Below are 57,671 nucleotides of genomic sequence, written 5' to 3'. Positions count from 1 at the left end.
TCAAGGTCATCAACCGGCCGCCCGCAAACCCATGGCGCGCGGATTGGCACCAGCATCTCGGATCACGGCGACCACGTAGGGGCTGCCCGCGTATTCGTACTCGAGAGCGAGAATGCGAGGGGTTACGTCGTCGCGAGTGCAGTTGGATGGTGCGAGGGAGTGCTGTCACCGGTCCAGCCATCATTGTTTCACTCTTTGACACGTACGATCCGATCTGGCCGGTTAATCCGCTCCCAGGGGCGGGCGGCGAGCTCGACATCGCTTCCCCGCAGGACGTGGCGGAGGCGTTCCTCAGCGGCCTACCTGAGGGGGAACACCGACAGCGGTACAGCGCCGTCTATCTGCTCACGGTGCTAACCGAGGAAAACGGCCGTCGAACTCGACACAACGCGGGCGTCTTCCTGACCGAGGCGGACGCCGAGGAGGCCAAGCGACTGGTCGAGCCGCGCGTCGAGCGGTGCTGGGTCGAATCCCTCACCGTGGTGCTGTAATCGGCACATAACTACCGAGGGTCGGCCGCACGAACAGCACCCATGCGCGTCATGTTTGCGGCACCGGCAGATACCCGGGATTCAGGCAGATGACAGCATGTTATTTCAGGTGGCAGCGCCCTGCATGCGTCTGATTCGAGTGACGCTGTCGGCCCAGCTTCCCACGCGCGAACGCCGCCGGAACATATGCGGTTCACCTCCTGTAATGCCCAATGACATCTCGCGCCCGTCAACCACGGCTAACATCCGCGCGGCCCACGACCGCCCTTAAGGGAGAACCGTCATTACTGCCAGTTGGCCGCTGCATCGCACCGGCACCGTCGCTGCCCCTCCAGAACCATCAGGATCAGCAGATAAAGGGGGGAGGTCGGCGGCAAGCGTTGAGCCCCGAATGGCACGGGTGGACGACGTAGCCTGGGTGGCGAGCTGGGCACTTCCGGGGCTGGTTGCGGCGTTGCTGAGTCTGTGGCGGCTGACCGGTCCGGCGCTCTGGGCCGACGAGTTGGCCACCTGGGGTGCCGTGCGGCTGTCATGGTCGCAGCTTTGGCAGCTGTCCGGCTCGGTGGACGCGGTACTCACTCCGTACTACGCGCTGATGAAGCTTTACACGACCCTTGCCGGCACATCAACGACCGCGTTGCGGCTGCCCTCGGTGGTCGCCACCATCGCAGCAACGCTGGTCGTGACCGCGCTCGGGCGGCGGGTGGGTGGTACGGCGATGGGTCTGTTAGCTGGGTTGATCTTCGCGATTCTCCCGGTTACAAGCTGGTACGCCCAGGAGACACGGTCGTACGCCGCTGTGATCCTTGGTTCCGCCGTCGCCCTGCTGTGCCTGATTTCGTCGCTCGAGAATCCCTCGCGGGGTCGGCTCGCTGGATACGCTGCGGCAGCCGGCTTCGCCGGAATGCTGCACCCGCTCAACGGTCTGCTCATGCTTGTCGGACATGGCGCGGCAGTCGCTTGGTGGCAGTTCGAACGCCGCAACGACGGATGGCGAACCGCGTGGCGGTGGGTGGCAGCCGCCGGCACTGGCGCGTTGCCCGCACTGGTGTTGTCACTATTGGGTTCGAAGCAAACCGCGCAGGTCTCCTGGATCACTCTCGTTGACATCAACGCCGTGAGGGCTTTCCCTGAACGGCTGTTCTACTCTGCGTCCGTTGGCGGCCTTATTCTCGTTCTGGCGCTTCTCGGAGTGCGTCGCCGACCGCCGTACCTGTGCCTCGCGGGCGCGGCATTCGTCCCGCTGGTACTTCTGCTGCTCGCCGGCACTCACCTCCACGTCTGGGTAGCCCGGTACGTCCTGGTGGCACTGCCACCAATGGCGGTGCTCGCCGCATCCGTCCTGATCCGCATCGGCCGAGCACATGCCATCGCCGCGATGTGCCTGGCCACCGTTTTGGCCTACCCGGCGCATCTCATCATCCGCAGCGAAGCCGGTCACACCCAGGACTCGTTCCGTATCGCCACGGTCATCGGCCCCCGATACCAACCGGGCGACGTCGTGGTGTTCCCCGACACCCACCCCAGCATCCCCTGGTCACCACGCGACATCTACGAACGCTACCTACCCACCCCGCGCCCACCAGACGTGCTACGCACCGCACCCCAACGCAGCAACGGGCGGTTCCTCGCAACGGAATGCCCTGACGCTGACTGCCTCGGCACCCCGCCGCGTATTTGGGTGGTCCGTGTTGACAACGCGACCGACCCGCTCAAGGACATGACATCCGGCAAGCAACAACGGATCAAAAAGGATTACCGGCCGTTGCAACGCTGGCAATATCCGTTGCTGTGCATCATTCTTCTGGAACGCGTTCCGAGCTGAATCGGTCCAACTGGCCGGCGGCCTCGTCGCGATGAGGAACGGGAAATCGCATCGCCGAGCGGGCGTAGACCCATCGCTGCTCGGCATCTCCGTCCGGTTAATCCCTGCACCCGTCCTCGGCCACGTCCAGACGCACCCGGGTTAGGTCGGTGGAGTGCTGCCTAGCACGCGCAGTGCGGCGCGAGCGGATGCGGCTGCCCGAGGAAGAGAGGCGACGACTACGGTGACGCCGTGGTGCAGTGGGAGCTCTGGCGGCAGGACGACAACGGCAACCGGGTCCGGATGGGCGCCTTCGCCGATCGGGTTGAGGCGCTGGCTGAAGTCCTGGCGCTGGAGTCTGGTGTGGTGCACAAGCAGACGTACTGGGTCGACGGGCCACCCGGGCCGGTCTGCCGCACAAACCGCGACCTCTACCAGCGCATTGTCCGAGAGGGCGAGCGCATGAAGCCGCCGGTCGCAGTTTGGACGTGTTCCTGCGCGCGTGGTGGCGAGCTGCCCGGCCACTGTCGGATCGGGTCTCGCTGGACCTGGACACGCTGGCCGCGATGGTCGTGGCGGCGGGCAGAGTCGAACCGGCGCCGCCGCAGGCCTCATGGCGCTCCGCTTCGTTCCGCTGCCCGGACGAGCCGAGCACGTATGCCCACTGGGAAGCCATCGTGCTGTCTCAGATCGCCGACCTGGCCGACTTCGCCGATCAGGGACCGCTCAACGAGTACGCGTATTTGGGAATTGATGCACCCCGTACGACCGGATGTGTGCGAGCCACGGGCATCCGCTGGTACAACTTCGATCCGAAGGCGTACCTGGAATGCGGGATGGCCGGGGCGCTGGGCGGCTGGAGCGAAGACGACGGCCTACGACAGTCGGTTCCCGGCCCCGCCGTGCCGTTGGTGAACGAACCGGGACCAGGCGATCACGCCATCGACTCCCTCGGCTGGGGCGATCTAGCCGAGCTGGCCCGGTGTGGGCAGGAGTACGAGTAGGTCGGGCACCACGCCGCCGTACGACTGTTCGTGCCGGATGCCCGCCTACTTGGGGCGTTTTCATCGGTTGATCAACGCGTGTGCCGTACTGCCAGGTAGCTATCGGCGTCGCCATACCGGATTCACGTCCGATTCATCACGTCGACCGCTTCGGCTGGCTAGCGTCTTCCGTGCATGATCTTGATCGAACCGGTCGGCGCGTCGCGTGGCGGCAGGTCCGCTGGCGGCGGGTCGGCGCGGTTCGCGTGAAATGGGGACCAGATGGAACTAGACCGCAGACAGTTCATCACCGTCAGTGGCGCGGTCGCCGCCGTCGGACTACTGCCCGGGGCTGCGGCGTGGGCGGACACCGGCGAGGAGCGTAAGCCCGGTGGGCACGACGAGCCGAAGGGCACGTGGCTGCCGGGTGACACCCACGTGCACGACGACCACTCGTCGGACGGGAGCGCCCCACGCCAGCTGTCGAACCAGCGCGATCCGGGGAACCTGCCGGTCAGTGACCAGATCAGTTACGCGGAGTCGGTGGGCTTGGCCTTCCTGCCGCTGACCGACCACCGCACCTTCGACCAGCACTGGGATCCGCTCTGGAAGTCCGACCGGCTGCTTCTGCTCAACGGCGAGGAGGCGAACGGATCACCACACGCCATCGTGCTGGGCGCGGTGGATACGGTGGTGGACGGCGCCAACCCACCCGGCTCCGCGGCGTTCCGTCATGTGCAGCAGTCGATCTGGGACGCGCATGCCCAGGACGCGGTCTGGTCGGTTGCCCACCCGGATGACGGCGAGTACACGCCGGCCGGTGGTCCGAACGAGAACGCCAGCGCGCAGGGGATCGACACCGTCGAGGTCTGGAACGTCAGCAGCAATCCCGAAGTCGAGATCGAGTACGCCGAGAACCGCTGGAACCACGGGTTCCGCTTCGGGGCGGTAGCGGCGAGCGACAGCCACTTCAAGGAGCTGCGGCCGACCAACGCCCCCGGTCGGCCGACCACCTGGGTCTTCGCCGCAGAGCGCTCCGTCCGAGCGATCCTGGACGCGTTGAAGGCGGGCCGGACAACGGTGTCGCTGAGCCCGAACGGACCCTTCGTCACCATCGAGGCCGACGTCAACGGCGATGGCCGGTTCGAGGCCATCTGCGGCGACGAGGTGATCGTCGCCGACCGCAAGCTGTCGAAGCACGCCGCGCTTCGGGTCCGGGCCAGGTCCGCCGTCGGCATGCGGGTCCTGGTCTACGCCGCACCGGGCCGCTCGGCCGGCCCGGTCGCAACCTTCGTACCCACGAAGGACGACGAGACGTACCTGCTCCCGCTCACGCTGACCGGGGATCACAGCTGGTACCGGGTGGAGGTGCGCGGGCCCGGTGAGCTGTCCGGGCGCGACGCCGACCCGAACCTGCCGGATCAGTTGCGCGGTGCCACGTCGCCGGTGTTCGTGTCGGTGAAGCGGGGCGCCGAGCCGGCACCCGAGATCGCACTGCCGCAGCCCGCCAACGGCGATGACCGGGCCGAGCTGGTGCTGGGTGAACAGGGCGAGTTCGCTGGCTTCGCCGACGTCGCGGTGGCCGGCCAGGTCACCCATGTGGTCGCCCAGGCCCACCGGGACCACCGGACGTCGGTGGTGTACCGCCGGTTGGCCGGGCACGGGAACAAGCACACCGACAAGGAGATCGTCCTTTCCTGTGATTCGGGTACGGCGAAGGCACCCCGGGTCGCGGCCTCGGGCGAGGACGTCTGGGTGGTGTGGCAGGACTCCCGTGGCCAGGAGCAACCCCACCGGCCGGAGATCTACCTGCGGCACAGCCGCAACGGCGGTAAGAGTTTCGAGTCCGCGGTGAAGCTCAGCAACGGCCCGGGTCGCGCCGAGCAACCCGCGCTTGCCCTGCTCGACGACCGGCACCCCGTGGTGGCCTGGGCGCAGAACAGTGGTGGCGCTTTCGACGTCCACGTTCAGGTGGTCGGGGTCGACCAGACCCCGGTCAACATCTCCGCCGCTGGCAAGGTCATCGTCCCCGGTACGCCGGACGACGCCCGCTCACCGATCCACCCGGCCTCGCTCTTCCCGTCGGTGGCGGTGACCCGGCACGGGGGCATCGTCGTTACCTGGCAGGACAACCGGTTCGACCCGGACGCGGGCTGGACCGGGCACACCCCGCCGCCCGGCGAGGCCGCCAGCGGTGGTACCAACCCCGACAACTGGGAGATCGTCGCGGCGGTCCGGACCAGCCGGGCGGCAGGCTGGGGTGCGCCGGTGCGGGTCAGCGCCAACGACAACGCGGCCGACCGTCACCCGAGCGTCGCGGTGGGCCGGGACGGTGTCCTGGTTGTCATCTGGGAAACCAAGGCACTCTCGGCCTCCGGGGCCAATCTCTCGCTGCGGGCGAGCCGGTCGGCCGACGGCACGACGTGGTCGGCGGCGGAAGCGGTCTGCCTCGACGCCAACGCCATGAGCCAGCGTCCCCGGCTGGGCGTCGACCCCGACGGCTCCGTTCGCGCGGTCTGGTACGACTCCCGCTCCGCCGACTGGCGCTGGAAGGTCTTCACGTCTCGCCTGGCGCCAACGGGCTGGACGCCGGCGGTCCAGCTGAGCATGCGCGGCAACGGCACCTGGCCGGCCATTGCCAACAAAACCGTCGTGTTCACGAGTGACCGAGAGGCGCAGCGCAGCCAGCGCGACGTCACTCAGGGGATCTACCTGATCGCGTAACGCCGGTCAACAGGGGTGAGTGATCGAATCGCCCCATCCACGCTGCGAACCACAGCGTGGATGGGGCGCATTCGCTGTGGTGGTGGACACGAATCGGCTGCGTTGCCGCCACTTTCCGGTGTTGCGACGTAGCGTCGAGGGTTGCCCAGGGCGGCGGGTCCGCATGCCGCACACCTGGATGACGCTGACCCGCGAGGTGAAGATGGTGCACGCCCGGTGACCATGACGACTGATCTACGACCGAGCACGCCGCCTCCGACGACCACCGCACCGGTAGGCCCTGCGGTCTTCCGCTCCTCCGCGGCCCCACTGCGCCGCACGCTGGTCGACATTCTCGACGAAACCGTGCGCACACACCCCGGGGCCCGCGCTCTCGACAACGGTGCCACGGCGCTGACGTACCGCGAACTGGCTGACGAGGTCGAGGCCGTACGCACGTCGCTGGCCGGTCACGGGATCGGCGTCGGCGACCGGGTGGGCGTGCGAATCTCGTCCGGTACGGCCGAGCTGTACCTGGCGATCCTCGGTGTGCTCGCGGCGGGCGCGGCCTATGTGCCGGTCGACGCCGACGACCCCGAGGAACGCGCCGAGCTCGTCTTCGAAGAGGCGGGCGTCGCCGCGGTGCTCGGTGACGGGCTGACGGTGTCGCTGCGCCGTACCCCCGAAGGCCGGACCTGCCGGCCCGGCCCGGACGACGACGCCTGGATCATCTTCACCTCCGGCTCGACGGGCACCCCGAAGGGTGTCGCCGTCAGCCATGGCGCGGCGGCGGCCTTCGTGGACGCCGAGGCGCAGTTGTTTCTGGTCGGCGAGGCCGATGAGGCAATCGGCCCGCAGGACCGGGTCCTGGCCGGGCTGTCGGTGGCATTCGACGCGTCCTGCGAGGAGATGTGGTTGGCGTGGCGGCACGGCGCCTGTCTCGTGCCGGCCGCGCGGTCGCTCGTGCGCAGCGGCGTCGACCTCGGGCCATGGCTGGCCGAGCAGCGCATCTCCGTGGTGTCGACCGTGCCGACGCTCGCTGCACTGTGGCCGGTCGAGGCGTTGGATGAGGTCCGGCTGCTGATCTTCGGTGGGGAGGCTTGCCCACCGGAGCTGGCGCAGCGCCTGGCCGTCGAGGGCCGCGAGGTCTGGAACACCTACGGGCCGACCGAGGCCACCGTGGTCGCCTGCGCCGCGCGGATGACCGGGGAGGGGCCGGTCCGTATCGGGCTGCCGCTGGCCGGGTGGGAGCTCGCGGTGGTCGACGAGTCCGGCGCCCCGGTCGGGATGGGGCAGGCCGGCGAGCTGGTGATCGGCGGGGTGGGCCTCGCCCGCTACCTGGACCCGGGCAAGGACGCCGAGAAGTTCGCGACGCTGCCGGCGCTCGGCTGGCAGCGGGCCTACCGCAGCGGGGACATCGTCCGCGCGGAGCCCGAGGGGCTGGTGTTCATCGGCCGCGGCGACGAACAGGTCAAGCTCGGCGGACGCCGGATCGAGCTGGGTGAGATCGACGCGGCACTGCAGGCACTTCCGGGAGTCGCCGGTGCCGCCGCCGCGGTGCGGCGGACCGCCGCGGGCAACCAACTGCTGGTGGGGTACGTGGTCCCGCACGATGGCGTCGCGTTCGACGCCGCGACGGCAGCGCAACGGATCCGTGCGCAACTGCCCGCCGCGCTCGTTCCGATGCTGGCCGTGGTCGATGCGCTGCCTACCCGGACGTCCGGCAAGGTGGACCGGGCGGCGCTGCCCTGGCCGCTGGCCGCCGCTGGGGACGCGGCCGGTGAGCTGACCGCGACCGAGGACTGGCTCGCCGGCGGCTGGGCGGAGGTTCTGGGCGTGCGTCCCACCGAGGCGGACGCGGACTTCTTCCACCATGGCGGCGGCAGTCTGAACGCGGCGCAACTGGTGGCGTGGATCCGGCGCCGTCACCCGCGGGTCTCGGTGGCCGACATCTACCTTCATCCGAGACTGTCGCAGCTCGCCGCCGTGCTCGACGCCCTCGACACCACGGTGGCGGAGCGCCGGGAGGTCCGGCCGACGCCGCGGCGCGCGGGGCTGATCCAGGCCGTGCTGATGGTGCCGATGCTCGCGCTGGTCGGGCTCCGCTGGTTGACCGTCCTAGCCGCCCTCGGCAACGTCCTCGCGATGCTCGCTCCGACCCCCTGGGCGCCTGCCGTGTCCTGGTGGTGGGTGGCGCTGGGCTGGCTGCTGCTGTTCAGCCCACTGGGGCGGATCGCCCTGGCCGCCGGAGGGGCGCGACTGCTGCTGCGCGGGCTACGCCCGGGCAGCTACCCGCGCGGGGGCAGCGTGCACCTGCGGCTGTGGGCGGCCGAACGGCTCGCCGAGCTCAGCGGTGCCACCAGCGTCGCCGGAGCATCGTGGATGATCACCTATGCGAGGGCGCTCGGCGCGCAGATCGGCGACGACGTCGACCTGCACTCCGCGCCGCCGGTCACCGGCCTGTTGAAGCTCGGCCGGGGCGCGGCCATCGAGCCGGAGGTCGACCTGTCCGGCCACTGGGTCGATGGTGATGTCGTCCGCGTCGGCAAGGTACGCGTCGGCGCCGGAGCGCGGGTCGGGTCCCGCAGCACCCTGATGCCGGGCACTCGGATCGGTAAGGGTTCACGCATCGCCGCCGGCTCGACGGTGGCCGGCGCCGTACCGGCGAACCAGCGCTGGGCGGGCTCACCGGCCGCACCCGCTGCCAAAGATTCAGCGGGATGGCCCGAGCAGCGCCCCCCGAAGTCTCGAACAGGGGCACGGCTCTGGCCCGTCGCGTACGGTCTGACCGCCCAGTTGCTGGGGCTCGTGCCGGTTGTCGCCGCCCTACCGGCGCTCGCCCTGCTCGGCTGGACGTTCGCCGTCCGACCGACGGTCGGCGCTGTGCTGGCCGCCGTCGCGGTGGCGACCGCCAGCTATGTCGTGGGCTACGCGCTGCTGGTGCTCGGGGCCGTTCGAGCGCTCAGCATCGGCATACGCGCCGGGTACCACCGGGTGCAGGGGCGGCTGGCGTGGCAGGTCTGGACGACCGAGCGGCTGATGGGGATGGCCCGGGTCGGGTTGTTCCCGCTCTACGCCAGCCTCTTCACACCGGTGTGGTTGCGGCTGCTCGGCGCCCGGGTGGGACGCGGGGCGGAGGTCTCCACGGTGCTCGCCCTGCCCGCGATGACCACGGTTGCCGACGGCGCGTTCCTGGCTGACGACACCATGGTCGCCACGTACGAGCTGAGCCACGGGTGGCTCCGTGTCGCCCCGGCCCGCATCGGTAAGCAGGCGTTCCTCGGCAACTCCGGCATGGCGGCACCGGGCAGATCGGTGCCCAAGCGTGGGCTTGTCGGTGTGCTGTCATCAGCGCCGCGTAAGGCGAAAAAGGACTCGTCGTGGCTCGGCGCCCCGCCGATGCCCCTGCGCCGTACCGTGGAAGTGGCGGACACCAGCCGCACCTTCGACCCGCCGCTGTGGCTGAAGCTGGCCCGGGCCGCGATCGAGCTGTGCCGGATCGTCCCGGTGATGGTCTCCGCCGCCCTGGCGGTCGGCGTCCTGGCCGTGCTCGCGTTCCTGTGGCGGGCCGCCGGCTGGGCGGTGGCCGCGCTCGCCTCCGGGCCGGTGCTGCTGGGTGCGGCGGTCGTCGCCGTCGCCATCGCGACGGCTGCCAAGTGGCTGCTCGTCGGGCGGTTCCGGGTCACCGAGCGCGCGCTGTGGACCTCCTTCGTGTGGCGCAACGAGCTCGCCGACACGTTCGTCGAGGTCCTCGCCGCGCCGTGGCTGGTCCGCTTCGCGACCGGCACGCCGCTGCTCACGGCGTGGCTGCGCACGCTCGGTGCGAAAATCGGCCGGGGTGTCTGGCTGGAGACCTACTGGCTGCCCGAGTACGACCTGGTGCGGCTCGGCGACGGCGCCACGGTGAACCGCGGTTGTGTGGTGCAGACCCACCTGTTCCATGATCGTGTAATGAGCATGGACGAGGTGACACTGGGCGCGGGAGCCACGCTGGGCCCGCACGGCATCGTGCTACCCGGTGCGAGCATCGGCGCGCGGACCACCGTCGGGCCCGGTTCGCTGGTGACCCGCGGCGACGCCGTGCCCGACGACAGCCGATGGCTGGGCAACCCGATCGCGACCTGGCCCGCGCCGGCCACGCGGCCCGCGTGAATCCGGACGCCTCCGCGTCGCGCGGCGCCACACCCGGTGCCGACCGTTCGAGCGACTCGTACCTACCCGAGCACGGCAACGGCGGCTACCGGGTACTGCACTACGACCTCGACCTCGATTACCGGGTCGTGACGAACCGGCTTGCCGGCCGGGCCGGCATCACCGCGGTAGCCGCGCAGCCGTTGTCGCGGTTCACTCTCGACCTCGGCCGGCTCCGCGTCCAGGACGTCCGGGTGGACGGGCGCCCGGCGAAATACGCCCACCGGCCGGACAAGCTGCAGATCAAGCCCGAGCGGCCGATCGGCGCCGGGGACACCTTCCGGGTGGAGATCCGGTACGCGGGGAAACCGGTGCCGATCTCCGGCCGCTGGGGCGATCTCGGGTGGGACGAGCTCACCGACGGGGTGCTCGTGGCCAGCCAGCCGAACGGATCGCCGTCGTGGTTCCCGTGCGATGACCAGCCCGGCGCCAAGGCGACCTTCCGGGTGGCGGTCACGACCTCCTCCCCGTACACCGTCCTGGTGACCGGCGATCCCGTTCTGCGGCGGCGTGGCGCGGGGAGCACGACCTGGGTGTACGAGCGGCACGAGCCGACCTCGCCGTACTTGATGAGCGTTCAGATCGGACGCTACGAGATGGTGGACCTGACTGTCGGCGCTGTGGTGCAACGCGCCGCGATCCCGCCCGCGCTGCGCGGGCTCGTCACCCACGACTTCGGCCGGCAGGGCCAGATCATGACGACGTTGCAGCGCCTCTTCGGGCCGTACCCGTTCCGGGAGTACGTCGTCGTGGTCGCCGACGACGACCTCGATGATCCGGTCGAAGCGCAGGGCATGGCCGTCTTCGGGAGGAACCACGTCGACGGGCGGCGCACGCACGAACGGCTCGTCGTGCACGAACTGGCCCATCAGTGGTTCGGCAACAGTCTCACGGTGGCGGACTGGCGGCACATCTGGCTCAACGAGGGTTTCGCCACGTACGCGGAGTGGCTGTGGTCCGGCGTCTGCGGCGATCTGCCGGCGGATGCGCTGGCCGCGCAGTGGTACGCGCGCGTCGCGGCTCGCCCGCGGGACGTCATCGTCGCGGACCCCGGCGTCGACCGGATGTTCGACCCGCTGGTCTACAAGCGTGGTGCGCTCACGGTGCATGCCGTCCGGAAGAAGGTCGGCGAGGAGTCGTTCTTCGCGCTCCTACGGGCCTGGGTTGCCGAACACCGGCACGCGACCGTGACGACCGAGCAGTTTCGGTCACACGCCCAGCGCTTCGCCCACGAGCCCCTGGACGACCTGTTCGCTGCCTGGCTCGACAGCCCGGCGCTGCCCCCGTTACCGCGCTGAGCGGTCAGCGAGGCAGGTTCGGCTGGTGGCGGGTGGCGGTGCGGCCGAGCGACGTCGCCGACGCCGCCACCCGCCGGGCAACCTCCGCCTGGTCGACACCGCCGGACAGCCCCTCGATCGCGATCTGCCAGAGCTGGTCGATCCCCGGATCGGACGGTTGGCTCGGCAACGCCCGGTACGGCCGGACCAGCGCCTCGGCCACCAGGAACATGTTGGCCTGAGGGGCGGCGTGCTGCCGCGGGTCCGGCGGGGTGGGTACGGGTACGGCCGGAGCCGGCTCGGCATGCTTGAGCAGCACCGGTGTGACCTCCACCCCGAGTCGGGCGCTCATCCGCCCGGCCACATTGCTCACCCAGCGCATCAGGTTGCCCGGGTTCAGATCGCTACGGACCTTCTCGCTCATGTATCGCCCGGACTTGTCGTTCGCCTCCCAGCGACCGGTCACGGCATTCCAGCCGAACTCCCCGCTGACCCGGGCCGGTCGTTCCTCGGTGACGCCCGGGCCGACGAAGCCGGCCGCGATGGTCGGGTGGCCCTGACCGTCCAACGACGCCTTCAGACCCTCCAGGGTCAGTTGCCCGTCGAGTCGCCGCATGCCGGTCAACAACTGCTGCCACTCCTCGTCGTCGAGGACGGTACGGATCTCCTCGGTGCCGATGCGAATCTCACCGTCGGGGTCGACGGTGTAGTGCCACCGTGCGTCCTTGCGCTCCAGGAAGGCGGGTGGAAAATCGGCAAGCCGGTACCACACCGGATTCAGCCGCAGCTGGCCGTTCACCGCCTCCCCCGGCTTCACCCGCTTGGCCTTCACGACCACGCCGTACTCGTGGTCCAGATCGATGCCGGGCGTCACCTCCCACCCGTCGACCCGGCTCCGCTCCTTCGTCGACTCCTCGACGTGGCGCGGCACGACCGGCTGCTCCGCCGGAATGATCACCTCTCGCGGGACCGCCGGCCGGCCCCCGCCGGGGGTCGTCGCCAGGGTGTACGGATCTGCGCCGCCGAGCAGTGCCGCCGTCGTCCGGGTGCGGGCGTCGCGCACCTCGTGGGTGGAGACCGGCAGCCGACCCGGCGGGCGTTGGAGCGCGTCGGCGAACCGTTGAATCCGTTGCCGCTCAACCGGCGTACGGCCGGCCAGTTCCTCCTCCACCGCATCGTGGTCCAGCGCAGGCAGATCGCGCTCGCGTTGTCGCAGCAGCGGCGGCGGTGCCGTCGTCGTGGTCCCGGCTCTCCTCCTACCCTGCGGCTCCGGGTGCTCGGCCTCCTCGGTAATCCGTCGCAGATGCGACCCGGCCGGCGGCAACTCCCTGATCGGCGCGAGCTTCCGGGACGGTGGCGGCTCCTCGAGCGGTGGCGGCTCCGGTAGCGGTGGCGGCTTCGGTAGCGGTGGCGGATCGTTTTCCGGGACGACCTTGACCTCGGGCCCCGTGCCGGACTTCGTGTCGTTCTTCGCGTCGGGCCTGGCCTCGTACTTGGCGCTGAACTCGTCGAGCTGCCGGTAGTGGTCCTGCATCGACCTCCACCACGCGGCCTCGGCCGCCTCGCGCTTCTCGATCGTCTGCCGCCAACGCTCGCGCAGCACCGGATCCATTGGCCTTCCACCTGGTGGCGCCGCTGGCCCGGACTGGGACGGGGTGGTTATCTGGCTGCCCAGGGCCGCGTACTTCGCCGCCGCCTCCGCCTCCCCCGCCGCGACGAATTCGTCCCCGAGGCGGGCCAGTTTCTGTTCGTGCGTCACGATCGCCTCAAACTCGCGGCGTACGTTGTCCGGGGCGCCGCTGGTGATGCCGAGCACCCGACGGGCGTCGTCCAGCCCCATCCGCACCGCCACGATCACCGGCGGGATCTGGTCATCGCGGTGATGTCGGTCGGCCTGCGCCACGCGGGGCAGCGTCACCGAGACGGTCGGCTCGCAGACGTACTCGACCAGGACCGAGCGGCCCTCCGGCTTGACGTTGCCGAAGCTGGTCGACGAGTCCTCGGTGCCGGCCGCCAACGCGACCGTCTCGCCGCTGATCGGACCACTGTTGCTGCTCTCCATCGCCTGGTACGGGTCGCCCAGGTAACCCCGGCCGAGCAGCAGCCGGGGAGCGTGCAGCGACTGGGTGAGCCGATTCGACCCGCTGCTGATGTTGGCCGTCTGCTGCGCGACGTGCTCCCGGTAGACGGCGGAGTCGACGCCACCCAGCCTGGCCGCCACCGGTTTCAGGCCAAGCTTGATCAGTGCCTCCTGCATCGACGCGGTGGCGCTCGGTACCGGCGGCAGTTCCAGCCCGTCCGGGTCGAAGGCCTGCCCGACGTTCGGCAGCAACAACTCCGGAGTGAACCCCTGATGCACCTGGTGCGCCCCGACGTAACCAGAGACATGCAGGCGTTTCGCGGCGCCGGTCAGCAACGCCTGGGCCGCCACCTGGAGGTGGGCCGCACCACTGAGGTCCTCCGGTGCGTACCGGGGCGGCAACAGCAGACCGTTGGTCACCTGCCAGCCCGGTTCCGGGCCGGGTGTCGGCTCGGGTCGGTACGGTCTCGGCGTTCGCACCGCAGGCTGGCGTGGCGGAGGGAGCCGCAGATCACCGGCCCACCGGTCGACGGTCACCGGTGCGCGGAAGGTGATCGTGCCATTCGGCACGGCCTTGCCGCGGTGGTAGATCCGGATCTGGAACCGGGGCACGAGCGTGACCCGCGCCTTCACCCCTCGACCGGAGCTGATGTCGGTGGTCCGCTGTTCCGACTCGGTCGAGGTCGAGGTCGAGGTCAGGCTGGTGGTGTTGTACTGGTAGCCAGCACCGATCGCGGCCGGCTGACCGTGCGGATTGAGCACCGCCGACGCGGCGACGTTGGTGTAGAAGCCTCCGCCGTGGGCGGTCCGGAGCAGGTCGGTCTGGCCCTGCGCGCCAACGGTACGCACGTCGATGTCGTCGTGGTTGGCGACGAACTGGTCGAACGTGACCCCGTTGTCGAGGACCGCCTCGAGGCGTACGTCGTAGAGCCGTTGGCTGAAGATCCCGGTATCGGCGTGAATCAGGGAGACGCCGCCGTCGAAGAGCGCCGCCCAGTTCCGCCGTACGCCGGAGCGGGACAGCGCATGCAGCATCCGGCGTCGGTTGAGCATCGGGTCCGCCAGCCCGTGCCCGGTCAACGCGTCCAGGATCGGCCGGGCCAGCGGCTGCGGATTCGGTTCGCCCACCGCGTCCCGCAGCGCCGCGATCGCCGGGTCCACCAGCGAGGGAACGTCGTGGAAGGTCTGCAGTCCCAGTCCGGGTGACCCGCCCGGCCGCAGGGTCAGCTTGGCGTTGCGCGCCTCGTCGGTGACCGGATTGCCGCTGCGCGTCGGCCCGGCGGCGGTGGACGTCACCGGCGGCCGCACGTCACCGAACAGGCCCATGGCCGTCGCCTGCTCCTCGCTGACCCGCAGGTAGACGGCATTCTCGATGACCGCGCTGTGCCGCACCGACTTGTGGTGCTCCCAGCTGTCCGGTTGGAACGGTCTGGGTACGAGAGCGGCGGGGAAATCGGCGGAGTTCGTCACCTCGGCGGCCACCGTCGCCCGTAGGTCGGCCACCACCAGGTAGGTCCGCTTCTTGCCCTTACGGTTGTTGATGTTGCGCTCGATGACGCCGCTGACCTTGCTCCGTTTACGGGTCATCCGGTACGACATCGTCCGCTGGTAGCCGACGGTGCCGGTGCCACCACCGCCGTACTTGTCCCCGGGGCGCATCGCCTCCCGCAACGAGGCACCGAACTGCCCCCGGGCCACGAGTTGGGTCTCGCGGGTACGGCTGCTCCACACCTGCACCCCGCCGCTCGGCGCGTGCTCGGTGGTGATCTCCGCTTGGACCGGTACCAGGCGCGGGTTGACCAGCTTCCCGGCGATCGAGACATCGAGCCGACCACCGTCGATGTCCGTGGTGAGCGGGTCGAGGTCCCACTGCTTCTCGGTCATGGTGCCGAGGTTCGTGGCCTGCTCAGCGGCGGTGAGACTGTCGGTGAGGTCGGTCCAGAGCGGCATGCCCTCCGTCAGGCTCGTCTCACCGCGCAGCCCGCCGAGATGACGCCGGGACGCGCGGTCCCCGTACTTCTGTGTCTCCTGGATCGTCTCCCGGGCGAGATCGAGCAGCGCGGCACTGCCCGGCATCGACTCCACGAACTGCCACTCCTTGACCTCTGCCTTGGTCGCGGCGGAACTGGCGGGTGCCGAGGCGGAGGGCACCGAGGCGGAACCGCGGCCGGCCGGCCGGGTCTGGGCACTGTCGACAAACTGGCGCAGGGTGTCGAGGTCGGTTCTGGTGCGCCGGGCCAGTGGCTCCCGCGGCCCCTTGGTGACCCGCACCGGGAGGGTGATCCGCTCCTTCGGTGCGGCACTGCCCGAGTAGAGGACGTCGACCGGGCGCCGCGCGCGCAGGCTGTACCGGGGCAGCGTCTTCGCACCGACCTGCACCGCGTTGTCGCCACGGGTGAACCTCGTGCCGTCCGCGTGCCGGATGCTCGTGACCCGGGTGCCCAGCCCGAGCCGGGAGCCCCGGTCGCGGCCGAGCCCGATCTTGTACGGGTAGACCCGCACGACCAGCTCCAGGTCGCCGTGGTAACGCTCCGAGTTCGGCGTGCCGCCATGCAGCGCGGTGTCCTGCCCGGTCACGTCCACACCGCCCTGCTGCGCCCGGCGCCCCTGCAACTCGACCGAGCCCGCTGGGCTGTAACCGGTGTTCACCGGACCGTCGCTGGACCGGAAGATGAGCCCGCCCTCCACCGCCACCGCCGCCCGCCACTGGGCGCCGCCGGCGGCACTGTCCTGCTCACTTCGGCTCTGGAAGTTGCGGACGGCGACGTTGGGCTCCACACCGGTGTGCACCAGTTCCTGCGGATGCCGGGCGGTCACGTGGACCACCACCTGGCGGCTGGAGAACCACTTGTTCCGGGTCAGCCGAACCGCGATCCCGCCGTTGAGCAGGGTGGTGTAGTTCTGCCGCAGTGCCGGCACCGACAGCGCCCGGTCCAGCTCCGCCTGATTGCGCTGGCGCTCGCTCGCGGAGCTGGAAAAGCCCATCCGCTGGGCCACACCCTCGCGGCGGAACCGGGGCAGGAAACCACCGCCGAAACGCCGGACCAGCCGCGCGGTCTGCTGATGCAGATCGGCGAACTGGCTCATGTCGTACGGCATCGCATGCCCGCCCTTCTCGGCGAACGGCGGCAGATGCCTACCCGGCCCCTGTTCCGGGTCGATCTCACGGATTTTGCCCTTGTTGTTCGGATCGCCCTTGGTGTTCGGATCGCCCTTGGTGTTCGGATCGCCCTTGGTGTTCGGATCGCCCTTGGTGTTCGGGTCGATCGACACGGTGCTCGTCCTGCGGTACTCCCTTTCCTGCTGACGGTCGCGCTTGTCGCCCTCGATGTTGCCCTCGATCGACACGGTGCTGGTTCTGCGGTACACCCTGGGCCGTTCCGGCGACGTGGCGCTGGTTCTGCGCTGGTTCCTGGTCGGCTCCGGCGACGTGCCGCTGGTTCTGCGCTGATCCCTGGGCGGTACGACGGAGTCGGAGCTGGTTCTGCCGTACTCCCTGGCCGACCCGGCGCTCGTCCGCCCGGGCGCCGTGCCGGTCCTCTTCAGCACGGGCGGTCGCACGTCCCGGACCATCTCCTCGGCCTTGGCCTTCGGAAGGCGGGACAGCACGCTCAGATCCAGCACGATCGGGCGTACCCCGGAGCGGAACGGCGTCTGGAAGGCGTTGACCCGGGTAGCGGTGTTGATGGTGAGCCGTACGTTCACCTTGGCCAGCACGTTCTCGATGTCCTTGAACTCGGTGCCGGTCCGGGTGGTGCTGCCCTGCCGGGTACCGGTGGTGGTGTTACGCCGGAAACCCAGGCTGAGTCGCAGTTGCACGTACGCCCACCCGAAGCCCCAGCGGATCGGCACCGCGCTACCGCCGCCGCCGACCGAACTGATGTGCTGCTCCCGACCGTTGACCGTGTACCCGGGCTGCCACCGGAACGAGGACTTCTTGACGTCCGCGACCAACTGCATCCCGGTGACCTCCGCGTTGAGCTGGAGGGCCACCGCCTGGCGGCGCGACGGGCTGAGGATCAGCGGCGAGTTCACGTCGCTCTCCAACGCCGGGAGCAGTTGCCCCAGCACGCTGGGCTCACTCAACAGCGTCCGGAGCTGCTCCCGGCTGAGGCTCCCGTGGTCCACGGTGCCGGTCGGTTGGAACTGGCGCAGAATGTCCTCGACGACCTCGTTCCAGGTCCGCGAATCCGTGCTGCCGTCGTCCTCGACCGTGGTCAGGGCGCCCACGGCTCCGTCGTTCGAGGCAAAGGTGCCCGCCTGGGCGACAGCCACCGGCCGGGCGTCCAGGATTCGGATCACGTTCAGGTTCTGGACCAGCGTCGACACGTCGAACCTGCCCCGGCGCATGTCGTCGGTACGCGGGGTCGCCTTGGCGATGTCGTCCAGCGTGCGAAAGCCGACCTGGGCGGTGACCACGTTCGGTGCCGCTCCCGCATCGTCCGCCGTCGTCTGGTGCGCCGGTGGTGGGGTGGGCAGCGCCGACCCCGGTTTTCCCACCTGCACGGTGAACCGGACCGGCGCCAGCACCAGATGGGACGGCCCGCCGCTGCGGACGTTGTGCGAATCGAAGAGGGTGGCGCCGCTCTCGCTGGTCACCGCCGCCTGGGCCAGGGCGATCTCGCCGGACGCCCCGCCACCCGGCCCGAACCGGCCGCCGATCATGAAGCCGGCACCGACGGCGAGGCTGTCACCGGAGCTTTCGGTCTCCTTCAGCGCCGTGCTGAAGTCGTTCCTCGTGTCGTACTTGGCCTTGTCGTGACTCTGGTCCAGACGTTCCTGCTGATCGGTCAGCCGCGTCGTGGAGACGGTGACGCTGTGCCAGCGGCCGGTGCCGTCACGGACGTCGAACGTACGCCCACCACTGGTGAAGAACGACTGCAGATCCGCGCGGAGCGCGTTCTCGATGCCACTGAAGTCGACACTGATCGCCTGTCGTCCGCCCCGGGTGAACCGGTGCACGATCGGCCGAATCCGGGCACGTACCCGAGCCTCGACATCGGTCCGCAGGTCATCGACCAGCTTGTCGAGGTCGATGGCGCCGTCCACCTCGTACAGCAGGTCGGGCTGATCCTGGTAGAGCGAGCCGCTCGGCTTCGGCACGACGTCCGGAGTGGGGGTTGCCTTCGATCGGTCCTCCTTGACCCGGGAACCCGACGCCAGGGCGGACCGGCGGAACATGCCGGGCCCGGGGTTGCGCGGCGCGTCCACCAACGCCTCGACAAGGGACGACCTGCCTGGCCGCCGCTCCGGTCCGGCCGCCTCGGCCAGCGGCACCCAACGGCCGGCGGCGTCGGTCAGCATGACCTGGGCCAATGGCAGGTGCTCCGCGAGTCCCCGGTCAGACGTCGCGTCCAGCCAGCCCGCAGGGCGCTGGAGGTCCACCCACTTCAGCCCGCCCGGCTGCCCGGCCGGCACGGTCGCGTCGGCGTGCAGCTCGAACATGTGCGCGTCGCCGCCGGGCGGGCGTACCCACACGTACGCGCTCCAGCCGTCCCGCCGGGTGCCGTCGGCATTGGTCAACAGGGTCCGAAGCGCGTCGGCGTCACCCCCGAACTGCTCCCACGAGCCGTCGACTGCGTGCGCGAACTCCCGGGGGTCGCCCCGACCCAACAACGTCTCGTCCACGGTCCGCTGGGCGAGTCGGCGATGTTTGGCCAGGTAGGAGGCGAGCAGGCCGGGATAGCAGTCCGGCTGGCCGTCCCAGGTTGGTCGATCGGGATCGGCGAGCAACCGTGCCAGGCCGTCGCTGACCTCGTGCGCGTTGCGGGGTGCCGACACGTCCCGCCGCCCGAGGTCCGCCGCCACCTTTCGCAGCACGTCGGAGTCCTGCGGTAGCACCCGTGCGTGCGGGGACGAAGGCTCCCGGCGCGTCTGCTCCGGTCCGGCGTCCGCGCGCTGGTCGTCGGGGCGGTTGGGGCCGGGCAGGGCGTTCACCTGCTCCGGCCGGGAAAGTACGGCCGAAGCGCCTGGCGGCGTGGTGACCGGCCCGGTTCCCGGTGCCGAGCTGATCGGCGTCGGACCGGCGAGCGGGGCAGCTGCCCCGGAGGTGGCTGTCGGCGTGACCTGGGAGGGCACGGAAACCGACGTGGCCGGGGCCGGCGGGGAGGCCGACGCCACGGATGTGGGCGTGGCAGCGGAAGGGGGCGGAGTCAAAGTCGGAGTCGAAGTCGGGGCGACGGGGTCTGGGACCGGTGTCGAGCCGACGCCAGCCGGACCGGTCGGGATGGACGGCAGGGGCGACGGTCCGGTCAGCTCCGAGGCGGTCACCGTGTGGGGGGTGGACGGCGTGGATGCAGCCGGCGTGGACGCGCCCGGCGCAGACGCACCCGGCGCAGACGCACCCGGCGCAGACGCACCCGGCGCGGACGCACCCGGCGCGGATGCGCCCGGCGCGGCCGGGATACCCGGGATACCGGGTGCGACCGGGGGTGGCGGTGAGTTCGGCAATGCCGGGAGTTCTGGCGAGTCCCGGCCGATCTGGTCTCCCCCCGGCGAGGTGGCCGGCCCCGGCGAGGACCACTGGGTCTGCGCGCCGCCGGGCGCGGACGTATCGGTGTTCGGCGGGAGGACGTCGTTGCCCGCTGCCGGGTCATCCATGTCCAGGAGACCCGGGACGGGCTCGACGGACGCGTCCCCGTCAACTGCGGATCCGCCACCGCCTCCGGTCGACGACCCCGTGCCGGAGCCGGAGCCGGAGCCGGAGCCGGAGCCGGAGCCGGAGCCAGGAGCTATCGGAGGGGTGGTCGTACGCGACGGTGGGACCCCCGGATCATCCTGCGGTGCGACCGCCGGATCCGTCGGATTCCCGGCGTACCCGGGCGGTGGGTTCGGATCCGTCGGCACATACGTCGGTACCGGATCCCGATCCGCGGCCGTGTCCGGATCAGCATCACCCGACACACCACCACCCGACTTCGGATCGCCCTTCCCCCCACCGGCGACCGCGTTCCCCACCGACCCCGCGACGTCCATCGTCATGCTGTTCAACACACTCGACACCACCGTCGGCGCCAAAATCCCCGTATCGATCACCCCACCGCTCAACACCAACCCCGACACCACCTCCGTCGTCAACTCCTCAGCCGCGTCCCCCGCAGCCCGACCCCCCGACGACGCCGCACCACCGGCCACCCCACGCCCCGCGGAACCACCCCTGCCCGCACCATCCAACGCCCCACCCAGCGCCCTACCACCACCAAGGCGACGCGCCGCCCCCTTACCCGCACCGAACACCCCACCGACCAGAGCCTCCAGAGCACCCCCCTTCGCCGCGTCACCGGTCGCACTCCGGTTCCACCCCCGCTGATAACCCCGACCCCGCCCCGCCACCTGCGCCGCCACGTCCACCAACAACTCATAAATCATGTTGAACGCGGCACTCATCGCCGCCTTACCCACCACCCGCACAAACGTCTGATAAAACGCCTGCCGCACCACCGGCGCCTTCGCCACCCACTCCAAGAACAAGGCAGGATTGATCCACAACAACTTCAACGCGATCAACAACTCGATCAACAACAACGCCGTGATCGCCAAAATAGTGACCTGCACATAAAAGAACAACGCCGCGAACTGCACCATCGCCTGACCCAGCGTCCGCACAAACTCCGGACCCGCCTTCAACAGGCCCGCAACACGATCCGCCGCCGCAACAAAAGCCTTCTCAGACTCACCCCGCACCCCACCACGGATCGTCTCCACCCCCGAGACGAACGACCTCCCCGCATCATCCAAAACATCCGCAACAACAAACAACTGCCGCCCGAGCTGATTCAACCTCTCCGGCAAAAGGCCCGGAAACTTCTCACCATAAAACCACTCAAAAAACTCAGCAACCTTATCCCCCACCACAAACGGCACGACCCCAACACCCCCCGCTCAGTGCAATCGGAAAGAGTCGACGACGTTGCCCACCGGTGGCCCGGTAGAAGAGGGCAAGAGCACCGTCGCTACAGGACACCCGCTTCACCGGACGGCAGAGGCCGGGCGGAAGGATCTATCGACAGCGGACATGGCAGACATGCTGAGCGGTGCCCAGGAACGGCTACCCGTCCAACGGTGAACGACGTCACAACAACAGGTTAAGGATCACGTACTTCGATTCCGGGTGGCGCAGCCGCTGGACCGCCGACCAGTCTTTGCAGTTCGGGGCACGCCTCAGCTCGCTGAGGCGTGCCCCGAACTGCGAACCGGAAGAGGTGCAGCGAGCGGGCGGACGCTTTGCCGTGCGCAGACAGCGCCCCTCACTCGAATCAGGCCTTGGCGGCCACCGCCGGTGCGACATCCTCGATGAGAAGGGTCCGCAGTTGCTCGACGGTGGGCTTACCGAGCGTGCGCAGGCGGCCCGCTTGGCGGGTGATGCTGTCCTCCAACAGCTGCCGCGCGTACCGCCCGTTGCCGAAGGTGCGGCCTTTCGGGACCCGCTCGAAATGCTCCCGCAGGGCAATGAGTGTCGTGCCCGGGCACTCATATCCGCTGGCTGCGGCGATCCCCTGGAAGATGGCCACCAGTTCGTCGGCGCTGTAATGGACGAAGTGGATTCGGCGCGAGAAGCGGGACGCCAGACCGGCGTTCGCGGCCAGGAACGCCTCGATTTCGTCCTCGTACCCAGCCGCGATGACCACCACCTCGTCGCGGTGGTCCTCCATCAGCTTGACGAGCGTGTCGATCGCCTCCCGGCCGAAGTCCTGCCGGGCATCCGGCGGTGCCAGGGTGTACGCCTCATCGATGAACAGCACCCCACCCCGGGCCCGCTCGAACGCTTCCCGGGTGCGCTGGGCGGTGTGTCCGATGTACTCGCCGACCAGGTCGGCCCGCGCCACCTCGACCAGTTGACCGCCGGCGAGGACGCCGAGGGCGGTCAGCAGTTGACCGTACAGCCGGGCGACGGTGGTCTTGCCGGTGCCGGGCGGCCCGGAGAACACCACATGCCGGGAGATCGCCGGTGCCGGGAGACCCGCGCTCACCCGGGCCCGAATCGTGGCCAACAGGTCGATCAGGTCGGAGACCTCCCGCTTCACCCCGCCCAGCCCGATCATGGCATGCAGCCGGCCCAGCAGCTTGTCGACCTCGTCCGCCTGGGCCTCACCGGCCTGCGCACCGCCCGACGCCGCGGCGCCGAGGTCCTGGGGCAGGAGTTGAGCCAACTCCACCCCGTCCGACGAGACCGCCTGGGACAGCCGGAACGCCTGCCGCCCGATCATCTCCTCGAACACCTTGCGGGCCACCCGGGCGTTGCCGAAGTTCGCGTCGCGGGCCATCCCGTCGAACAGCCGGATCAGCGCCAGCCGGGTGTCGTACTCCAGCGAGTAGTGGTGGGTGCTGCACATCCGCTCGACGATGGTGACCAGTTCCTCGGTGGAGTAGCTCTCGAACTCCACCGACTTGGAGAACCGGGAGGCGAGTCCCGGGTTGGAGTCCAGGAACTGGCGCATCTGTGCCGAGTACCCGGCGACGATCACCACGACCTCGTCGCGGTGATCCTCCATCAGCTTGACCAGGGTGTCGATCGCCTCCCGGCCGAAGTCGTGCCCGCCACCGCCACCGTCCACCGGGGACAGGGTGTACGCCTCGTCGAGGAAGAGCACACCGCCGCGCGCCTCGTTGAACTTCTCGGTGGTCTTCACCGCCGTACCGCCGATGTGTTCGGCGACCAGATCGGCCCGGGAGACCTCGACCAACCGACCGGTGCTCAGCACACCGAGCGCGGCGAGAATGCGCCCGTACAGCCGGGCGACCGTGGTCTTGCCGGTGCCGGGGGCCCCGGCGAAGACCATGTGCCGGGACATCGGCGGCGCCGGCAGGCCGGCGGCGGCTCGCCGCTGGCTGACCCGGTGCAGGCCGACCAGCGTCGCCACCTCGTGTTTGACTCCGGCGAGCCCGACCAACGCGTCCAACTCGGCCAACAGCGGAGTGGCGGGGTCGGCCGGTGGACCGTCGGCGGGCACCATCGCCCCGAACGGTAGCGCCAACTCTCCGGCGAACGGGGTGGAACCGCCGCCGGCGGGAGTGCCGGCCGGCGTGGGGGCGGCCGACCGGCTGCTGCCCGGGCCGCTCGGGCGGACGGCGTGACCACCGTTGCCGGACATCGTGGTCATCTCGACGTGGACCGGCTTGGCCGTCTCCCGGACCAGGCCCTCACCCACGTTCTCGAGCAGCTCACACCCGTCCACGCGACCGGACGAACCGCCGGCGAATCGCACCCCCGGGCCGCCGCTGCCGCGCACGCGGGTCCGGATCAAGGTCAGGTTCCCCTCTCCCTGCACCAGAATCCCGGCCCTGCGGGCGCCGCTGACATCCGATCCGCTGACCGTCGCCGTACCGTCGACCTGCAACCCGACGCCGCAGCCGTGGACAATCGCCTGGTCGGCGGTGAGCGTCGCCCCGGGCTCGACCAGGAACCCACCGGCCGCGCACCGATCGATCCGCGTTTGCCGAACCACCGGCCGAGCCTGGCCGAGCAGCCGTACCCCGAATTCCCGGACGTCCTCGATCACGCAGTCCTCGACCACCGGCGCAGCCGACCCGTCGACCACGATCCCGGTCGGCCCACCGTGCACCGTCAACCCGCGTACCGTGCCCGTCGACTCGGCCTGGAACAACAGCGCACCGCCCGGCCCGCCAGTCACCCGGCCACCCTCGACCAGGGGCGCAGCCGACCCGGTGACCCCGATCGCCGCAGCCTCGGTACCGTCGATCGTTCCATCGATGAACGCGCCGGCGGCCCGTTCGAGCACGAGCAGCCCGTGGCCCGTGACACCCCGCACCTGGCAGCCCCGCAGCACCGGGTCGGCACTGCCGGACAGGACCACACCGTGCCCCCCGGCCGTACGGATCTCACACTCTTGCAGGGTGGGCCGGCCACCGGTGACGACCACGCCGGACCCCGGCAGGTCATGCAGTTGGCAGCGGATCAGGCGGATCTCGCCGTCCTCCTCGACTGTCACCGCCGCGCCGTCGACCGCGGTGATCTCGCAGTCCTCGATGGTTCCCCGGCCACCTCGGCTGGACAGCACTCCGGTGCCCCGAATATCGGTGAACGTACAGCTTTTTAGGACCGGATCGGCGCCGCCGACGATGACCGCGCCGGCGCTGCCCGTCTGCCGGACCGTGGTGGCGCTGACCGTCCCGCCGGCGTCCCGCTCGAACAGGAAGCCGGCACCGTCCGGGTTGCTGACCTGACAGTCGCGCATCTCCACCCGACCGCCGGGCACGTGGACCGCGACGATTCCCCGTCCGGTGACCGCGCACCCGATGGCGTGCAGGGTGCCTCGCCCGATCTGCACCGCGGGCAGGTCGGTGGCGCCGCCGCGAACGTTCAGCCCGCGCAACGTCACGTTGCCGCCGCCGACGAAGACGGCCACCCCGTCGCCGCCGTCGATGGTCACGGTGCCCGGCCCTTCCTCGGCGGTCACCGTCACGTCTCCGGACAGCCGCAACTGCTCCCGGTAGGTGCCCGGCTGCACGGCGATCACCGCGCCGGGACTGGCGGCCGCCACCGCCGCCGCGATGCTCGGCAGGCACCCCGGCTCGGTCTGGGACACCAGAAGCATCCTGTTGCTCACGCTCGTCCATCCTCGATCGGCGCGACAGTGCCGGCGGTCGCCGGCATGGGAAAGGGCCGGCCCGCGTCGTCCAGACCGGGCGCGAAGGCAAGCGGTACGCGGGCGCCGCCCAGCGAGGTGCCTCCCTGACCAGCGGCGCGCAGCCGGTCCAGGATTCGCTCGGCACTGTCCCGCCCGCCCCGGTGGGCGGCAGCAAGATCGCGCAGTAGGACCCGTACCGCCTGGTCGGGGGCTCCGTCGTCGTCGACCGCGAGCACTTGGAACCGGCTGGCCGGTGGGAAGATCGCCGCAGCTCGGCCATCGCTGCCCAGGTCGTCCAGCCGGCGTGCGCTCACCGACCAGATGGTGAACCGCACGCCGGTCTCCTCGGTGCCCGTCCCGGCGGCCAGATCGACGTCCAGGAAGGCGGGCTCGACCAGCACATCACCGGGCCGGTATCCGGCGGCCAACCGCCGCTCGGCGGGCCCGGCCCCGAAGACCGGGCCCAGCACCGATGGCAACCGGCGCAGTCCGTACGCGGCGCAGCGGGCCACCAGCGCGAGACGGTCAACCTCGGAATCCGGGCCACCGCCGCGCAGAACCTGGTTCACCGAGTCACGTTCTTGGTCGCGGTACGCCCGCAGAGCGACCAGCCCGGCGGTGAGTTGACCGGAGGCGCCGGCCACGGCCCGCAGTCCGGGTGACTGTGCCAGGGTCCGGGCCACCACCCTGGCATGCGCGTCGTAACGGCCGCCGAGTGCCTGGCGCAAGGACGTCCGGTCGGCAACCGCCCGGTCGATGTCGGCCTCGGCCAGCCACCGAGGCGCCGGTGCGGGCGACGCCGCTGGTTGTGGGGGGCGGTCGGCCGTGGGCATGGTGGTGGCCGGGGATCCGGGGTGGCTCACCGGGGGCGAGGCGATGACAGGTGCCGGCGGTGGCACGGCGACATCGGTCGCCAGGCCGGCGGCCGCGCCGGGGTGGGCCGACTCCGTTGGCCGGCAACCGGGAGTGGCGAGTGACAGATCCTCGGGTCGGCCGAGCACCAGCGCCACCGGTCCGTCGGCGTCTCCCCCGTCGACGGTGCGAGCCGGACCGGCCGGGGGGTTCGGCGGGGTCGCGGCGGTTTCTTGCACAGGGAGCGGCCGCTGGCCCGCCGCGTCTGCGGCCGTACCCGCGCTGGCGGCGGGACCCTCGGACGGCACGGCGTCGGGCCCCGCCGGGCCGGTGGCAGGTCGTCCGGCGGGCGGCGACGGGACGGCGGACACCGGTGACGGCTCGCCGATGGGGGCGAGCCGCGCCGCAGTCGTCCAGCGTTCGGGCGCGAGGAGCGCGACGAGCTCCGGATCGAGCGGCGTAGGGAGCAGTGCCGGTGCCGCCGGACTCGGTGCGGTGGTCGGCTGGTCCGGGGCGGCGGGCCGTTCCACCGCAGCGACCGGCTGAGCCAGCCCGGCCGGTATCGCGGCGGGGGGCGAGGCGGGGCGAGGCCTGCTCGGGGCTCCCCACCGGGCGGCCGCCGACGGCCGGGGTGGCAGCACGGGCCCGAGGACCTGCCACCGATGCGATGCTCGTGGCCCACCTGGCGTCGACGGGCTCCAGCGGCGGAACGTGCCGGTGGTCTGGAGCAGCCCGGTGGCGGTGCGGCTGATCTCCCCATCGGCTACGTACAGGGGCACCCCGAGCGCATTCACGAGGCCACCGAAGAGCAGGTCGGCCGCATTCCTGCGCACCGGCACGCCGTACGTGGCAAGCACCAGCGGCCGCTGGTCGCCCGCCCGGCAGAGATCGATCAGTGCCGCCAGGGCGCGAGGTGTCACCGGGCGGCCGTCCACCCGAAAACCTGACACGTCCACCAAGACCTCGACCACGAAGCCGGCCGGGACCGGGCCGGCACCCACCATCGGTTCGTTGGCGAACGACCAGCCCGCGGCGGTGCGTAGGCCCGGCACCGGGTGTGGTGTACCGGCGTGCGCCGACGGTAGCGCCGGCACGTCGCGCTCGGGGCGGGACACCGGCCGGAGCGGCAGCCAGACGCGGGACGGCCGCCGCGCCGGCAGGCCGACAAACCCGCCGTTCGGACAGGAGACCACGGACCGCCAGCCCGTGAGGGCCGCCACCCGCACCGCTGACCTCGGCGGGACCAACGCCTGCACGGGTGGCGGAGCAGAGATCGGCGCCGGTGGCGGCGTTGGAAGGGAAGGAGGCGGCGGAGGGAGTGGCCACCAGGGCTCGGCGCGGACCGGGGCGTCCGGGGCCGACACCGCCCACGGCGCGGGACGGAGCACGACGCCCGCCGGAACCGCCAGTTCGGTCAGCGGGAACGTCACCTCCTGACCGATCCACTCGGCCAGTTGCCGCGCCTCGGTGCCGGGTTCGATGGACCGGTCGTACGACCCGAGTGGTACCAGCCGGACCCCGGCCGCGACCCCGCCCAGGTGTTCGGCCAACACCTCCGGCAACAGCTCGAACAGATCCGGCCGGGAGGTGACCGACGGGGCGATCAGCACTGCCCGCCGCCCCGCCTCGGCGGGCAGCGCGGCGGCCAGCGCGAGCATCGGCGTGCGCGCGTCCGCCACGGTGAGCATCGCCAGCGTGTCCCCGACGGACTCCACGATGACGGCCGGAATCGGCTGCTCGCCTCCCGTGCGGGGCATTGCGCGGACCTCCTTGCCGCGGGCGATCAGGAACGCGCGCGTGGGGTGAACGGTGGTCAGCCCTTCGCTGTACCGGTGTGCCAGAGCCCTCTGCCGCCGATCGAGATGGTCACGTTGCCGTCGGCCTGCAGCACCAGGATCGCCCCGTTGTTGCCGGCCGTGCCGGAGCTCCAGAGCGTCACGTTGGATTTGGTGTAGAGCACCAGGTGGCCGTCGTCCTGGAAGACCAGGTGGTCGCCGCCCCTGCCGCCGGTACGGGTCTGCCAGACCAAGGTGCCCTGGTCGTAGAGGAGCACGTTTCCGTCGTTGGCCAGCACGAGTTTGAGCCGGTTGGTTTGCCAGGACTGGTTGCGTTGCAGTACCGAGGTGGCCCGTACCACCAGGGTCTGCCAGTCCGGCTTCGGTGGGGACGTGGTGGCACGGGTTTGCGGTGGCCGCGGCGATGACGTGCCGGCGGGGGTGTTTCCGCCGGCAGTGCTCCCGGCGGGGGTGTTTCCGCCGGCAGGCCGCGTCGCGGGGGCGGACGGCGTCACTCCGGGACGCGGCGTCGCGGTAGGACTCGGCGTGCCGGCCGGCTTACCGCCCAGCCTCGGGTCCTGCTGGTAGCGACCGACGTACCCGGTCACCAACTTGATGTGGTCGCGGAGTTCCGGGTCGTCGGGTACGCCGCCGGCCCGCCGCACCGCGTCCGGGCCGATGCGGAACGCGGCCAGCGCCAACGGGTACGGGTCTTTCTCCATCCCGGACAGGTCGCGCATGAGGGCGCACATCGTCAGGCCGAGGCTCGGGATGGCCACGCTCGGATCCCAGGGCGAGGTGGTGCTGGGCGACGGGGCGTACGCGGCCCAGACCTGCGGATTGAATTGGGCGATGCCCTGCGCGGAGTGCGCCCCGAGCAGGTTCGGGTTGAAGCCGGAGGAGGCCATCAGCTGCGCCGCGACCCGGCCCGGGGAGAGCCCCGGGCACGACCGGCCAGCCGCGAGCACCGCGGCCAGGTAGACGTCCGGCACCGGCTTGGCAGCGGTCCCCGAGCTGGGAACCACACCGATCGGGCCGGTCGGCCCACCCGAGGGGGTCCCGGTTCCGGGCCGACGGGCGTACCAGGCCGCGTAGGCGGAGACCTGGTTGACGTAACCGGTGGCCGCCGGCGGGATTCCCTTGGCGGCGCGTACCGCCTCCACGCCAGAGTGGTACGCGCCCAGGGCCAGCCGCCACAGGTCGCCACCGATCCCGGCCTGCCGTACCTGGCCGACCAGGTCGCAGGTGAGATGGGCGAGCGCGGTGATGTTCGCGGCCGGATCGGTGCGCTGGGATGTCGTTGCGGGCTTCCACGTGTCCCACGCCGCGTCGGTGAGACCCGCCACCTGCGTGCCGCCGTTGGCGGCCTTCGTGTTCGCGTCGAAACCGGAGGCGGCCATCAGTTGGCCGGCGAGCCGGGCCGGGGTGAGGACGGGACAGGCGTGCGCCGCCGCCGCGATCGCCTCGAGCTGGCCGGTCGGTACCGGTCGGCCGGCGAGTTGGGCGTCCTCCGCGGTGGCGGTACCGAACCCGGCGCTGGCGACGACGCCGGTTCCGCCGAGCAACACGATCAGGATTGCGATGGCGACCCAGCGCCGCAGCGGGGAGTCCAGCCGGTCCAGCCCGCGCCGGGGCAGGTCCCAGACTCGGCGCGTACGGGCGGTGGCCGCGAGCCGGTGTCGAAGCCGTCGGTAGACACCACCGTCGGGCGTGCGAGCCACAGTTCAATCTCCCTCAGCTGCCGGGTCCGGATACACGACGGTTCACGGGCACGGCTGGTTCAACGGACTGGCGAGCCAATTTGTGGGGTGTCGCCGCTTTCGCGGCGCCGGGTTGCTCCGCGGCAGCGCTGGCCTCCGGCCTGTCGTCCTAGCCGGGGTCGACCTGAGCACCCTGTTCGGCCTGAGTACCCTCGCCGACCTCAGCACCCTCGGCGGCCTGGTCGGGCACCGAAGCGTAGAGAACGGACAGCGCCCGGTGTACTGCCACCGCGTCGACCTCTGGCGCCAGATAGTGGTTGGCCCTGATCGCGTCCAGCAGGTCAGGGTCCGGAGCCAGCCCGTACGTCCGCAGGTAGTAGGCGGCGGCGTCGGTCCAGATCCAGCGACCGTCGGTGAAGAACCCGGCCGGCACCACCTCGCCGGCGTCCGCATCCACCACGTCCGGACTGTGCGTCGAAGTGATCAACAGCGGCGTTCCCTCGGCCAGGTAGCCCAACACCCGGTCGCGTTCCTCCCCGTCGAGCCGAGGGTGGTCGGGCGCGAAGCCGGGCCCACGCTGCGGGTCGAACGTGTCGTACACCCGGGCGACGACCGGCACGAGTGGTGGGGCGGCGGTCCAGAGCAAGGCGGAGAACCCGAGCGCGGTGCGCTGGTACGCCGGCAGGTCGTCCGGGCTGAGGAACGCCTCGACCTGCGGATCCGTCTCGCCGGCGCGTTCCAGGGCGTCCTGGGTACGGGCGGCGAGCGCGGGCAGAGCCGCCTCGTCAGCCCCCTGGAGCAGGTAGATCCGGCGTGGCGGCGGCCACTGCGTGTCCATTGCCGGGAACCGCCAGGCGCGCCACAGGGCGGTCGCCGCCACACCGTCTCCGAGTTGCGCCGCCACCGACGTGACCGCCACCTGGTCCGTCCCGTCCGCGGCGCCGGGCCCGTCGTAGGGCACCGTCAGGTCGATGCTGTACGGCACCGCGTCGCCGTGTTCGGCCAGCTCTTGCGGGCTGACCGGGGCCAGCCCGAAGGGCGGCAGTGGGTCGGTGGCCACGCGTTCGACCTCGGCGAGCGCCTCGGTGTCTTCCCCAGCCTCGGCGAGGGTGTCGGAGAGCAGGACCGCGTCGGCCTCCGTCATCGCCAGCCGACCGGCGAGCGCGGCGAAGACCACTGCTTGGGCGATGTCCACGAACTCGCCCTCGCTGAGCCAACGGCGGGCGGCAGTGATCAGCTCGTCCGGCAGCCGGCCCGACATCCGCAGCAGCAACTGGTGGAAGGCGGCGGACTGGCCGCTGGGCGCTCCTACCGCCGTGGTCATGGCGTCGTCCTCTCGATGCGCAACATGGTGGCTCGACGCTCGGTCGCGCCGTTGGGTCGGACATCCTGACGACGGCTGCCGCGACCGTCCGGTTCAATTCCGCAGCGGGCGAACCAACGCATCCGACCCGGCAATCTGCCCAGAATCACCTATCTCCACCAGACCACCGCGGTCGTTCACCACCGCCCACAGCGGCGCAGCCGCCCACCGATCCGACTCGGACGCCACGTCTCCAGCAGCCATGCCGGCCTCCCCGGCGAACCTGACCCGGGTGAACGGGCTCGAACCCTGCGCAGTCTGGGTCTGCACCCACCACACACGCCCATCCAGACCACGATGGGCGATCACCACATGCCGCTGATCATCCGGCTCAGCCACCCACACCACCGTGGATGTGCCGAAGCCCAAGCCCGCGAGGTCCACCGGCCGAATCGGAGCGAAGCGGCCGCCCAACCGAGCCGCCAGTGACGCCGGCGAGTCCGCACCATCCCGTGTCGCCGACCCCACACCCAGCCGGTCCAACACCGCACTCACCCGGGGCACACGATCCGCCCCCTGTTCCCACGCCGGCAGCGTCGCTACCGCCGCCGCCAACCCGGCCCCCACACCCATCGGCTCGGCACCATTCACTCGCTGCGCCGACGAGGCCACCGCCGCAACCGGAACCGGCAAACTCCCCAGCTGCCAGGGCTGCCCACCCGGCAGCCAGGCCAGCTGCCCTCGCCCGGATGGCCCGAGCTCCGCCGACCCGTCCACACCCAACCCGGCACTCCCCGGCACCATCGTGATCTCGTCGACCGACATCCGCTGCGAGCCGGAATGTTCGTCCAGCGCATCCTGGAGCACGCCGTAGCCCTGCTGTGCGTCCGTGCCGCGGCGCGGCCGGTCCTGCTCGAAGTACCGGGCCGGCTGACTGAGTAGCGGATAGGAGCCGTACTCGGCGAGCCCGTCGAACGCCTCCTGCCCCAGCGCCTCGGCCAACACCCGGTTGTACGGCGGGGCGAGCGGACTGTTGGTGCCCAGCCGGAGTACCCGGAATCGGGACGCCCATTGGCGCCGTGCCTCGACCGTGGCCGCCGGCTCCCCGGGGACGGGGGTAGCGATCGCCGTGATCTCCGCCGATGGGACGTCGAGTGCGTAGTCCACGCCCAACGCGTACACCACCTGCGGACGCCCGATCGCATCGAGGTGCCGCTGTAAATGGTGCTGCACCGAGATCAGCGAGCGACCGGTGTCGGCTATGTCGATGACCACGATCGGTCGGTCCGTCGGCAGGTCACCCAGGAACTCGTCGAAGTGCCGGTGCAGCATCGCCAACTGGTCGGGGTCGGCCGGTGGCTGGTCGAGGGTGGTAGCCAGGATGGAGTTCGGCTCGGCCGGGCCGGGCCGGAACGCCGACAGGGGCAGGTTCGCCGACCGTACCCGGTGGTCGAGCCGTGGCAGGGCGGCGATGATCGCAGCAGGGCTGCGGCCCAGCCCGACGTAGACGAACTGGTCCGGTGGGAACTGGCGCAGGATCCACTGGCCGGCCAGCTCGACGGCCTCGAGTACCGTCTCCTGGTCCGCCGCGAGCTGGTCGAAGACCCGGGCCTGGACCTGCTGGACGAAGAGCGCCGCCTCGTCGACGCGGTACTCCCGCGGTGTCGTCTCCTCCGCCGGATAGAGCACCTCGACGAGCTGCTCCTCGAACACCTGCGAATCGGGCAGGTCCACGCCGTTGTCCTCGGTCCATCGGCGGACGGCAAACGGGGTCAGCCCGTATTGCTCGCCCTGGTCGTCGACGAGCACCACCGCCGACGACGGCTCACGGCTGGCCAGGACCGGGTTGCCGTCGAGTCCCTCGTCCTCGTCGCCGTCATCGTCGGTCTCCCGGTAGAGGTCCTCGCCGGGCACCATCTCCGGGTTCGGGTAGTACGACTGGATGCGATCGGCGATCGGCTGCTGGACGCCCGGCTGCGGGAAGGAGCCGGCGACGTAGCGCACCCAGTGCAGGTCGGTGCCGACCCCTTCGACCTGGATGCTGCCGTCGTTCGAGTGCACCCGGGTGCCGCCCGGTGCGGCGATGGACGTGCCCGGCGGGAGCAGACCCGAGAGGTGCTCGGCGAACCGGTTGCGGCCGTCAACACCGTCGGTCAGGACCCGTATCGGTGGCGGGCCGGCAGGATAGAGGCTGCGCAGCAGCGGTGCGATCACCCGGGCGAGGGGCCGGGCCCGGGTCTCGGGGGCCACCGCCACGTTGATCGTCAACCAGTCGGACAGCACGTCAGCGGGGCGGGGATCGGCTGGTGCGGCCTGCGCGGATGAGATGACGAGACCGGAGTCGGCCCAGTGCACCGCCAGGTCCCCATTGGTGCGAACGTCGAGCGCCTGGTTGGACCCGATCCGCTGCCACCAGGCCGGCAGTTGGTCGGGGGCCGACGGCGATTGCGGTTCTCCGGACGGGTCACGCAGGATGACGCGTGCCGTCCCGGCGAAGATCGGGGCGGTGGACAACGGTGTCACCGCGCCGGTGACCAGGTTGATCAAGAAGATGCCGCGTTCCTCGTTGCGGATCACCGCGACCAGTGCCAGCTGGCCGGAGCCGTTACGCAGTTCCACCAACGCACTGCTTCCCGGCCCGTGCCGGATGACATCCCAGACGACGCCGCCGAAACGGGCACTGGTCCATTGGGCGTTGGTCGCGTCCGCGAACTCGACCAGGCTGTCGGCCTCGACCACGTCGCCGTAGAACGCGCGGTGCAGCCCGGTGACCCGGTCCATCAGGTGGCCACCGGAGATCTGGAGAACCAGGGACACCCAACCGGCGAGCCGCTCTCCGGTGTTGCCGTACGGCGCGGGGCGCGCGGCGGCGTCCGTTCCGCGTACCTGGACCGCCAGGCCGTGCTCCACCTGGGGATCCTGATCCGTGCGGAAGTGGCCCCAGCCGGGCCCTGTTTCGGTCGGATCGAGCAGCGCGCCGTCGGTGCCGACCGCCCACTCGCCCAGCGGTCCGATCACCTCGACCTGGCCGGGTAGCCGATCGACGAGGTCGAGAATGACGTGGTTTTCTCCCTCGACACCCGACACGAGGACCCGCAGCGGCGGCACGGGATCGCCGCCGTACACCCGGATTACCACATCGGCGAGCGCGTTGGCGACGGCGTTGGACGGGAGATCCGGTGACACCGCCACCACGATGGTGACGACACCCGGCAGCGGCTGGATCCGGCTCGCCGCCACCGGCACCTGCCAGCCCGACTGTTCCACATAGATCAGGCCCGGGTGCTGCCACTGATCGGACGGGTAGGGCGAGTAGACGAGGTACCCGGGGGGTGCGGCGGTGAGCAGGAGATGCTCCCAGGCGGAGCCGTCCGGCAGAGCGGCCGAGGCCCGAAGGCTCTCCTCCTCCGTCATCGTGCCGTTCACCGGGGGCGGGGCCACGGCGGGCACCTCCACCCGGTCACGCTGGCGGTTTCCGGCGGTTGCGGGGGTTGTGTCGTCGTCGTTCATGCCGCTGTGTTGGCCGGTGAGGTCGCTCGGATCAACGGAGGTCGCGCCGGGGGGTGGGTTGATGCCGTCGGTGAGTGGGATGAGGATCCAGTCCTCGACGGTTTCGGGAGTGCGGGCCAGTCCGCCGGTCTGCCCGTCGAGGAAGACCACACCGTTGCCGTCGTGAACGACGTTGAAAGCGTGTGAGACCTGTTTCCCAGCGCCGCGGACGAGCAGGACGGCCCGGGAGTTGATCGGCGACGTGGACATGGTGCTGCGCACCGATTCCAGGTCGGTGCGGAACAGCCGGGAGTCGGGGTCGGTCAGGTTGAGTTGGTCGCGTTGGTAGTTGACCAGGTCCAGGGTGGGTAGCAGGTCCGCGTCGCCGTTGTCCTCATCCGGAGCGGTACCGGGGGCGGACCAGGTCATGGTCTCACCGGGTCGCAGGTTCATCTCGGTGGTGATGGCGGTGAGGACACAATTCGTCTCGGACCGGTCCGGGTTGACCGACCGCAACCAGGGATAAGCCTCGTGCACGGTGCTGTCATCGAGGTGAGACGGAATCACTTGGGTGAACTCACCGGCCGGGCCGGCACCGCTCAAACCGTTAGCAGAACCGCCACCGGACGAAGGCCCGGAGTAACTGCCGGTCGGTGGTTGACCGGCATCCGGGATGGCGCCATCGCTGCTGGCGTCGACGTACCGGTCGGTCACCGACTCCACCAGGGCGTCAGAGGACGCGACGTCCCCGTCGCTCGACTCGGACCGGATCGGGTCGACCTCGGTCAACACCTCCATCGGGCGCCCGTCGGACCCGTGACCCCAACCTAGCTGGAACTGGGTACCCGCCCGGACGACCAACTGTCCAGGCGCGACAACGACCGCCGATTGCGCCTCCACCCGTACCACACGCGTGTCCTCGGGAGTGGCCGACGAAGCGCTCATCACGAGCGGAAACGGCACCGTGACCCTGCTGGACGGGCTCGTGTCGGTGTCGTCGAGCAGATCAGCCGGCATCCTCATCTCGGCCGTGGCCGCCGTCGTCGGTAGCGCGCGCGTCGCCAGCGTCGAGTCCACCAACGCCGCGGTGATGCTCGCCGGAACGTCCCGCTCGAACAGATCCACCGCGGTGGTCGCCGGGTCCCGCCTGACGTAGTCCGTCACGGCGTCATCCACCGTGTAGGTGTCAGCGATGCCGGATGTCGAACCTGCGGCCGACCCACCCAGATAGCCGGCGGCGACCGCCAACGCCGCGTCCTGCGGGTCCTGCCCCGGCTGGGTCACCAACCGTAACGGGTCATCAGCCAACTCGTACCGGGACACCAGAGCAGCGGCCGCCTGCGCCCGCCCCTGCTCGTCCCGCATCCCGGCGTACCAGGACCGGACCTGCTCCGGGTCGGCCAGCACCCGGTCCAGCGATGCCATTCGGTCCACGTACGCACCGGCGTAGTCGAACCGGCCGTCGACCAACCGCAACCGCCCGTCCGGGGTTTCCGCGAAATGGTGATCGAGGTGCCGTCTTCCGTTCCGAACCGACTCCTCCTCCCTTGGCTGGTAGCTGGCGTGTCGGGTGTACGAGGAGAAGTCGGCCTGGTAGTACTGGTGCGCGGCCCGATACATCTGCTGGATCCGAGCGACGTCACGGTCGGACAACGGACCGTCCACCGTGTCCCGGCCGTCCACCTCGAACGCGAGCCGGGCGATGTACGAGAACACCTCCTGCGGCCCGTGCCGATCCCGCAGGTAGAACCCGAACGGATCCGAGTCCACCAGACCAAGCACCAGCCGCAGATCCGAAGCGTCACCGAACAGCGGTGCGTACCGCTGGATCAGCTCGACCGCGAGAATGTGTTCCGGCTCCGCGTCGTGCCGGTCCCGGCCATCGCCGTACTGCCGCTTGGAGTTGATCTTGTCGATGTCGTGGAACAGAATCGCCTTCGCGATCACCGCCGTGCGCGGGTTGCGATCCGCCTCGGTCAGCACGCGGTACTGGCCCAGCACCATCTGCACGTGCTCGTCGTACAGAAGGTCCAGGCCGACCACCGCGAACTCGTCGAACCGCTTGGCCAACTCCGGCAACGCCTCCTGGATCCGGTCGACCATGCGCAGGACCGCGTCCGGTTCGTTGCCGTGCCACAGCTCGTCCAGCTCGGCACCCAACTGACGGAGCTGTTCGTCGCGCTCCTCGGCCCGCAGACGCAGGGACGCGAAGTCCTCGACCCGTACCTCGTCGGTGATGGTCAGATCCCGCCGGAGCCGCTCGTGCTCCTCAACCAGGGTGTGCGCGATCGCCGCCTGCGTCGCCCAAGGCTCAACCACCCTGGTCATGAAATGCGCGGCGTCGCTCCCATGAGCATCATCGATCCCGTGCGCGGCGAGGAAGGCGTCCAACGCCTGGCGGCGATGGTAGAACGCGACCGGTTCATCGCCTTCGGTCAACGCGTGACGGCGTCGGTCGAACTCCTGCTGCTGGGACTGCCACCAGGTCACCAACAACCCACGCAGCTCAGCGGCGACCCGGCCGGACCACGCCGCGTCGACCGTGCCCTCCTGCACCTCCGAGATGATCGGCCACGGGTCGTATTCCGGGTTGAGCTCACGCTCCGGCACACCCAACCGGTCCCGCAGAACGCTTAACGACTCCACCACCCCGGCAGCCCCGGCCTGGCGGCCGACGCTCGGCAACGAATGCGGGTGATCGGTGTAGGTCCGCAACGAGCCAGCCACCGCGTGCGCGGCGAGTTGTTCATCAGCCTGAGAGAACGGAACCGCGAACACGTTCGGCTCCAACTCGCCGCGGATACTCGTCACACCGGTCAGATCCCCGCCCCACGCCGGGACACCTACCGCGTTCCGGGTGAGCGCCTCGTAAGCCGGCAACGGCAGCAGGAACGACCGCACCAGCGGCGCCGACTCGTTACCCTCCGGCAGACCGAGGCTGCGCTGGTAACGGGTCATCGCCCCGACCAGTTTGAGCGCCGCCAACGGCCGGCCACCGATGACCGTCAACGGCCGGTCACGCTCGCCCTCGGCAATCACGATCCTGCCCGACCGGGGATCCTGGGCGACGTCGGCCACGTCAGCCCTGGCGCGCCCCTTGCCAAGGGCGTCGCCGTGCAGGTTCTGCCGGTTCGACACCACCGAGTAGACCCGCACATGCGGCGCCCCACCGTGATACTCGACCTCGAACTCGCCCCGGTGCACCAGCCCCGGCAACTCGCTTACGCCGTCATGCGGCCCGTCGTACCCCGGACGGTTCGACACCACGACCGGCACCGGCACCACCGACCCCTCAGCGGCCTGCTCCGCAACGGGCGACGCCACCCGGGCCGCTGGCGCCGCCGCCTCGACGGCGAGCGCGTCGACTTCTTCCCGTGAGTACCGGGGGTTCGTCCAGACCTCGACCAGCTTGCCGTCAGCGCCCACCTGGTTGGCCCGCACAATGAATTCGGACCGGATCCCGCCCGGGAAGACCACCTCTTGCTGATTAGTGATGACGTATCTGCGCTGGGTGGCGTTCAGATCGATGCCGCCCGGAGCGTCGATCTCATACACATAGCCGTCGCGGAAATCAGCCGCGAACCGCGCCGACCGGCTGGTCGCTACCAGGGCGTACTGGTTGTAGAACAGCGTATAAAGGAAGAGGTCGGCCGGCAGCTTGTTGTTCCACGGCGCGAAGCCACCACCCGAAACGATCTCCTCTGGCTTCCGCAGGTCGACCCGGTAGAGCGGGTGCCGGTCGGTCCGCCACATCATCACATCGCGCCCGTCCGAATGCTCAGTGATCCGCAGCGCATCGAGGTTGATGTCCCGACGGAGCGCGACCGCGAACGGATCGGTGGGCCGATCGGCCGAGACCCGGCGCGGCAAACCATCTTCAATGGCCATGAGGCGGTGCTGGGGATCGCTTCCGTTGCCGTACCAGATCAGGTCATCGTCGAAATAGGGAATCCGGGTCCAGGCTAATGCGGACTCGTCCAATAGCTTGGTCAGGTGGTCAGCCTGGCGAACCAGATCGGCGCCGTCAACAAACACGCCGCCCCGCGCCACCCTTTTCATACGAGCGCGAATACCGGCGGCATGTTGCAATGCGGCGGACCAGTTCGCGAGCGGCCCACGCAACCCACCGACATCCGCCAACGCGTCACCGCCGGCATCGGCAACGAAGGCGAACCGATTGAGAAGACGCCACACCGCCTTTTCGAACCTGCCGATAATCTCGGGCAGCGACGCCTCGGGCATGGTCATCAACTCATCCCGAATCCCGCGCAGCTCGGCCAGACTCCGCCGCACCATCGTCTCGAAGACAGGCAGGCCTGTGGTCGGACTCGCCCCGAGGGACTCATCCCCCTGCGAACTGATGCCGTCGATGTGCACATCGATCCGATACGGAAACACGCCGCCCGGATCCGACCATCTCTGCACCGGGCCACGCTCTTGGGGTCTGGCAATAACCACAGACCGGGCCAGCCGGTTCAACACGGCACGGAAATCCGCCGCATCGACCAGGTCAGGCCGTGCCCGCAACGCCTGCCCCAGCCAATCCGACAGTTCCTCGCTCAACTCCCGCCGGATCTGCTCAGCAATCTCGATCGGCTTCCAACCCCACCTCCCGTGATTCGACGGCGGGGGGTAGACGGTGAACCGCACAGACGGCCGCGCCCCGTCAACCTGGGCAACCGCGTGCCTGGCCAGATCCTCGCCGATGCCGACGATTCCTTCGACTACCGGTCCGAGATTCCACTGCCCTTCCGGGAACGACAGGGCATACCACCCGGTATCCATCTTCAGCACGTTGGGCGCGAAGTACGTTGGTTGCGGATCCCCCGCATTGCCCGGGGCCCTCGCTCCTGGCAGCTCGTCCGCTCCGGCCCACTCAAGGAGGTAGTCACGCCGCTCGATGAGCAGCCGGGCGACCTCGGGGTCGAGACCGGCCGCGCCCACAATGCGGGTGATGCTGTCGTCGGTGAGGGCGGCGAGCCGCCCCACGGAGTTACGCAATTGCTCATCGGTCATCTGCCCGAACAACATCGAGGTCTCACGGTTCACATCGGGGTCACGCATCGATTCGATCTCGTTCGGGGTCGCGCCGAAAGCCGCTCCCTTCCGCCCTCCTTGCGCACGGAACAGCAGCGCACCACCGACATCGATGCGGTATGGAAGCCCGTCACCTCCGGTCACGATGTTGGACCAGGTGGTACCCGCGACATCCCAGTTCGCCAACCAGACATCGATGGCGAACCCGGACCGCACGACCTCGAGATACGCCGGGTCGTACATCCGCATCCGGAGATCCTCGACGGCACCGGGCACAAGAGCCGTATAGGTCACCAACTGGGATCCGAATTCGGGAATGCGCCGACCCCGACGCACCTGCGGGGTGTCCACCCCGGCAAGACGGTACAGCGCCGACGCGGCGACCTCATTCGCCGCGTGGACAGGTGTTTTCGCCACCTTGACATACCACTGCCGACCGTCCGGCCCCTGATAAACGCCGCCGAGATTGGACCCCTTCTTTTCACCAACCTTGACGAACCGCCTGAGATCATCTACCTCAGCAAGATCCGGCATCGTTTCTGAGGTCAACGGCGCCGGCGTGTCGTCCGAGCCGTTCGTGCCGGTGTGTTGGCCGGCGAGGTCGTTCGGCTCGACGACGGTTGCGCCGGGAGGCGGGTTGATGCCGTCGGTAAGGAGAATACGAGTATGAACTGTACGCATATCCGGTGAGGTGATTACCCGGCCAGGGCTGGCCGGCCCACTGCGCGGGGTTGTGTCGGTATCGTCGCCGCCCATGCCGGTTTCTTCGCCGGCTAGTTTGAGCAGGTCGCTGGTGGTGATGGGGCCGGTAATGCGCACCGCGACCCCGCCATTGTCCTCCGGCGAGACGAACGCAACCGTCTGATCACCATGCCGCACAGCCCAGTACGTGTCAAAACCGACCAACGAATAACCCGCCGGCACCGAATCAGGAACACGAGTATCCACCCGAAGCAACTCAAGCCCGCCAACCTCAGCAAGACTCGCATCCCCATCAGCAATTACCGCGTACGCGCGACCCGCAACGGTCTCCGTACCAGGACCAGCAAGCACCGCATTGATACGATCAACAAAATCATCGAAGTCGCCCACCAGACGCCGGTTCGTCTCAGCCACATCCTCCCCGGCAACCAACCCGGTCTCGGTGTCCGACTCATCGGAAACCAGGCCAAGGACACCCGGCGACACAACGACAGGCGGACCGGACCGATCAGGTTCTGTGTCTGAGTCCGTCACGTAGATGTCGTCACGGTCGTCGAGGTCGTCGTTGCCGGCCGCGGTAGGACCCGTGCGGAGTTCGTCGCCGGCTCGGGTACCGGGGCCGGTCGAGCTGCCCGCCTCCGGCCCAAGCTGGGAGTCTGCGGGCGTGGTGTTGCCGTTCATACCGGTGCGTCGGCCGGTGAGGTCGTTCGGGTCGACGACGGTTGCGCCGGGCGGCGGGGTGATGCCGTCGGTGAGGGGAATGAGGATCCACTCCTCAACGGTTTCGGGGGTCCTGGCCAGTCCACCGGTCTGCCCGTCGAGGAACACCACACCGTTGTCGTCATGGATGACGTTGAACGCGTGGGAGACCTGTTGCCCGGCTCCACGCACAAGCACGATGGCCCGGGAGTTGACCGGCGACCCCGACATCGCCGCCCGAACCGAATCCAGATCCGTGCGGAACAGCCGGGACTCGGAGCCGGCCAGGTCAAGTTGGTCGCGCTGGTAGTTGACCAGGTCAACGGTCGGCAGCAGATCCGCGTCACCGTTGTCGCGGTCCTGGTTCGGCGGGGTACCCGGAGCAGACCACGTCATCGACTCACCGGGCCGCAGGTTCATCTCGGTCGTGATCGCCGTGATCACACAGTTCGTCGCAGAACGGTCCGGATTAACCTGCCGCAACCACGGATACTGCTCATGAACGGTCACGTCATCCAAGCCAGACGTGATCACCTCGGTGAACTCACCAGCCGGACCCGCACCACTCGTCAACCAGCCAGTCGTCACCGACTCTGGACCGTCAGCGGAATCGTCCACCGCATCGTGGAGGTACAAGTCGGTCACCGACTCTGGGCCGTCAGCGGAGTCGTCCACCCCATCATCGAAGTACAAGTCGGTCAGCGATTCGAGGTCGTCAGAGGATGCCAGCAACGAGTCGATCTGGCCCAGGATCTTCTGGAGATCCTGAGCCCTACTCGATGCAAAGCCTCCGTCGGCGTCCGGCATAACTGCGTAGTCTTGAAGTTGCTGGCCAAGCTCTCCCAATTGTTGCCGCGTCTGCAGCAGGGGTTGCGGCCACAAGGGATGAGCAGAGCCGACCAGGACGCTCCCCAGTTGCCGGGAAATCTCCTCCGCTTGGCTCTTGTTGATCACGGGACCACTGCTGGACACCCGCCCAGTCGTTGCGCGAAGGAACTCGGTTATTTGGTTCGCCAGTGGCCGTTGCGGTGATTCGTCGCCCTCACGGTGCTCGCCCTCGGCGCGCAGATCCCCGATTAGGCCGACGATTCTCGTATGATCTTCGTCCATTTGATCCACGGATACCCGTTCTAGGCGAAGCCTCCGGATCTCGTATACCGCGGATTCCTTGGATCGACCCTGATTGTTGTCAAGCTTCTCGAAAGGGTCCGAGCCCGACCCGCTATTCAGACCCACTGCCAATAGCTGCTCGACACGGGTTTCAGGGTTATCAAGCAGGGCATTGTCGAGATATTGACCGATCGTAACCCGGTCATCAACGCCCTCCACCTCCGGAGTCTGCAGCCGAAGATAATCAATACCGTCAGCGCCGTGCCGTCGTTCGTACTCGTCCCGATAAGCGCTCTCGCTCGTGATGTGTCTGTGGAAGCGTGCTGTCCACATTTGCCTGATGGTCGGAGCGTTGACCTCAAGGAACAGGCGTACGGAGTCCGGCAAACTTTTACGGACCACGTCCAGTGGGTTCCGGAGGCCGATCGAGAGCAGGTTCTTCAGCAGCATGCCAACTTTGGCGGCGTCGTGCTCAGCCACGGCGGAGACGTGCGTGTAGGTGTGCACCATGAAGTCCCAGAGTTGCGCGACTTCCGGCAGGTACAGGTACGACTCGGCCTCATTTGGGGGAACCCCAAGGTACTGAGCGACGACATCTCGGCCGAATTCTATACCGCCGCGCAGGAGTACCTGCGCTTCGAAAATCGGGGGATGCGGGTCCGATGCCAACCATCTCGCCATCCCGAGTCCGTCGCCAATGGGTAGACCGATGTTCCATTGGACGTACAGGCTGTCGTCACGGAATGGCACGAAAACTTGCGCGCCCTGACCGTCCGGTGTGATCTCCCACCCTTCTTCGGGAGGGTAGAGCATCTCAATCGGCAACCCAGGCTGACCCGATTGCCAAAGGGGCGCCGACGCCAACCGTTCACCCACGCCACGGATTTCCCGGAAGACGCTGTCCCAGGACGGCCGCCCGCTGTCCCCACGAGGATCGGCCACCGTCGGGTGGACCCTGTCCTCGATGATATGGAATGTGGTCCCGGTGGGCTCTTGTTGCCCCGGCCCACGTGCCGACCTACGGTCTGGGTGGAAGAGACCGTCGGAACCCTGGAAATACGTCTTCTTGTCCAGGGTCACTTCCATGTCGTACGTGTCGACACCGGGGCCGGCGCGCCTTCTCGCCAGCACCGGACTGAAGTTGGGATCCACTCCGGGGCGCGGCACCACGATCGCCGAGCGTTCGACCTCGGTAGCGACCCCCTCGGCGTAACCGTCCAACTCGGCCGGATCGACGGCATACGAGCCTTCCGGCACGCCGATTTCATTGTTCATCGGCAGGAAATAGAGATCATCAGACTCGTTCGGATCCCGAGCCCAGTCGGCGCGCTGAGCGTCGAGGAAGTCCACCACACCGTCGTCGCGGACCACCACGTTGAACGCGTGTGAGGCCCCCACCCCGGCAACCGCAGCCGGGTCGCGGACCAACAACACGCCCCGCGACCCGGGTGGAGCCGTCGCCATCGTGGTACGGACCGATCCGATACTCGTCCGGAAAATCGGCGCCACGTCGTGATCGGACAACCCCAACTGCTGACGCTGATATGCCACCAGGTCCGACTCCGGCAGGCCGCTCTCGGCCGGAGCCGCCCACGTCAAAGTCTCGCCCGGCTGCAGACTCATGTCCGCCGCAATCGCGACGAGCACACAGTTCGTGGCGGACCCGTCCGGGTTCACCGACGCCAACCACGGATACGCATCCACCGCCCGCGCGTCATCAGCACGCGGCAACGACGTATCCGCAACAGACCCACCTGCCGTTGGGGACGCCGTCGCGACGGAGCCTCCCACCACCCCCGACCGGTCATCGTTCGGTGTCGACCAGGTCGCCTCGGGTAGGGTCGGGAGACGAAGAGCCGTCATCGTATCCGGGAGTGAAGCTGCCGAGCTGCTCGGCACAGAACCCGGGTCGGTCGGCTCGCTCGTGCTCCGGTTAGGCGCCGGCCCTTGGCTGGGGGTGGGCTGAACCTGCTCCGCGGGAGCCGGATCCTCAAGCGGCCGGACGCCCACCAGCAGCGCTGACTCGGGCAGGTCCACCCCTTCCAGCGGAAGGTCCTCAACCACCTCCTGGTCGCTCTCGTCCACGCCCCGGCGCACCACCCGACGCACCGACGAACGCCGCGTCCTGCCTCCCTCAACCACCGGTACGACCACCGGGCCCGCCCCCGCCGAAGTCGCCCCCGGAGTCGAGATCGGCGCAGCATCAGTGTCCGTCAAATCAGCAGTCGAGCCCGTGTCGTCCACGGAGTACGAAGACATCACCCGCTGATCGGCGGGCTCCACCTGCACCGCCGGCTGCTTCACTGCCAGCGGAAGGTCTCCACCACCGTCCACAGCCGAGGTCCCCTGCCCCGCCGACCCTGGCATCGTCACGGAGATCGGAGAAGGCACCCCAGAAGTGGATACCCCCGGCGGGGCCGGGGTGGGCGAGGTGCCCGGGGTGGAGACAACTGCCGGCGGCGTCGACGTCGAGGTCGACCAGGTCGAGGTGGTGGGCCTGGTCGAGCCATCCGGAACCACCGGGCTGTTCGGGTTCACCGGGGTGGCACCGGCCGCTGCGGGTAGGCCGGAGATGGTCGCCGGCCCGCTCGTCTGCGTCGGCGTCCCCACCAGACCCGTCTGCGGGATGGTCTGGGGGGTCGACGCCGAACCTGTCTGGGGACCCGTCTGCGGGATGGTCTGGGGGGTCGTTTGTGGGGTTGGTGGGCCGGTCTGTGACAAGGCCGGGTCCGTGACCGGCTGCGGCCTTACCATTCCGGACGTGCCGGTGGTTGACGGGACGACGTCGCTGTCCATTGCCGGGGCATCCACGTCCGGGAGGCCCGAGACGGGGTCGTTGGCCGCAGCTGGTTCCGGTGTGCCGGCCGGTACCAGCACGGAAGGCGTGTCGGACGGCGGCGACAACACATCCTGGTCCGGCCCGGTGGTCACGTCCGGTCCGATAACCACGTCCGGCCCAGTCACCTCACCACCCGGCGGAACAACAGGCGGGAACATCTCGTCGTCCGCATCCACCTGGGATCCGGCCCCGCCTCCCGCCGACGAACCCGACCCCGGGCCTGAGTTCGAGTTCGAGTTCGATCCTGAGTTCGGGTTCGCGGGAGGTGCCGGAGGGGTCTGCGAATACGACGGCGGGGATCCCGGACCATCCTTCGACCCGACGCCCGAATCCGTGGGAGGCCCGGAGTATCCAGGTGGCGAATTCGGATCCACAGCCGAATAAGTCGGTACCGGATCGCGGTCCGCGACCGTGTCCGGATCCGCATCACCTGACTTCGGGTCGTCCTTTCCACCACCACCCCTCACCGCGTTCCCTACCGCCCCCGCCCCTTCCATCGTGAAATTGTTCAACACGCTGGATACCGCCGTCGGCGCCAAAATCCCCGTGTCGACCACGCCACCGTTCAACACCAGCCCCGACACCACCTCCGTCGTAAGCTCCTCAGCCGCGTCCTCCGCAGCCCTGCCTCCCGACGACGCCGCATGACCAGCCAAACCCCGCCCCGCCGAACCACCCCCAGCACCACCCGCAACCCCACCCAGCGCCCTACCACCACCAAGGCGACGCGCCGCCCCCTTACCCGCCCCGAACACCCCACCGACCAGAGCCTCCAGCGCACCCCCCTTCGCCGCGTCACCGGTCGCACTCCGATTCCACCCCCGCTGATAACCCCGACCCCGCCCCGCCAACTGCGCCGCCACGTCCACCAACAACTCATAAATCATGTTGAACGCGGCACCCATCGCCGCCTTACCCACCACCCGCACAAACGTCTGATAAAACGCCTGCCGCACCACCGGCGCCTTCGCCACCCACTCCAAAAACAGGGCAGGATTGATCCACAACAACTTCAACGCGATCAACAACTCGATCAACAACAACGCCGTGATCGCCAAAATAGTGACCTGCACATAAAAGAACAACGCCGCGAACTGCACCATCGCCTGACCCAGCGTCCGCACAAACTCCGGACCCGCCTTCAACAGGCCCGCAACACGATCCGCCGCCGCAACAAAAGCCTTCTCAGACTCACCCCGCACCCCACCACGGATCGTCTCCACCCCCGAGACGAACGACCTCCCCGCATCATCCAAAACGTCCGCAACACCAAACAACTGCCGCCCGAGCTGATTGAACCTCTCCGGCAAAAGGCCCGGAAACTCCTCACCATAAAACCACTTGAAAAACTCAGCGAGTTTATCCCCAACCACGAACGGCACGACCCCAACACCCCCCACCAAGGAAGGGCTACGCCGTCAGAACGGCGTAGCCCTTCCTTATTGCACGTAACAGTCTGTCATTCAGGACCGGTTTGGCACGTTATCCACGTTGATCTGTTTGGCCAGGTCCGTGGTGAGGTCGGAGGTGTCCGCCAACACCTTGCCCAGCGCATCGACGTCGCGACCGTCCTGAGTCGACAGGGCGCCATACGCGTCGACCAGGTTGACGAGCACCTGGATCGGCTTCTCCATCTGTTTCATGACCTCGTGGTCGACGCTGCTGCGGGAATGCCCGGGCGGCCAGTTCTCCGCCAGGGCCGCATCCAGCAGCCGCTGAACCTTCTCGATCTTCTCCTGGTAGTACTTCAGCGGCCCACTGTTGATCACTTCGAGGTTTGCGGCGATTCTCATCGCGTTTCCTCCGCCCGGTCCGCCTTGGACGGCATGCCGGAGAACATCCGGTCGGCCGTCCGCAACGCCTCACCCATGATCTCCTCGAAGTCGATCGGGTTGTTGAGCATGTCGTAGGACGAAACACCACCGGGCAGGAACGTCTGCAACAGCTCGCTCGTACTCTCACGTGCCTGCTCCCGAGCGGTCCTGATGGTCTCCACCAGCAGGCTGCTCAGTTCGGCGGGGGCCATGGTCCGGTACGCGTTGGTCGGGAACTTGAGCTCCACGAGGTCACCCTGACCATTGACCGTCACACTGACCGCCCGGTTCTTCGCGGTCACGGTCGTCGAGGCTTCCTCGAGGTTTCGCTCGAATTCGGAGATGGCGGTCTTCTGTTCTTCGAACTCGGCGAACGCCTGCTCGAACCTGTTCTGCAAGGGACTGGACACGATCATGCTCCTCACTCAGTAACCACGACTGGTCTGCCGGCCGGTACCGCGCGCTGGCGAGTACGGCGAAGCAGGATTCTGCGGCGCGGTCGGCCGGGTCCGCTCCACACCGGGAGCGTCCGGAGCGTCGTCCCGACCGATCACCGACGGCGCCACGTCCGGATCCGTACCCCAGACCTCCTCTTCCTCGGCCAGCCACGTCTTCCGCTCCCGGTCCTTCTCCTGCTGCTGGCCGCCCGCTCCGGCGCCGCCCATCGGCGGCATCATCGGGCCCATTCCGCCCATCGCCGCCGAACCGGCCGCACCGCCGGCCAACCCACCACCGGCGGCACCCGCCGCAGCGGTTGACCCCAACCCGGCCAAGCCCGAACCACCGCTGGCCGCGGCGGCGAACCCATCGGTCGCCAACGGCGCCGGACCCAGCGGACCGATCTGCATCGAGCCCGCCGGCATTCCGGAGTTCGAGCCGGACTGCCAGTCGACGCCGGACCAACCATGGCCGATGCCGTCGCTGCCCGAGGCGCCACCGAAGTAGTCGCCACCGGAACCACCGCCCGGGATGCCCGGCAGATCGCCGATATTCGACGAGCCACCGCCCAGGCCCGGGAGGGAACCACCGCTGTTCGAACCCGACGGGCCGCCCAGCCCAGGCAGAAATCCACCAGACCCGGCGCCGCTGCCGCCGGGCAGGTTCGGGAACGAGCCACCGCCGCCCGGGAGGTCGTCCGGATCGATAGTGCTCGGACCCTCCTCGAAATCGCCGGTGCCGCTGCCTATGCCGCCCGAACCGGGACCCGGCTCGTCCCGACCCGGTGGACGTCCACCGCCCAGCGAGGGCAGGCCGCCAAGACCCGGACCACCGACGAAACCACCTCCGGGGATGGCACCCGATCCACCGGAGGATCCGCCCAATCCGCCGAGGCCGTTGCCGCCCGTGCCTGGTGAGCCGCTCTCAAAATCTCCACCGGGCCCACCTCCACCGGCACCGATATTGCCGAGATCGAACCCACCGGGCGGCCCACCACCCAGGCCGCCGGTACCGCCACCGCCACCGCCCAGATCGCCAATACCACCGCCACCACCACCGCCAGCGCCCAGACCGCCGGTACCGCCACCGCCACCGCCCAGATCGCCAATACCACCATCACCGCCACCGCCACCGCCCAGATCGCCAATACCACCATCACCGCCACCGCCAGCGCCCAGATCGCCGGTACCGCCACCACCACCGCCACCACCAGGGAGGTCATCAAGGTCGATGTTTCCACCCCCGCCACCGCCGCCACCGCCGCCAACACCTCCCGGCGTCGGAGGCGGGGCGGGGCGGGGGTCCAACAGGTTCGTGGCCGTATCGTCGAAGCTGTTCCGCAGCTCGCCGTAGTGGGTACGCATTTCCTGGTCCAGGAGATTTACCCTGGTCAGGAAGTAGTTGTGCATGTCCGAATTCAAATCGCTGAACAGCGTTCCGGGGCTCAGGAGGTTATATGACTTCGTACCGTTGCCGAAGTCGAGACTGACTGTCTCACCGACGACGTCGCCGTTAACGTGTGCACTCATCTGGTCCAACACGCGGCGGATCATCTCGTTCGGCTGGTTGGTCGTAGTACTCCACCAGGCAGACCAGGACGCCCGCACGTTTCGCCAGAACTTGTCCGCCGCATCCCCGTTGTTATGCAGCATCTGCGGCCAGTTCTTGCTCGACTCCAGGTCGTCGCGCAGGGCGAGCATGTCCTTACGGCTCGCCTCCAGCGACTCGCGATACGCCTTCGCCGCCTCCCCCGAGAACCCTCCCCCATCATCGAGACTGTTGATTTCCTTTTGGACCTGCGCTGCGGCGTCCTCCAGCCAGATCGCCAGGTTGTACATCGACTCCGCCACAGTGTGGAACGACTGCGGGTCGAGCGGCAGCGGGCTTGGCGGGTTATTCAGGGTGTCTCGGGAATGGTTGTGGAACTCGTTCCAGAAACGCTCGTGCGGGGATTCACCCTGACTGCCGGTCAACCAGTCGATCCGCCCCTTGACGCGCAGATATTTAAAGTCTCCCCGGTCTGTACCGTCGCCGAGCCGAATATAATATTCGAACTCGTTGGGACCGACCCAGGCGTCGTCATAGTCAAAGGCGGAGTCGAAGATGAAATGGTCGACCAGGCTGATCCAGGGGCGGTCGTAGAACAGGCTGCGGTCCGTGGCTGGCGCCTTCAGCACCTGCTCCATCCCGTCCTCCCACCTAAGGGAGTCCAGTCCGGTGGACGGCGGCGGCGTCGGCTGTGTCATCGATTACCCCTGGTCGCAGAACGTCAGGTTGGTTAATTGGTCCCGGTCGCCGGCGGGATGCCGACGTTGTTGGCCTTGTTGGTGTTGTCCCGCTCGGTGTCCGCAGCCCCGCGCCTAGTGTCACTCAACGCCCGGGAGGTGCTGGCCAGCCGGGTTTCGTAGCTCACCAGAACCTTGTCGACCGCGGCGCCGATTTCACCGATCCGCTTCTTGAGATACGCGCCGCTGGGGAAGGTGTCACCGCCGGCCGCGACGGTCAGGTTGGCCCACGGAATTCCGTGCGGGTGCCCCGTGTCGCCGGGGTTGATCCCCGCCCGGGCAGAACCGTTCTGCCGGCGGAGGTCGTTCATCGTCTTTGTCGCGTCCGCAAGCCTCTGGTCATCGTGGGTAATCTTGGGAGGCACGTCGCACTCCTTTCCGAATTGATCGATCTGCTGGCGAATCGTGGATTGGTCTGGCCATCAAAATAATGCTCGCCCCGTCACGGCTCAGGACGGGCGGCGCGGAAGTGTTTCCCGCGCCACCCGTCCAGGGCAACGGTCGGACCGGCGTCAGCCGGGGTACTGCCCGGCCGCCCTGCGGTCGCCGTCCAGGAACTCGTCGGCAATATTGTGCAGAATGGGAGCGGCCTGCCCGGCCCCTTCCCTGACCTGACCAAGCCCCTGGTTCCACTGGAGCTGAGCCGCCTGGTAGGCGTCGGCCGCCGTACCCTTGTTGAGGTCCACGTACTGGCCTACGGTCCGCATCAGTGTCTGGATGGCGGCGTCGACCTCACCGGGGAGCCGAGAGATTCGGTCCGCCACCCCGTGCATGCTGGTTGGTTCGACGTCGAAGTCGGTCATCGAATGTCCTCTCACTCAGATAGTGGCGATAGGGCCGTAGTTGGAATGCGTTGTCCTGACGGGACAGCCGGTCCGATCAGGTCCAGCTCGCAACGCTTCCCACCGTCACTCCGACACTGCCGGCGGCGGAGGTGTTCGTCTGCTCCGTGCTGTCGTTGATCTGGCCGGTCCCACGCACGCCGTCCTTGAGGATCCCAAGCGCACGACGGACCTGGGTGAGCCCAGCCCTGATCTCGTCCAGCCCCTGCCGGTACGCGTCACCCGACCTGCCGCGGTGGGCCACCTCGAGCTCGTGGTAGGCGTCCTTCAGCACTCCCTCGGCCGACGTCAGGTCAGCGTCCATGGTGCTGAAAGCACCATCAAGAGCAACTGAACTCCCACTATCGGCTTTGATCTTTCCCGGCATGATCCCGCTTCCTCTCTCCTGCTTGCGTCCGGAACGGCTCCCCTGTGGAGCCGTTCACCCTGCGACCACCGACCGCTCTCGTCCTCGAATGACGGGAGAGCTGGGCCGTCCCCCATGGCGACCGTTGGCGCGGGTCGCCGTCGGCGGGCGTCGATCACCTCCCCGCCAGGGCCGATTCGAGTAGCGGCCCGGTCGGCACCATCTCCAGCAACCGGCGCGGCACCGGTCGCGCGCCGGCCGACGGGTACCCGAGTTGCTCGGCCACCTTGGCCGAGGCCAGCGGATACTTCACTCCGGCATCGGTGACCAGGTAGAACCCGGAGCCCGCGGCCTGGTCCAGCCGGCCGACCAACACCAGGCCGCCGACCTCCGGCTCCACCGCGATCCGGGTTGCGGTGCGCGAGGTGCGGGTCACCCCGACCCCGTCGCGTACCGTCGCCGAGGCGAGCACCGGCAGGTCGGCGGTTACCTCGACCGCGCCGTCGGCCAACGTGTGCCGGACGCACCAGGTGCCACCGGCCGGGGGCTGCACAAGCCGGGGCAAAAACCCCGGCACCCCGGTCGGCAGCACCGATCGGCGCGAGAGCGGCAACTGGGCCAGCGCGGCCGGGCTCAACTCCACCGGCGTCACCGCGCGGCCTCCGTAGAGTTTCGTGGTTTCCGGGTCGGCCGCGACGATCGTGTAGGCGACCGGGTTGAGCTCCGCCAACCCGTCGGCCAGCAGCAGGTACCGCTGCTCCTGCCCCCCGGCGGTCCGGGCCACGAACAGTTCACCGACCCGGGACCGTCGACCGTCGACCATCGGCCCGGCAGAGCCCCTCCCGGACACCGGCACCGGCGCCAGATCCGGCCCGGCTGGCACCGACTCCAGCCAGCCAGCCTCGACCGGCATGGCGCTGCCGTCGTAACCGAGCACCCGGGCCAACCACGGCGCGGCCAGCCGCAGCCGCCGGCCCCGCCAGATCAGGAAGCTCTCGCCACCGGCGGAAGCCACGACCGCCTCGGTCGGGCCCAGCGGCCGGTCCCGACGCCTGGCGCTGGCCCGCTCGATGGTGAGCGTGGTCGCGGTCGACAGCGTGCCGGCCTGGTCCCGCGCCGCCAACGCGCAGACGGTCCAGACCTGGCTGGCCACCGTACCCACGGCCGGCAGCGCGTCCGGCGCGCCGACGATGCCGACCGGCTGGCCGTGCGGCACGTCCTTCAGCGAACGGCGGGATACCGAGACGACCTTCGGCGTGCCCTCGAAGAGCAACCGGGCCGAAGCGTAGTTGAGCACCGGACGCAGCGTGCCGGCGGCGTAGACGTAGCGGGTGCCGGTCTCCTTCTCCAGCACCAGCACCCCCGGGGCCTGCCACTTGCTCGCCCCGCCGGGAACGATGAAGCCGTAGATGGTGAACCCGGCGACGACCAGGGCCGCAACCAGCAGGCCGCAGATCGTCCCCACGGTCATCCGTCGGTGTGGGCTCTCCAGCCCGTCCGGCTCGGCTGAGACCAGTGCGCCGGTCAACCGGCCGAGTACGTACGACTGGGCCTGGACCTGATCGCGGCGGGACTGCACGGGTCAGCCCCCCAGGGACCGGGCGGCGCCGTACACGTCCAGCACGGCGAGCAGGATCGGCAGCATGGCGACGGTGGTGATCAGTTGGGTCACGTCCCCGATCCGCCCCCAGTACGGCATGATCCGCCGGTGCGGCAGCTTGCGCCCGAGCGTGAACAGCAGCGCCCCGGCAACCGGCAGGACGACGGTGACCAGACCCAGCCGCAGCAGCGGTGCCGCGTCGGCGAGCGTGCGCGTGGCCATCAGCGCCAACCCGAGCAGTGCCGGGGCGGCCAGCGCCAGTCGATGCCAGGCGCTGGTCATCGGACGCAGCGCCAGCGACCGGACCACCGCGACCAGTCCCACCAGCGTCCACGCGGCCCACCCGCCGCTCAGCACCAGCAGGGCCAACGCGACCGCGGTGGCGATCCCGTTCCCGGCGTACAGGCCGGTCATGTACCGGTCCGCCTGCGCGGTCTGGGCCAGCAGTGCGTCGCTCGGCTCCGGGTCGATGTCCTCCTGCAGGTGCTCCGGCTCGGTGGGCAGCGGGGCCAGGCGGATCCGGGCGAGCCGGAAGGCGGTCATCGGAACCAGCACGGTCAGCACCGTCGCGGACACCGCGACCACCGCCGCCGCCTCACCGGTCGGCAGCGTCAGGAACGCGGACAGCCCCGCGCCGAGAGCCCCGTACAGAGCCAGACTGAACCCAGCGGCGACGAGCGGACCGGCCCAGCCAAGGAGCACCCCGGCGAGCAGCGCGGTCACCGCCACGGCCACCATGCCGGCGAACAACTGCGGCGCACCGGCCACCAGTGCCCCGCCGTCCCCGGTGACGTCCGGTGCCGTCATTCCGGCCAGGCCGGCGTACCCGATCCCGCCCGACGCGGCGACCAGGCCGAAGCCGCGGTCGGCGGCGGCCCGGCTGAAGCCGAACGCCCCGGCCAGGCAGACCAGCGCGACCGTCCCGGCGGCGACCGTGCGGGGCAGCGCCGGCCCGGACATCGCCAGGGTGACGAACCCGACGGCCAGCAGAGCCACCAGCACACCCAGAGCGGTCCAGCGAATCATCTCCGGTCGCCACAGCCCGGACCGGTTGCCCACGCCGGTGGCGATGCCGTCGGCGAGGTCGTCGAAGTGCACCGGCGGAATCTGGGCCGAGCGGGGACGCAGGTAGACGTGGTCTCCGTCGTGCAGGCCCAGGGCGGCGACGCTGCTCTCCTCATCCAGCGGTGGCGCACCCAGCCGTTGCAGCACCCAACCGCCGTGCGCCAATCCCGCATCGGCGAGGTTGTCCCCGAGGTGGTGGAGCAACGCCGGCAGGAGGTCGGCGACCGGCACATCGGCTGGTACGGCGACCTGCAACTGCCGCCCCGGCCCATGGACCACGAGGCGGCACATCTCCGCAGCGGCGACACTCATGACCCTGACGACGCGGCCATGGGCCGTGGAGTTCAAATAATTGTGGTTTATCTTGCTCACGTTCCGGGCCGACGCACGACGGCGTTGACCCGATCGCGGTCGGCATCCGTTGTAGAGGTCGGGCCAACGGCGACCGCTCGGCCCCGACCCCGGACACGTGCTGTCCCGCAGAGCGGAAGGTATCCCTTTTGAGCACGGTGTTGTTCCGACGCCCCGCCCGACGCAACGCCCCGGAGATGCCGGCCGGCGAGATCAATATTCAGGAGCCGCCGGAGCTACCCGACACGCAGAACAACGGCATGCGCCAGGCGATGGTGGTACTGCCGATGGCGCTGATGTCCGGCGTGATGATGCTCATGTTCATGAACTCGTCCCGGGGGCCGCTCACCTTCGTGATGCTGGGCTTGATGGTGGTGGCCATGGGCGCCATGGTCGTCGGCCAGGTCGCGTTCGGCGGGATGGACCGCAAGAAGCGCCTGGGTGGCGACCGCCGCGACTACCTGCGCTACCTGGCCCAGAACCGGAAGCGGATTCGGAGGGACGTGGCCCGTCAACGGGACGCCAGCGACTGGCAGCATCCGGACCCGTACTCGCTCTGGTCGTTGGTGATGACCTCGCGGCGCTGGGAGCGCCGCCCCACCCACCCCGACTTCCTCGAGCTACGAGTCGGTACCGGCGATCAGCGGATGGCGGTGCGGATCACACCGCTGCAAACCAAGCCGATCGAGGACCTGGAGCCGCTGTCGGCGAAGGCTCTGCGTCGGTTCATCCGGGCCTACACCACCATCGCCGACCAGCCCATCGCGCTGTTCCTGCGCGGCTTCGGCCAGGTGCGGGTGACCGGGGACAAAGAGGACAGCCGCGCGGTGGTGCGTGCGCTGCTCGGCCAACTGATCACGTTCCACGCACCGGAAGAGGTCCGGCTGGCGCTCTGCGTGGACGGCGACGGGGTGACCGCCTGGGAGTGGGCGAAGTGGTTGCCGCACCTGCAACACCACACCGAGCAGGACGCTGCGGGAGCGGTGCGGTTGGTCGGCGACACCATCGAGGCGGTGGAGCGGCACTTTGGCGAGGCGTTCAGCGCGCGGCCCCGGTGGGAGTCGGGCGCGGCCCCGAGCCGCGACGAGCCGTACGTGGTGGTGATCCGCGACGGAGGCCGGCTCGGCCACGGCAGCCGGATGTCGAGTACCGGCTACCGCAACGCGGTACTGATCGACCTCGACGAATCGGCCCCGTCGACCGGCAAGGGAACGCTCTGTCTTGAGGTGGACGGCGACGACCTGCTGATGGTGCGACGGGACCGGGTCGGCAGTGACGTACGCACCCGGCTGGCCCGGCCGGACCGGCTGGGTGTGGCCCGTGCGACTGCGTTGGCCCAGATCCTGTCACCGTACCGGCTGGGTATCGTCACCGAGACCGCGGCGGACACCCTGGCGTCCGACTTCGACCTGGGCACGATGCTGAACATCCCGGACGTACGGCGGCTGGACCTGACGAAGCTGTGGGCGCCGCGGTCGGTCGGGGAACGGCTCCGGGTGCCGATTGGCATCGACGCCGGCGGCAACCCGGTTGAGCTGGACATCAAGGAGTCGGCGCTGGGCGGCATGGGCCCGCACGGGATGCTGATCGGCGCGACGGGCTCGGGCAAGAGCGAGCTGCTGCGTACGCTGGTGCTGGCGCTGGCCACCACGCACTCCTCCGAGACACTCAACTTCGTCCTGGTCGACTTCAAGGGCGGCGCCACCTTCCTCGGCCTCGACCAACTCCCGCACACCTCGGCGGTAATCACCAACCTGGCCGACGAGGCCGCGCTGGTCGGCCGGATGCAGGACGCGCTGCACGGCGAGCTGGTCCGGCGGCAGGAACTGCTGCGCCAGGCGGGCGGTTTCAGCTCGGCGCTCGACTACGAACGGGCCCGTGCGCAGGGCGCTCCGCTGGACCCGCTGCCCACGCTGTTCGTCGTGGTGGACGAGTTCAGCGAACTGTTGGCCACGCACCGGGACTTCATGGATCTCTTCGTGATGATCGGTCGACTCGGCCGGTCGCTCGCCGTGCACCTCCTGCTGGCCAGCCAGCGGGTCGATGACGGCCGGATCGGGCAGTTGGAGTCACACCTGTCGTACCGAATCGGTCTGCGCACCTTCTCCGCCATGGAGTCCCGGTCGGTGATCGGCGTACCGGACGCCTACGAGCTACCCCCGTCGCCCGGCAACGGCTATCTGCGGACCGACGTGTCGACGCTGATCCGGTTCAAGGCGGGGTACGTCTCCGGGGCGTACCGGGACACCACCAACCGGGTCCGGCAGGAGGTCGTGCAGCAGCAGGTGGTGCCGTACCGGCTGGAGCCGGTGGCGTCTCCGGAGCCGGCACCGCTGTCAACCGGCGAGGCACCGGACGTGGCGGAGGGCGACGCGAACGGTGTGATCGGGGCAGCCAACGAAGCCGCCGCAAGGGCGGGCCAGGGCGGAGTGTCGGTGGAGAAGCCGCAGGACCGCAGCGTGCTCGCCACCGTGGTGAATCAGTTGGTCGACCACGGGCCGCCGGCACACCAGGTCTGGCTGCCCCCGCTGGGCGTGTCACCGACGCTGGATCAGCTCCTGCCGACGCTGGTACCCGATCCGGAACTCGGGCTCACCGCACTCGACTGGTCCGGCAACGGCCGGCTGATCGCACCGGTCGGCTTCATCGACAAGCCGTTCGAGCAGATCCGCGACCTGTTGATCGTGGACCTGTCCGGCGTCGGCGGGCACGTCGGTATCGCCGGCGGACCGCGCAGCGGTAAGAGCACCCTGCTCCGTACGCTGATCAGCAGCCTGGCGCTCACCCACAGCCCTCGCGAGGTGCAGTTCTACTGCCTCGACTTTGGCGGCGGCACGCTCAGCGCCATCGCCGACCTGCCACACGTGGGCAGCGTCGCCGGCCGGCTCGACACCGACCGGGTTGGCCGCACGGTCGCCGAGGTGACCAGCCTGATCAGCCAGCGGGAGCGACGCTTCGCAAGCCTCGGCGTCGACAGCATGGTGACCTACCGTCAGATGCGGGCGGACGGTCGGATCACCGACGACCCGTTGGGCGACGTGTTCCTCGTCGTCGACGGCTGGTTCACCCTGCGGCAGGAGTTCGAGTCGCTGGAGGCGGCGATCCGGCAGATCGCCGCGCAGGGACTCAACTTCGGGGTGCACCTGCTGCTGACCGCGTCCCGCTGGTCCGAGGTCCACCACGCGATGCGGGACCAGATCGGCAACCGGCTGGAGCTGCGCCTCGGTGACCCGGTCGACTCGACCGTCGACCTCCGCATGGCGGCCACCGTGCCGCATCTGCCCGGGCGTGGCCTCACCGCGGACAAGCTGCACTTCCTGGCCGCGCTCCCGCGTATCGACGGCACCGCCGACCCGGACAGCCTGACCGATGGGGTACGGGCGTTGGTGTCCATGGTGGGCGAGTTCTGGACGGGTGAAGCCGCCCCGCCGGTGCGTACCCTGCCGGACGTGCTGCCGGTCACGTCGCTGCCCGAGCCGCATGGTGACCTCCGGGTCACGCTGGGCCTGGACGAGGCCGGAATGCAACCGGTCTGGCACGACTTCGCCGAGCTGCCCCACCTGACTTCGCTCGGCGACAGCCAGAGCGGGAAGACGAACCTGCTGCGTCACCTGGCCCGGTCGGTGACATCCCGCTACAGCCCTGCCGAGGCTCGGATCCTGATCGTCGACTACCGCCGGCAGCTCTTCGACGCAGTGCCCGAGGCGTACCGACTGGGCTACTCCGTCTCCGTCGACTCGACCAAGGCGACGGTGGCCGACGCGGTGCTCGGGCTCCGACCCCGGGTGCCGGGCAGCGACATCACTCCTGAACAGCTCCGCCGCCGGGACTGGTGGACGGGTCCACGCCTGTTCGTGCTGGTCGACGACTACGACCTGCTCGCCGGGCACGACAGCCCGCTGATGCCGCTGGTGCCGTATCTCGCCCAGGGCGCGGACATCGGGTTCCACCTGGTGCTGACCCGGGGTGCGGCGAACGTGATGCGGATGTCGATGGACCCGCTGATCCGGCGGCTACAGGAGACGAACAGCCCGGATCTGGCGCTCTCCTGCCCGCCCAACGAGGGTCCGCTGCTCGGCAACACCAAGCCGCGTCATCTGCCGCCCGGGCGTGCGCTGCTGTGCACCCGGCGCGGCGCCCGCCTGATCCAGACCCCGTGGAGCCCGCCGGAGGAACTGCCCGACGCGGGCCACTAGGCCGTGTTTCGTAGGGCGTCGATGTTGGGGCGTGGCGGTGGTCGCTAATTGAAGAGGTCTCCGGTAGTTGGTTCAGCGACCAAGCTAGAACTTCACACCGGAGACCTCGTG

At 69.3% G+C, this 57,671-nt stretch carries 21 protein-coding genes; 7 read left to right on the top strand and 14 right to left on the bottom strand.

Going from position 1 to position 57,671, the window contains the following annotated elements; genetic code table 11:
• The first annotated feature begins 275 nt into the window (after positions 1 to 275).
• The 6 genes from ACIBF8_RS29285 (at position 276) to ACIBF8_RS29260 (ending at position 11,470) form a co-directional block, all read left to right on the top strand.
• On the top strand, positions 276 to 491 hold the full coding sequence (locus ACIBF8_RS29285; protein ID WP_396787155.1) for a hypothetical protein: 216 nt from the start codon (positions 276 to 278) through the stop codon (positions 489 to 491).
• A gap of 400 nt (positions 492 to 891) precedes the next feature.
• The gene (locus tag ACIBF8_RS29280) at positions 892 to 2,316 is read left to right on the top strand and encodes a glycosyltransferase family 39 protein (protein WP_396787154.1); all 1,425 of its coding nucleotides are present in this window, start codon (positions 892 to 894) and stop codon (positions 2,314 to 2,316) included.
• Positions 2,317 to 2,777: 461 nt separating this feature from the next.
• Positions 2,778 to 3,299, top strand: a complete 522-nt coding sequence (locus ACIBF8_RS29275; protein ID WP_396787153.1) for a hypothetical protein — start codon at positions 2,778 to 2,780, stop codon at positions 3,297 to 3,299.
• 261 nt (positions 3,300 to 3,560) lie between these two features.
• Positions 3,561 to 6,002: a CehA/McbA family metallohydrolase gene (locus ACIBF8_RS29270; RefSeq protein ID WP_396787152.1), complete on the top strand. Its 2,442-nt coding sequence runs from the start codon at positions 3,561 to 3,563 to the stop codon at positions 6,000 to 6,002.
• 222 nt (positions 6,003 to 6,224) lie between these two features.
• Positions 6,225 to 10,133: a Pls/PosA family non-ribosomal peptide synthetase gene (locus ACIBF8_RS29265; RefSeq protein WP_396787182.1), complete on the top strand. Its 3,909-nt coding sequence runs from the start codon at positions 6,225 to 6,227 to the stop codon at positions 10,131 to 10,133.
• Positions 10,079 to 11,470, top strand: coding sequence for a M1 family metallopeptidase (locus ACIBF8_RS29260; RefSeq protein WP_396787151.1), 1,392 nt, complete (start codon positions 10,079 to 10,081; stop codon positions 11,468 to 11,470). Before ACIBF8_RS29265 ends, ACIBF8_RS29260 begins: the two co-directional genes overlap by 55 nt.
• 4 nt (positions 11,471 to 11,474) lie before the next feature.
• Here ACIBF8_RS29260 and ACIBF8_RS29255 read toward each other — a convergent pair whose 3' ends face one another.
• The 14 genes from ACIBF8_RS29255 to eccD form a co-directional block, all read right to left on the bottom strand.
• Entirely contained in the window at positions 11,475 to 19,349 is a 7,875-nt protein-coding gene (locus ACIBF8_RS29255; RefSeq protein WP_396787150.1) for a hypothetical protein, read from the bottom strand.
• A gap of 2,435 nt (positions 19,350 to 21,784) precedes the next feature.
• Complete coding sequence (locus ACIBF8_RS29250) at positions 21,785 to 25,075, bottom strand: right-handed parallel beta-helix repeat-containing protein (protein ID WP_396787149.1); 3,291 nt, start codon at positions 25,073 to 25,075, stop codon at positions 21,785 to 21,787.
• Between the two features lie 17 nt (positions 25,076 to 25,092).
• A complete protein-coding gene (locus ACIBF8_RS29245) occupies positions 25,093 to 27,726 on the bottom strand; it encodes a hypothetical protein (RefSeq protein ID WP_396787148.1) in 2,634 nt (877 codons plus the stop codon).
• 56 nt (positions 27,727 to 27,782) lie between these two features.
• The gene (locus tag ACIBF8_RS29240) at positions 27,783 to 29,465 is read right to left on the bottom strand and encodes a hypothetical protein (protein WP_396787147.1); all 1,683 of its coding nucleotides are present in this window, start codon (positions 29,463 to 29,465) and stop codon (positions 27,783 to 27,785) included.
• 148 nt (positions 29,466 to 29,613) lie between these two features.
• Positions 29,614 to 30,768, bottom strand: a complete 1,155-nt coding sequence (locus ACIBF8_RS29235) for a hypothetical protein (protein ID WP_396787146.1) — start codon at positions 30,766 to 30,768, stop codon at positions 29,614 to 29,616.
• Positions 30,769 to 30,861: 93 nt separating this feature from the next.
• Positions 30,862 to 46,005, bottom strand: coding sequence for a toxin glutamine deamidase domain-containing protein (locus tag ACIBF8_RS29230; RefSeq protein WP_396787145.1), 15,144 nt, complete (start codon positions 46,003 to 46,005; stop codon positions 30,862 to 30,864).
• 81 nt (positions 46,006 to 46,086) lie between these two features.
• Positions 46,087 to 46,416 carry a hypothetical protein gene (locus tag ACIBF8_RS29225; protein WP_396787144.1) on the bottom strand — a complete coding sequence of 110 codons (330 nt, stop codon included), beginning with the start codon at positions 46,414 to 46,416 and terminating at the stop codon, positions 46,087 to 46,089.
• Positions 46,413 to 46,847, bottom strand: a complete 435-nt coding sequence (locus ACIBF8_RS29220; protein ID WP_396787143.1) for a YbaB/EbfC family nucleoid-associated protein — start codon at positions 46,845 to 46,847, stop codon at positions 46,413 to 46,415. The genes ACIBF8_RS29225 and ACIBF8_RS29220 overlap by 4 nt, the downstream gene beginning before the upstream one ends.
• A 15-nt stretch (positions 46,848 to 46,862) precedes the next feature.
• A complete protein-coding gene (locus tag ACIBF8_RS29215) occupies positions 46,863 to 49,061 on the bottom strand; it encodes a WXG100 family type VII secretion target (RefSeq protein ID WP_396787142.1) in 2,199 nt (732 codons plus the stop codon).
• Positions 49,062 to 49,153: 92 nt separating this feature from the next.
• Positions 49,154 to 49,525: a hypothetical protein gene (locus ACIBF8_RS29210; protein WP_396787141.1), complete on the bottom strand. Its 372-nt coding sequence runs from the start codon at positions 49,523 to 49,525 to the stop codon at positions 49,154 to 49,156.
• Between the two features lie 147 nt (positions 49,526 to 49,672).
• A complete protein-coding gene (locus ACIBF8_RS29205) occupies positions 49,673 to 49,963 on the bottom strand; it encodes a WXG100 family type VII secretion target (protein WP_396787140.1) in 291 nt (96 codons plus the stop codon).
• 76 nt (positions 49,964 to 50,039) lie between these two features.
• Entirely contained in the window at positions 50,040 to 50,306 is a 267-nt protein-coding gene (locus ACIBF8_RS29200) for a hypothetical protein (protein ID WP_396787139.1), read from the bottom strand.
• Positions 50,307 to 50,523: 217 nt separating this feature from the next.
• Positions 50,524 to 51,927 carry a type VII secretion protein EccB gene (gene eccB / locus ACIBF8_RS29195; protein WP_396787138.1) on the bottom strand — a complete coding sequence of 468 codons (1,404 nt, stop codon included), beginning with the start codon at positions 51,925 to 51,927 and terminating at the stop codon, positions 50,524 to 50,526.
• A 3-nt stretch (positions 51,928 to 51,930) separates the two neighbouring features.
• Positions 51,931 to 53,325, bottom strand: a complete 1,395-nt coding sequence (gene eccD / locus ACIBF8_RS29190) for a type VII secretion integral membrane protein EccD (protein WP_396787137.1) — start codon at positions 53,323 to 53,325, stop codon at positions 51,931 to 51,933.
• Positions 53,326 to 53,561: 236 nt separating this feature from the next.
• Here eccD and eccCa point away from each other — a divergent pair, with 236 nt between their 5' ends.
• A complete protein-coding gene (gene eccCa / locus ACIBF8_RS29185; protein WP_396787181.1) occupies positions 53,562 to 57,560 on the top strand; it encodes a type VII secretion protein EccCa in 3,999 nt (1,332 codons plus the stop codon).
• Positions 57,561 to 57,671: the final 111 nt, after the last annotated feature.

It is taken from the genome of Micromonospora sp. NPDC050276 (assembly GCF_044459545.1).
Classification (GTDB): Bacteria; Actinomycetota; Actinomycetes; order Mycobacteriales; family Micromonosporaceae; genus Micromonospora.
This window is presented reverse-complemented; position numbering and strand designations above follow the sequence as displayed.

Bases quoted from the DNA above. Each gene is read 5' to 3' on its own strand.
- ACIBF8_RS29205 (WP_396787140.1), bottom strand. From the start codon at position 49,963: ATGACCGACTTCGACGTCGAACCAACCAGCATGCACGGGGTGGCGGAC.
- ACIBF8_RS29200 (WP_396787139.1), bottom strand. From the start codon at position 50,306: ATGGACGCTGACCTGACGTCGGCCGAGGGAGTGCTGAAGGACGCCTAC.
- ACIBF8_RS29225 (WP_396787144.1), bottom strand. From the start codon at position 46,416: ATGAGAATCGCCGCAAACCTCGAAGTGATCAACAGTGGGCCGCTGAAG.
- ACIBF8_RS29215 (WP_396787142.1), bottom strand. From the start codon at position 49,061: ATGGAGCAGGTGCTGAAGGCGCCAGCCACGGACCGCAGCCTGTTCTAC.
- ACIBF8_RS29235 (WP_396787146.1), bottom strand. From the start codon at position 30,768: ATGACCACGGCGGTAGGAGCGCCCAGCGGCCAGTCCGCCGCCTTCCAC.
- eccD (WP_396787137.1), bottom strand. From the start codon at position 53,325: ATGAGTGTCGCCGCTGCGGAGATGTGCCGCCTCGTGGTCCATGGGCCG.
- ACIBF8_RS29270 (WP_396787152.1), top strand. From the start codon at position 3,561: ATGGAACTAGACCGCAGACAGTTCATCACCGTCAGTGGCGCGGTCGCC.
- ACIBF8_RS29245 (WP_396787148.1), bottom strand. From the start codon at position 27,726: ATGCCCCGCACGGGAGGCGAGCAGCCGATTCCGGCCGTCATCGTGGAG.
- ACIBF8_RS29265 (WP_396787182.1), top strand. From the start codon at position 6,225: ATGACGACTGATCTACGACCGAGCACGCCGCCTCCGACGACCACCGCA.
- ACIBF8_RS29260 (WP_396787151.1), top strand. From the start codon at position 10,079: ATGGCTGGGCAACCCGATCGCGACCTGGCCCGCGCCGGCCACGCGGCC.
- eccCa (WP_396787181.1), top strand. From the start codon at position 53,562: ATGCCGGCCGGCGAGATCAATATTCAGGAGCCGCCGGAGCTACCCGAC.